The sequence below is a fragment of the Pseudomonas sp. p99-361 genome (assembly GCF_003935475.1).
Classification (GTDB): Bacteria; Pseudomonadota; Gammaproteobacteria; order Pseudomonadales; family Pseudomonadaceae; genus Aquipseudomonas; species Aquipseudomonas juntendi.
Genome location: NZ_RHQO01000012.1, coordinates 57672 through 110993 on the forward strand (window position 1 = coordinate 57672; position 53322 = coordinate 110993).

The window sequence follows — 53322 nt, forward strand, 5'->3', positions numbered from 1 at the left end:
CCGGCTACGCCGGTGTTCGCGGGCAAGCCCCCCTCTCCCATACAAGCCCACCCCCGGAGCACGAACAAGATTGAACCCTTGCAAAACTACCAAGGTCCATCCTTTAGGCCCACCTTCCCGAGGCCCCAGAGGAGACTCCCATGAAAGGTACCGCGCTTTCGGCCCTGTTCGCGGCCGCTACCCTGCTGGCTTCGCCGGTGTTCGCTGCTGACGACCTGTGCGCCATCAACCTGCAAAAAATCGACGACAGCATGGCCACCGCCGGCGCCACCTCCGAGGGCCTGGACAAAGCCGTGACCGAGCACGTCGACAAAGCCAAGGCTGCCCAGGCCTCGGGCGACACCAAAGAATGCATCGCCATCACCAGCAAAGTGCTGGAGCGCCTGGAAAAAACCGAGAAAGGCAGCGGTTCGGGCAGCGGCGGCGCCTAAGCCCTGGGCGGGCGACAGGACCAGCTGTCGACGTCGCCCGCACAATGGCGTATACTCCGGCTCACGTGCCGTAAGGTGCGTTAGCCAAGAGCTAGTGTAGGGGCCGATTAGGATTCGACGCCGGTAGCGAAACTCTAGGTGCATGCCGAGTTGGTAACAGAACTCGTAAATCCACTGTTGCAACTTTTATAGTTGCCAATGACGAAACCTTCGGCGCGGAGTACAAGCTGGCTGCGTAAGCAGTCCTCTTGACCCGTTGCTTCTGGTAGCTTCGGCTCCAGCAATCACTAGGGGATGCCTGTAAACCCGAACTGATTGTCATACAGAACAGGATCGTCGCGTAGCACGTTGTGGGCGAAGCGACTAAAACTTACACAACTCATCCAAAGCACCCTGCCCGTCGGGCGGCTGCGGATTAAATCAGTAGACACGGCTAAGCATGTAGTACCGACAGCGGAGTACTGGCGGACGGGGGTTCAAATCCCCCCGGCTCCACCAAATAATCCTTACAAATCAGGCACTTGGCGAATCTCGCAAGTGCCTTTTTTGTGCCCAAATGGGCTGTTTTGGCTCAGGAATACCAGCTTAATGACAGCCTGGGGATGCGATGAGACTCGTCCGATGGACGCCTGGGACAGAATTCGAACGGATCGAAAATGGGGAAATCGAAAGGCAAGGCCGGCAAGAACGCCACGAAAAAGATCTCCGAACGCTTCTCGATTTCCACAAAGCGTGGGAACGGTCAGATCAGAATTGAATATGTCATTGAAGAGTGCGGGAAGGTGCTGACGTACAGCATGGCATACATCAACCCCAGGGTTTATTCTGGAGACAACGGCAGAGTCGTGGGATACGACAACGCTCATGGCTACGACCACCGTCACTACATGGGGGAGGTTGAGCCGGTCACGTTTGTCTCAATCGAAGACACCTTGGCCAAATTTCAGGCAGACTGGCAGCAGTATCTTGAAGAGAGGAAATCCAAATGACCAAGACTTTCCAGGTCGAGACCGAGGATGATTTCTTCGATCGTATGCGTTCCCTGGCCAAAAAAGTTGATAGGCAAGAGTTTTTTGGTGAATACGAGAATTCAAGCTTCGAAGACCGGGATGAAATGAGTCACGCAGTGGCCAAGGCCTGTGCGGAAGCTATACCTACCGCTGAGGCCAAGGTCACCAAAAAGCTGGGTAGCTCCGGCCTGAGAGTCATGACAGGTAGGTTAGTACGTCGATTTGGTGGAGCTCTGACGACTCAGGCTGTAGCGACCGGGGCAGATGACGGATCTGTTTACGTCGTAACCAAAAAAAAAGGCCACTCCAGCAAAATCGTCATCAAAAGACATTCGAAGTAAGCCTCCACTCGATCAGTTCACCTGCAGGCGGCGATTGCTGCGACCAGCTCGCGCTCATAGCCGATATGCTGCCTCCTTTCAGCCAGCAACGCCCGAACTTTCAGCTCCAGGCTGTCGGTCTTTCGCAGGCTGGCAGCTGCCCATGGCGGCACTGGCACCTCCGGTGCCCGGCACGGCACCTGCACTGGCACCTCAACGCGAACGTACTGGGCCTCTGGCGCTACCTTACCTGCGCAAGCGGCGAGCAGAGCTATACCTGCGAGCAACCCCACCCCTCGCAGGAATTGGTCAGCGAAGTTCATAGGCCAAGCTCCTTGTCGATGATCGAGGCGGCAGCCGCGCATTGGTCGCCGCCGGTGCGCTCCTGCTGTAGCCGGTTCGCTGCGGCGTAGTCCGCCTGGGCGCTAGCCTTGGCCTCGGCCACCGCATGCTCCGCCCTGTCCTGGCGAACCTGCGCGGCCAGGGTCAGATCGCCCAAGGCCTTGCCCTGCTCCACGGCCAGCCCGCTGAGATTGTCCCGGGCAGCCTTGCAAGTGGAGACCGCGCCATTGGCCTGGTCCAGCAGCGGGCGGTAGTGACCAGCAGCCAGCCAGACGCCACCCGCGCCGCCGAGCCCGGCCAAGAGCACGCAGCCCAACAGAAAGGCGGCCAGGCGGCCGCCCTCTACCGGGGCCACAATCATGCCAAGGCCCGCCGGATACCCTCGTCGATCACCTCGGCCTTGTACGGGTTACCGCCGTTCTCATGGGTGATGATGCCCACCACAGCCTCGCGCAGAACCCGTGGGTCGGAGATGTCGATGGAGTCGCGCACACCTACACCGAGCCGTTTGGCGATGGCCTGGGCGTAAGCCAGGGTGTTGTTCTCGCTGGCCGGCGCCCAGCGGCTGATGAACTCGAGTGGGGTATCGATACCAGGTCGACCTACCCCGGGCATGCCATCCTTGCCACGGTAGTTGAGCAGAAGCTTGCCCAGGGCACGGATTCCGTTCTCGGCTTGGTCAAAGCGGGCGAAGCGCGGACTGGCCACGCCCACCTCCACGCCCAGCTGGCCCTGCCAAGCATTGCGGGGGTTGAAATCGATGTTGCCGGGGTTGTTGTTGCGGACGCCGCGGGGTGCAGTCATGGGTTTTCTCCAGGCGAAAAAAAGCCCGCGTTGAGCGGGCTTGGGTGGTTGCGAACGCCGTCAGGCAGCAGACGCCTCAGGCTCTGGTGCTGGCTCTGCCGGATCTTTTGCGCTGATGGAGACTTTGGCGGTGTAGTCCTTCAGTACCTGGGCCACGCATACCTGCGCGGTCGGGAACTGGTTCAGGATCTCACGAGCTCGGGCGTCGGCCTCCTCCTGGGTGGCGTATCGGGTTTTGTTGGCCGAGTCGTAATCATTGGCCAGGTTGATAGCTACATATGGCATGGGTGTTTCCTCTTGGGTTATCTAAATGGAAATGGGTAATCAGATGCTCGAATAACGAGCGCTTGTGGCTGGCGATCAGTTGGAATGTCAAACCACGAAGTAGTGGAGCTGCCGTACATTACGGCGGTTGTTGCAACAGCGGGGCTGAAGAAAAAACGAACTCCCCCTTGGGAGCCTCCGCAGCCCTCGTTGGCGTTAGTCCTATAAGTACCAGCACCCAGATCAAATCCTTCATTCAAAAGACAGATCCGGGAGAACGTGAGGCAAGCCGCTAACTCGCCCGAGGCCACAGGAACAAATACAGCTCCCTTGGGCTGCACAAAGTCACCCGACGACCATTCAAGACCTGATCTTTCATTGCCTCCCCCTGAGTACGGAGTCCAACGAATGTCCGTATTCGGAGAAACAGGAGGGTTTATTGCGGGTGGATCAACGGTGGCAATAACGTTCAGCGGGGGCATTCCAGTGGTGAAGCTGATACGACCCGCTGCGTCATAGCACTCCATGCCCGATCTCTCTCCCACGTCACGCATCAAATCGAAGATGAATGCTTTGGTGTCCGGTGAGCAACCCTTAAAATAAAGGGTTCTATCATTCCCGTTTACCGCTTCCCCGCATGGCTTGCCATCTCCAACCAAGAATACGATTGGTGAAATCGCGCCGCTGACGGTGATACCGCAAATAGGGTCTCGGAAGTCCGAGTATCCCCAGCTCCCGTCATCGTTGGGGTTCAGCTGGCCAGAGCGAAGGTAATGTCTGCCCCACCGGTCAACGAGGTTCAGATAGCCGCTTTTCAAGAGCCCGTAGGTTATACGGTCAATGTCGAACAGCAGCGAACCATCTTCTTTGAAAGCCTGAAATCCGACAGGCATCTGACCTCCTAATAGTAACCATAGTAAATACGGCAGTTAGCGCTGAACTGTCCAAACCATGTGGAATGCTGGTATTGCCACGACATGGTGTCACCGGAAATTGTCACACCCGGCTTTTTGCCTTTCCATAGCTGTGTATCCACAAGCGATACAACAATATAGAAGCGCCGCTTACCAGCTGGTATAGCAGGAAGAGTAATGGCTCCGCCCGCTGCGTTCGTGACAACATCACCTTGATGCTGACTAATCGACATTGTCATGTTGACTAATAGTCGACCGTCCGACCCATATGTTTCAAGTCCGGTAGCCATATGTTATCCAGAACTCCAAAGCACCGTGCTTATCTACTGCACAGAGGGTTACGCCAAGCGACGGAATGCTGGCGTAACATCCCTCCACAATTACCAAACACCCATACGTACCCGGCGCACACCATCAACAACGACATCGATGCCATCGTTATTGATTTTTGTGTAGGTTAGACGCCTACTAAAGTTTCGCAAAATTATCTCGCCGCTATTGAAATCCACAGTCATTAAAGGCTCTCCGAACTGCGTAAAAATAGAGGAAGAAATAGTAGATCCCACAATCGCATTTTGGACTGACAGCTTTGATATGAGCGCATCATTGATAAATACCTGTCCGTTCTGGATAGCGAACGGGCTCACGAAACCGTTGCCCGATGGGTTCAGCACAGCGAATCGGTCCGCCATTACAGCGAAGGTCGATTGCAGCACTCCGTTGTTGTTCTCGATGCCCGTGCCGAAACCGGCGGCCACGTACTGGTTACCATTGACGACTTGGAGCTTCACCGAGTAAGACGCGGTGATCTTGCCGTTGAGCGTGCTCTGCGCCGTGCTGATCTGCTGCACAGAGGCATTGGTACTGCCCAAGTTGCTCTGGACAGTGTCCACCCGCTGGCCCAGCGCAGCATCCCCGCTGGACCTGGCCGTGGCCTCGCTCTGAATGGCCGCATTGGCATCTCCAACAGCGGTATACAGTCCGTCGATCCGCTTCGACTCCGCAGTGAGCGTTGCGCCCTGCTGCGTCACAACGCTGTCGAGGCTGGATACCGCTTGCGCCGAGGCAGCCGCCGATCGCCTTCCAAGTGCGATATAGGCGATGTCGATTTCACCGGTCGTGTCGGCAGAGTTCATCATATCCAGGCGGATGGCATACATGTTCTTGCCGTTCCATCCGGCATGGCCGGAGAGATCGACTTCAATGTCCTGCCAATCCGTGGTCGTCGTGCTGATCGTCCAGTCCAGGCGGCGAGCCTCCGCCAAGCCGCCGTCTTCGTTGGCCCAGTACAGTCGTGCCGTGGTACGCGTGGTGTTGCGACGACGCAGGCGAATGCGCAGGTAGGGGTTCTCCGCACCTGGCAGCACAGGTGTGAAGTTGCACTGCAGGCTTTGAGACTTGGCCATGGTGGCGAACAGCGGCCCAGTTGTGAACGAAGAGCCGGATGCGGTAGCCACCCATCCACGGGTAGAGCCAGTGAACTCCCATGCACGGCCAGCCACGAATGGCTGGGCCGCGCCCACGCTGTTTTTGAGCTGGGTGATGTCAGAGCTCTGGCTGGTGATCGTGCCCTCCGCAGTGCTTACCCGGTTGGTCAGCGAGTTGACCGCCGAGGCCTCAGCCTTCGTCGCCACCTGGCTGAGCGCACTGGCCGCTGCAGCCGCTGCATCAGTGGCGACTTTGTCGGTCACGGCGACCCAGGCGGTGCCACTCCAGCGCTTGGGCGTGTTGGCGTTGCCGGTGGTGTCGATCCACAGGTTTTGCGCCAGGCGCTTGTCTGCGGCCGGAGCCGTTGAGCCGTAAATGACCTCCCCCTTCGCGCCCGCTGCTGTAGCGGCGGCCTGGGCCGCCTGCTGCGCAGCTGTCACATTCTGGTTGGTCATGGTCAGACTGTTTTCCAGGCTGGTGGTCCTCCCCGCCACGCTGGATAGAGTTGAGCCTTGCTGGTCGACGGTCGAAGTGAGGCTACCCACGGCTGCCGAAGTCGCACTGTTGTTCACCGCATTGACCTGGCCGTTGTCTCGCCAGCCGGTTGCGCGCGAACCATACTCAAACTGGGGCCGCGCCATTTCTACGTATCCGGCGGTTACCGCGCCGGTGGCGCTGTAGATACGCAGGTAGACGTAGCAAGTGACTGCCCCCGCGGGGGCCACTGCGCTGAATTGCTCACGCTTCCCTGCTGCGGTGATGGTAAACATCAACGAATTAGGGGCGCTGATCACGGTGCCGGCCGCGTTGATCCACTGGATGAAGAACCTGAACCCCAGGCCAGCGGTACCTCGAAGAAAGATCGAAGCTGCAACGGTCTGCCCTTCAGCAACCATCGGCCGGCGGTCTTTCGTGCCTCCAGTTGGACGCAGCGATTTATAGGGCGTGCCGGTACCCACACTGGAAACCTCAACACGTACCGCCTTCTCCCCTGCGTTCAGCCATGAGGTAACCAGCGATTCGACGCTGGTCGCCGGGCCCTCAGTGGCCCAGCCATCTGCGATATAACCACCAGTTCCGGCTTTGTTAAAGGTCGGGTTGTAGAACAGGTTCTCGCCGCCGGCGTCACCGATCGTGTTGTTCAATTCGGTGATGCTACCCGAAGCGCTAGTGAGGCCTTGTTCCGTGAGATCTACCCTGCCGGTCAATGCCGTGGTAGCCATGGCATTAGCTGCGATCGCGGACGTGTTCACCAGGCCGTTATCGCGCCATCCCGATACGACAGGACTGTGCTCATACTGAGCTTTATCAAGGTCAATGAAACCGGATGTGACGCTAGAGCCCGGAGCAGACCGGATCCGATAAAGAACATCCACGCGTGCCGAATTGGCGGGGGCGGCCAGCCCAGTGAGCACAATTCGATTGTATGACTCTACAGGGGAAGTGCTGACGCTAACGGGACCATGGGTTCCGATAGTGACGCCGGCTGCGTCCTTGTATTGCATATAGATCTGAACCATCAACCCGGTGCTGCCGCGCACGAAGATGGACGCAGTGCCTACTACTCCCTCGTAGGCGGGTGGACGAACGTCGACCGGAACTGCCACGGGTACAAAGTCGACGTAGTTAGAGCCACTACCGGCTATCAGTCCGGAGACCTCCAATCTTTGCCGTTTGCCGCCGGCACCCAAAGTCGACGGAAGCAGTGACGGTACAACGGTGACAGCAGTCTGCGTACGCCAGTACCACCCATCGGCAACATTAGGGCTGCTGGCTGACGGCGTGTCGAAAGACGGGTTGTAGAACAGGTTCTCACCGCCCACCTGACTCAGCGACGTGTTGATGTTGGTGATGGCCTGGCCGTTCGCCGTAATCGCTACACCTTGCTGTTCCACGGTGTTGTTCAGGGACTGGACAGTCGAGGCATCCGCCTTACTCGCCACCTGGCTCAGTGCATTGGCCGCAGCAGCAGCGGCATCGGTGGCCACCTTGTCGGTAACCGCTACCCACGCTGAACCATTCCAACGTTTCGGCGTGTTGGCGTTGCTGGTCGTGTCGATCCACAGGTTCTGCGTCAGACGGTCCGCCACTGCCGGCACAGTCGACTGGTACAGCACTTTGCCCTTGGCGCCGGCGGCATCCGAGGCAGCTTGGGCGGCTTGCTGTGCAGCTGTTACGTTTTGGTTGGTCGTGGTCAGGCTGTTCTGCAGGCCGGTGATGGATTGGCCTTGGGTGGTCAGCTTGCCCTCGGCGTCGGTGACCCGGCCCGTCAGGGTCTGCACCACCGAGGATTCTGCTTTGGTCGCCACCTGGCTCAGCGCGCTGGCGGCAGCTGCTGCAGCATCCGTTGCAACCTTGTCCGTCACGGCAACCCAGGCCGACCCGTTCCAGCGCTTCGGGGTATTCGCGTTGCTGGTGGTATCGATCCAGAGGTTCTGCGCCAGGCGCTTGTCTGCCGCGGGAGCGGTCGAGCCGTAGATCACTTCGCCCTTGGCGCCAGCTGCGGTGGCAGCCGCCTGAGCCGCCTGCTGCGCAGCGGTGACGTTCTGGTTGGTGGTCGTCAGGCTGTTATTCAGGCCGGTGATGGCCTGACCCTGCGACGACAGCGAGCCCTCGGCCTCGGTTACCCGGGTGGTCAGGCTCTGTACCACAGAGGCGTCGGCCTTGGTCTGCGCCACGGCAAGGGCATTGGCCGCCGCAGCCGCCGCATCAGTGGCCACCTTGTCAGTCACAGCGACCCAGGCGGTGCCACTCCAGCGCTTGGGCGTGTTGGCGTTGCCAGTGGTATCGATCCACAGGTTCTGCGCAAGACGATCAGCAACGGCCGGTGCGGCCGACTGCACGATGACCTTGCCCTTGCCGCCGGCCAGCGTTGCGGCGGCCTCGGCGGCCTGCTGCGCTGCTGCGACGTTGCCATTGGTGGTGGTCAGGCTCGACTGCAGGCCGGTGATCTGCTGGGACTGAGCCGTGGTGACGCCTTCCAGGGATTCGACCTTGGCTTCATTGGTCTGCACGCGCGCGGCCAGGCCGTTCGCCGTCTGCACCGCCTGGCCGATGTCGGTCCAGTAAGTGGCGTTCGGCGGCGGGTTGCCGGCCGGGACGTCGACCTTGGCCTGATATAGCTTGCCGTCTTCGCCCAGCACACCCTGGCCAGCGGTGTAAGCCTGGTCAGGTTTGTACGGCATCGAGTCGGCCAGGTCGGCGATCGTGTCGATCTGCTGCTGCAAGTCCTGCTTCGCCTGGTCCAGTGCGCTGTCTACGCCTGCGACGGCGTTGCTGACATCGGCGATCTGCTCGCTCAGGTCGTCGCGCACTTCGCCCAGGCGGTCGTTGACCGAGCCTGGACCATCCTTGTCGATCAGGTCGATGCGGCTGGTGAGCTCCTGACCCAGTTCACTTTCGGTGATCTTGTTCTTGATGCCTTCCAGGATGGCCCCGACATCCATGGATGTCGCGGCGACAACTTTGAGGAAGGCGCTTACACCGTAGGCATTCTTCGAGCGAACGAAGTAGGCGTAGCTTTTGGCGAACGAGAGACCGGTATGGGTGATGGTCAGCCCGCGCCCGAGAAACTCGCCTTGCGTGGCGGCTGGATCGGACGACCAGAAATACTCATATGTGCCCCCATTAAGACCATGAAGCGTATTGCCGGGGATCAGTGTGATCGTGTCGATTGTCGCCTGCACGGCGCAGGTTTCAGGCATCGGGGGGCCATCTACGTCAACTGTGATGGTCGCCTCTCCAGAGCGAGCCAGCGGGCCCAACGCAGCAACGCCCATGGTGTAGCTACCCGATGTCAGGCCTGAAATAGGCATTCGGGTTGTGGTTTCGGGCACTTGTACCGCCTGCACCGCTGTGCCCGCTTGTCTCACGGTCACAGCGAAGCCCGATACGATCCCTGCAGGTCGGTCCCAGCTTAGAACGCCCTGGCTTATCTCTGCCGTGTCCTCCACATCCCAGCGGAGGTTCGTTGGGCTCCCGAGACCGCCAGCGGGCAGCTTGATAAAGCCGATAGGGTTGTAGGGCTTGCCCACGGCGTCATCAAAGATGGCAGCCTCATAGGCCTGTACCGAAACTGTACAACCCTCGCTGGTACCCATGGACCAGTTGGTAACCATGAACTCGCCGAGGATGTTTAGCGATGGCAAGTTAACGCGCACAGCCCGACCAGGCCGGCAGTTGTAGCCAGCCAGGTTGAGCGGGATATTCAGCCCGCCACCCGACCGACGCCGACGGAGCTCGATGTTTGCCAGGCGCTGGCCCTGGTATGGGTCGCTGACATAGGAAAATGACAGCGTTTCTGCTGCCTCGCCCCCGTCTTCCTCAACCCATTGAGCAACAGAGACTTCGGGATAGTCGGTCTCGGTCCAGGACTGCTGGGGATCAATGAACGTGCCGCGGATCGTGTTGATGGCGGCGTCATTGGTAGCTTCGGTGTTGCCGGTGATGGTCCCAATCACCATGTCTTCGGTGATCTCGAAGTCATACGGCCCGTAATAGGCACCCGCCTGGAACATCCAGCGGCCGCCGACTCTAATCAGCTTGCCCGCACAGGCCGCCTCGAGCTTCTGCAATACGTTGGTGCGCTGCTCATCGGCGCCGATCACGCAGCCGCTGCGGTACCGAGGGCTTGAGCTACCGTCCGGGTTTTGGACCGACTCGTCACAAACGTTGGCACCGCTCGCGAATGTCTCAAACACGATCTCATCATCAGGTACGCCGCAACGTGTACGGAGAAACCACAGCAAGTGCAAAGCCGTGTTATCTGTCCAACCCGACATGCCGGTCCGTGGATCGAAGATGTCATTGCGACCACGCACAACAAAGCGCACATCGGGAATGCCGGACGGGAATTTTTCTGCGTTGTAACGCAGCGAGATCCGTACATACGAAAGCCCGCGGCCGATTTGCGTGTCTTTCCAGTCAGGGCAGTTTTCCTTGAGGAAGGCGTTCACCTGGGTTGGATTTACGACCAGCTCATATGAGACATCCGCGCCATAGCTGCCGATGAGCTCCTCACCGAGATAAATGGACTCCAGCTCATCAATGGCGCCTTCGCATAGCACATACACTAGGTGCAGCCATTCGCCGGTTGTTTGAGCTCCACGCTCCTCCTGAGCCCAGACCAGTACCCCGCCCGTGCTGACGCGTCCAAGGATGTACCGAGCAGGCGCCTTAGAGGAACGGACGGTCTGAGCAGAGGGCTCGTTATCTCGCAACGGGGACTTCGTGTTGAGCTTTTCCTGTTGCTCAGCTGCGTAAAATGCCAGGCCAGCTCCGATCACAGCACCAACGGGACCACCTTGGACGAAGCCAATGACGGCGCCGACGGCAACCTGGGCAAGTTTTTTTACCCCACCGCTCATCTATTCCACCCTCCAAACAGCTGTCGGCTCACACACCACGCGGTGCACGCCATCTTCAGTCGTCGCCCAGAATTCGTTCGCCCAGAAGACCGCCATGGACTTGCCACCTGGTGCCTCATACATCGCGATGTCTCCGCGCTGGATGAACGAAGGAGATACCCGGACAAAACACGCATCCCAGGCTGCTTCCAGACTGCCGTGATTCTTCCGAAGCGCACGCTTAGCACCAGCCTCAGTCCTGTAGGTGCCCCGGTACGCTTGCGCTGGATCGGTCCCGCACACTGCTAGAGCGCAATCCGCAGCAAACAGGCAGCAGTCAAACTCGCCCCATGAAAAAGGCCGCTCTTTGGCGGCCTTGATCACTTCACTGAGTCGTATTGTCCAATCTCTGTGGCGCATAGCTATTTCTCATAGGCAAAGGTCGGGGCGTCCTTGCTCGACCCCCAGTAGATGGGCCACTCGGACAGTTGGGCGACGGCGTAGAAAAACCTGTCTCCCTGGTGCCGTGCACGGTGATTCTCATCAGTGAAGCGCTCGGTACCGGTGCGGCTCCACTCGGCCATGCGGTCGACGATCGGCACAGTGATTTTGTTACCGTCCTCGCCGCTACCGGCATACGAGAAGGTGGCTGCGTCCATACGCCCTGAGAAAAGTATGTCGACGGCGTAGTTGCCGTCTTCGTCGAAAACGACGAACAACAGTTTTCCAGATCGTCCGCGACAGCCCCGAATGTTTGTTTCGCTGATGATGTAGGCATCTAGGCCGTTCAGGGTCAGATCAACAGCCATAGGCGAGCCTGAGTTGTCGCTCTCCTGCGATTGACCTACCTCACCGAACTGACCGACACCGAGATAGGTAATCCCGTCGATCACCAGCTCACCAGTGCCAGTATGGGCATATACCGGGCCATCAGCGAAGTCGAGCTGGCAGGCGTAAACGGTCATGAATCGTCCAGATGCGATGATGTCCACCACGCTCTGACTGAATGGAAATGATGTGGGCATCAGAAAGCCTCTCGAAACTGGTAGCTGCCATTCGATATCACCGGCTGAACAGTCCATTGATTGGTGTCGTCCGTTCTCCTCATCTCGCAGTAGGGGTTTCTATACTCAACCGGGCTGCCGGGTGCGAATCCTCTGCGCACTCGCTTGTTGACGCGAACTACCGCAGATCCGCTGCCATCCGTAGCAGCGTGCTCTACCACCTCAAACATCTCGCCCAGAATGGTGATGTGATCACCTCGGCTGAAAACCCTGATGCCTGGCCGCATGTTGCGCAACTGCAAGCTGGTGGATTGCGCAACGGCAGCCGCCACAACTGGCGATCCTATGTCGTCAGTCCTGACCCTGGTGATCGAAGGTACGTTGACGGTTCCGAACATCCCCTGCAGACGGCCAAGGAGCGATGTCAGCTCTCGTTCATCTTCCTCATACAGGACACCAAACGTAAGGGTGCAGACCCAGTAGGCGCCAGGGTGCGAGGCGATTTGCTGGGCATTGTTGAGTGAAGAGGTGAAGGCCCGATTGTTATAAACGACGCCCCAGGTGACCTCAGTGGGTTCAAGGTCCTCGGGCCATTCCTCCGCCATTGGATAACTCCAAAAGTGCCTGCCAGAGCTGGCATGGGTTGTTAAGTTCGGCGCAGCATCTGCCGGCCGGCGCCGTTCGTTTTGAAGTCACGCAGCATCAGGTCGTAGCCATCCCGCGCACCCTGTTCGGCTGCGCGCCGAACATCGGCGAGCGTGGCCGCGTCTGCTTGCCCCCCCACCTGGATGTGTTGAGTGATGCCCCCAAAGGTGATCGATGGTGAGCCCGTTTCTCCGCCCGCGCCTGCGGCCATTACACCAAGCGAACCGTCCGGCCCCCGGTGCAGGGGCAAGATCGCTTCTGGCCCGGCCTCTGCGAAAACTCCCGCTCCCTTGGCGAAGGCGAACATCTGAGGGCTGTCGTACACTCCGCCGGAGTAAGCTGACAGGCTGGGGGAATCGTAGACACCGCCTTTGGCATTCGGGATGACCTCACTGAAGCCCGTCATCGTGCCTTGGCCAAGTGCCTGGGTACCGCCACCAAGGAAACCAAACGCCGAGCTGAGGAAGCCAGCAGCCGCTTGGCGCACCTGGATGCGAATCAGATCCTCAATCACGGAGTCGGCGAAGTCCTTGAACTGGAACTTGCCGGTTTTCACGAACTGAGTGATGCCATCCTCCAGGTTGCCGAAGGCATTGGAGAACAACTCCTGCGTCTGGCCGGCTACATCGGCGGCACTGTCGAGGTAGTTTTCCAAGGCAGCTGACGCGCCATTTGTCCAGTCAGACTGAGCCGCGTCGATCTTGACGAAGGTGTCTTCTTGGACCTGTACCAGCTTGGCCCCGTACTCTTGCCTCAAGGCAATCTGCTTCTCCAGCTCCTGACGCTGTTTCTCAGTGCTGGCTGTCGCCAGCTCGTCTCGCAGCGCCAGAATCTTGCTGTTGTTTTCCTGCTCGAGGGCCAGGCGCGACTGAGCGCGACCAGCCCGCTTGTCGCCCATGCCTACCGCTGCCGCTGCGGCATCGCCCTGCTGCTGGGCAAGCGCCAACTGGCGCTCCAGATCGGCCTGGTACTTCATGGCCCGCGACAGACCGGTCGAGGCCTGCACGGCATTATTGAATTGCTCGGCAAGCGCACCGAGGGCCTTACCGTACTCCCCGGTCGTGATCTTCTTCTGCGCCAGCAGTAGGTCGAGATTCTTGGTTTGCTTCTGAAACTCATCGGACGCTGCGCCGACCGGGTCGAAGGCTTTCTTCAGCTGCTGGTACGCGGTTTCCGCCTCTTTCAGCTGCTGATTGAGCTTGGTTTGCGCCGTGGTGGCATCCTTGGTTTGCTGCTTCGCGCCCTGGTTGGCTTTCTTCTGTGCTTCGATCGCGCTCGCCGCCGACAGAATTGCCTGCCGGTCTGTTTCGGTAAGGTCGGCGTGTTCAGCAAGATAGCGATTAACGATCTTGGTAGCATCGCCATTGTCTTGCAGGCCCGCCAGCTGCTTCTGCAACGTTTCGAGGTAGGTCTGACCGGCCGTGCTCATGCCAGCCTTGGCGGCGTTGTTTTCCTGCGTCGAAACGGTGTTCCGGTCAGTCTCGCTGGTCAGTTCCGAAAATTTGGATCGCAGATTGGCAAGCGCGGCGCTGAGTTCAGATGCCCTGACCTGACCTGTCTCGATGGCCTGGGCCATCGCCTCAGTGACGCCGGGAATTCCGCGCACCTGATCTGCTACGGCCTTCCAGTCAACTACTGCGCCCTTTGAGAAGTCATTAGCGGCTGTTCGCACTATCTCGAGTGCTTTCCGTGCCTCCTCGGGCATTGGCGCTAGCCCGGCGATGAACCCATCAACGCCAGCGGCCCCCAAACCGCGTAGGTCGTTCTCGAATTTGTCGGCAATCGCGCCCGACGTCTGCCCCAGCTGGCTCTGCAGGTCGTCGATCTTGTCTTGCAGTTCCCTCAGAGCCACCGCCTGGGTCGCCCTGTTCAGCTTGTTGAAGCGCTCGACCAGCTTGTCGAGCGGATCGCTGAGGTCTCCTAACTTCTTCTCGAGTGAGTCGGAGTTGTCTCGCAACAGGAGGAAACTGGCCGCAGCCGTGCCGGCCAGAATCGCCAACCCCATCGGGCCGCCCAGCGCCGTCAGCAAACCACCGGTAGCGGCACGTGTTAGGTTGGCCTGGGCAATGGCCAGCGCCTCGGTTGACGCCGTGAGGGCCGCTTGTTTTGGCAATAGCTGGGTCTGAACCAGGCTGAGTCTATTCAGGCCAGTCGCGGCTGCTACCGACGCCTCTGCTTGCCGCACCTGCGCCTGGGCGTAAATGCGCTGGGCCTCAGCACCGCTTAAAGCAGCTTGGGCATTCCTGAACTCTGCTACCCGCTGAGCTACGGCAGCCTTCACTGCCATGTATGTTTTGGCGGTATAGGAAGTAAGCGCCGCAACACCGACACCGCCAATGGCTGTCGCGACTAAATCGAAATGCTCTCCGAGCGTGACGATGACCTTCGAGAGACCGCCAACGGCCCCGGTTTGCTCTTCCATCTTTCCAAGGAAGTTGCCAATCGCGTTGCTGATGTTGTTCAAGGCATCTTGAACACTGGTAGACATGTCGGCCGCTGCTTTGCGGTTTATCTCAACACTTTTCAGCAGACCGATGTTAATGTCATCCAGAGCAAGCTTGCCCTCGCTGCCCAGCTTGCGCACTTCGTCAGTGCTCTTTCCGGTCGCGCGGGCAATCGCGTCCACGATTGTCGGCATCGCAGTTTGGATAGAAATCCACCCATCCGCATCTACCTTCCCTGTAGCCAATGCTTTTGAGTAGGCGTCCAGCGCCGAGCTTGCTTTGTCCGCTGACGCGGCGTTGGTTACGAGCAGGAAACTGAAGCTGTCGGTGATATCGAGCGTCTGCTCGGTGTTGAAGCCTAAGCTGCGCATCACATCCGCCGTGCGGATATACAGTTCTTGCGCCTCAGCCAGAGGTCGGTAGGTTTCCTGCGCGGTCTGCATCAGGTGCTCTTGCACAGCCTGGTAGTCGGCAGCACTTCCAGTAGCTGCCTTCATCCGGTCAGACATCTGGCCGTAGGCATCCACTTGCTTGATGATGCCCCCGATCAGGCCGGCGCCCGCTACCGCGGCAAAGGCCCCGCGCATGAGTGTTCCCGCGCCTTGAGCCGCAGCGCCCGCTCGCTCAAACGCGGAGTCAACCGTCGCCAAGTTGCGATCAATTGTCTGACTGGTCTTGGACACCAGCTGATCGGCACTCGCCAACTCGCGCCGTAACTGCGCGGTGGTGGCCTCAATCTGGACGAGCATTCCTTGAATTTGTTGGTCAGCCATTTCATAGCCTACAAAAAAGCCCGCTCAAGGCGGGCTTCAATAAGTTGGAAGGAAGATCAAATTCCTTTTTTTGAACAAACTTGTCCGGCAGCCTCTCCCACATCAATAACAACGAAATTACCGCTAGAAAGTTTCACCGCCATGAAAGGCTCAAATCCGACATACGCACCATATGAGTTTTTTGAGTTTACAAGGCCACAAGTCGCTTTATCTTTGCCGATCCTCACATTTTTAAATTTTGCACTGTCTGCATCTTTCAACCGATCTGCCATCGCTATTTTCAGTGCCGCTAGGTCATCATTTGATGCCGGGGTGCCAGCGGCGAAGGCGAGCGAAAAAACAGCGCACTGGGCAAAAACTCCCAAGCCAATCTTCCTGATCACGGTAGACTCCTCACGAAAATGACTACCATATCAAGAAGACGATCAAGGCGCCTGGTTAGTAAGACTTTCTCCCAGTCAACGCCATCCTCAGCTTGTCGGCCACATTCGAAGCACTTGGTTTCTCCTTCACGCCCTGCTTCTTCCCGCTGCCGAACGGGTTAGTCATCTGAGTCCATTCAATCCTGGCATCCATGGCCATGAATAGCTCAGGCAGCGGCGTACACCAGGCCACATCCGGCGCCCATCCCAGCCACCCGGTGGCGATCCCATACAGCCGGTCGACGTAGCTGCCATCCTCGACAGCGCTTACGCCGTCCCGGCTTGGTCGTTTCCCGGGTCACCGCCTCGCGGATTGTAGAGAGCGCCAAGGTAGTTGGTGACTACCGGTGTCAGCCCGGCCACGCCTTCCTGCCAGACCTTCTCGGGCAGCGCTTCGGCAGCCTTCCCTTCCAGACCTGCGCCAGCAGCGATGATGAAGGCCACCGCATCTACGCCGACTGCATGCAGGGCTGCGGATGCACCGCGCAGGCCGCCGAAGCGGCTTTCGATAGCACGAACTGCTTTTAGGGTGGGCTGGAGAGTGTACTCTTCATCGCCCAGTTTGATGGTCACGGTCCCGTGTAGAGTTTTGCTCACAGAGGCCCCCTATCAGGCAGCGGCGGCGGCCGGAATTTCCAGCACGTCGGAGTTGATGCCCATGGTGATGTTGCGGCGCACCACGTTGTCAGCAGCACCTGGTGCAACGGTGTTATTCATCACCTTGACCCGCATGTAGAAGGTGGTCGGGTTGATAACTGGCGTTGCGGTCGGGTCACCGTCATTCAGGGTGATCTTAACGTTGTAGTCCCCCTTGCTGCGGTCCTTGTGCGCGGTCTTGACTGCACGCTGGCCGGCGTCACCGCTGTCCAGGCCGACAGTAACGGTCAGGTCGCCAGCGTCAGCAGTGCCCTTGTACTTGCGCACGCGGCCGTCTTTCAGCGAGGTGAAGGTCACGTTGCTGAAGGTGTCACCGAACTCGCCCAGGTCCTCGATCTCACCCACTTCTACGTAGGTATCGGCCTTGTATTCAGTTTCCGTGTCCGCGCCGGTCTTGCCACCGATAAAGAGGCGGCAGCCAGCGGCTGTGTTGAGGTTGTCTTCGGCCATGGGGGTTCCTCCAAAGGCACATTGGATAAAGCCGCAGCGCGGCCGGTGGTTGAATCAGTGGGTGGTGATGACGCGAACCGTGATCGAGCCCTGGTAGGTAACGCCGTCAGCATCCCGCTGGGCGTCCGACTGGATGACGCGTACCGATACAGCGCGGCCAACCTCCAGCGGCAGCGGGCGCTCATCCAGGGCGGCGATCACCTCGCCGTTGATGCGCTTCACTTCGGCCTGGCCTACAGCATCAGACCAGACGGATAGGTACAGCAGGCGCTGCTCGCGCTTGCGCCCGGAGATCGGGCTTTCGTTGAACGAGACCTCGCGGTCAATCGACACGTAGGGCATATCGGCGTTCATCGGCGCACCGTCGTAGATCGGGCAACTGACCTCGGCGAGGAGCCTGGCAAACAGCGCCTCTTGCAGGGCAACAGAGGGATCAGCCATTGCCTACCCCCTGGCTTGCCTTGCGGAGCGTTCGACGCACCGCCGTCTCGATATCAGCCATGACGTACTCGCGGTTTACGTCGATGGACGGGCGTAGCCAGGGATGCGCCGGCCTGGCCGGAATATCCGGGTATTTGCCGAAGAAGTGTTCGCCATCGCTCTTGTTGGTTGCGCGGCGGTTCCGGCTCCCTGCGCGCTTGCCGCCGATGTAGCCCTTGGTTCCGTACTCGATGAAGCGCAGGTAGAAGAACTTTCGATTGTCGCGCTTTCCTCGAATGCCGATCTGCGCATCCAGCCCGCTGGGCGCGACGTAGATCTTCAGCGCGGCGGCCGCTGCTCCCGTGTCCTTGGGCATCAGCTGTTGCTGGGTGGCCAGAACCCGCTCAGCGGCTTGGCGCATCGCCGGGGCCAACTCGTTGTCCATCGTCTTGTGGATGTTGCGCAGCGTCCGCCGGAGGCGGATGTCGCCGCGCATTTTCGAGCGGCGCGCCATGACCTACTCCTTGGCTGGTTCGGCCTTTGCTGGCTTGACGGCCTTGTCGACCACGGCCTCAGCGTAGCCTCGAGCAATCAGGCCTTCGCCCTGCTCCTTGGTCACCTCGAACTCTTCGCCCTTCTCGCGCTCACCAGATGCGCCCGTCAGCGGGCCCAGTGCACGAATTTTCATGGTTCACCTCATGGGTTGGGGACGCTGGAGCACAGCAGCCGCAGCATGTCCCGTTCGTTGTTGAGCAATGCGGCCTCGACCTTGTAGGTGATGCCGGTGCGCTTTTCGGTGACCCGCCAGCCGGCGGCGATATCCTTTCGCGGCCGGATGCGGATCTCGGCGGTGACAGTCGCCTGCAGCTGCTCCGCCACGGGCATGACCCGTCCGGTGGGCATCGTGACCTCGGCCCACACCTCAGCTGTCGCCGGCCAGGTCTCCTTGAAGCCGCCGGTGCTGTTCTGCTCACGCACGACCTGGGCCAGAATGCAGCGGTGCCTCATTGGTCCGGCTCTCATCAGAATCGCTTCCTGTACCAGAGCAGGCGGTCAACAGCGAGCGGCACGGAAGTGAGCCCGCCCGCGGCCACTGCCTCCCGGTTGGCGTACCAATGCCCCACCAGCAGCAAGATGGCCTGCTGCACGTCCCCGGTGAGCCCCATCTGCTCTGGCTCAATGGGTTCGCCCTCGACCAGCTTCCGGTCGCAGTGCTGCTCGACGTGCGCCTTGGCGGCTTCGATGTAGCCGCCAATCAACGGGTCTTCATCGTCACCGTCGACGCGCAGGTGCAGCTTCACGGTGGCTAGGTCGACCATTTACTTGGCCTCGTCAGCTGCTTTGTCAGCAGCGGCCTTGTCCTCCTTCGGCGCTGCGGGCTTGGTTTCTTTCGGCTTCGGCACGCGAGGCTTGCCATTGGCGTCGAGCTCCACCGCCAGGCCCTTGCCAATGAGGGTGTGTGCGTACTCGTCGTTCGCATCGTCGAACACCTGCCCCGCGACGACTTTGTTCGTGTCGGAGCCCAGCAGCGCGCCCTGGCCGACAAATCCCCACTCGATCTTGATTTTCATGATGCCTCCAAAAACAAAGAGGCCGGCGATCTGCCGGCCAGCGGGTGAGGATTACTTGGCAGCTGGGAAGCGGCCCTTGACCAGCGCTTCGCGGCGGCGAACACCGAGGCCCAGCCGCTCCTCGACCAGCAGCGCCCGCTCGTTGCGGATGAATTGATCGTTGATCAGGCCCATCTTGAACAGGAAGGTGAGGCGATCGAACAGGGTGACGGATCGGGCGAAGTTCGCGACCAGGAACTCACCGCCGGTGTCGGTGCCCCCTTCGTCCATGCTGTCGGAGGTGATCACTGGACGCCCCCACAGAACCGGGGTCACGAGACCCTGAAGGTTGGCGAACAGGTAGCGGTTCTCGCCGTCCTTCTGCAGCTCGATGTTCATCCAGTCCAGCTCGGTCATAACCGCGCCGTCTGCGGACATCTTCGACTGCTTGCGCACCTGATAGATGGCACGGCGCACCAGGTCGATCGACGTGTCGCCAGCCTTGTTCAAGGCTACGTCATAGCTGGTTGCCTGGGTCATCAGGCCGTTGAGGTTGTCGCCGGTGCCGTCGCCCTTGAGGATCTGCGTTTCTTCTTCCAGTTTCAGGTCGTAGCGCAGCAGCTGCTGGATGTAGGCGAGCATCTGCGGAACGTCATCGAGAGCTTCGTCGGTGACCGGCATCCATACCGCCAGTTTTTTCACGCGATCGGTGATGCGCTCGAAGGTCACGTTGCTGGTGGGCTTGAGACCGCCCTCCGCCACCGGCGCGGCGCCCTTGGTGTGCAACAGCTCACGGAAGTAGGTGTACTCCTGCGCCGACACAGGGATGACGGTCAGAAGGTCGCGGATGCGCAGTTCCTGACGAATACCTGGTTGGATCACAGGATCGTAGACAGGCGGCACGATGCCGGCGCTGGTAACCTTCATCTCCTTCATGCTGGCCATGTCGGACTTGGTCACTTCGAGCTGGGCCTGGGCGGCGTTCTTCTGGTTCAGGGCCTTGTAACCATCATCGCCCTTGATCATGTCGATGAAGCTTTTGCCCTCGCCGGGCTGGCCACGCAGCTTGACGCCCTTCTGCTCCAGGTCCACGACCTGGTCGATGACCTTCTGCAACTCGCCCTTCTGGTCTTCGATCTGCTTCTTCAGGTCGCCGGTAACCTTGTTGCCCTTCTCGACCTCCTCCATGGCCGCGTCGTACTTCTTCTGCAGGCCCTCGAAGCCGCTCTTCAGTTGCAGCTCGATGGTATCTTTCAGCTCTTTCACTTCGCTCATTGCGATGCTCCAAAATGGTGGGTGAACAGGGTGGAAATTTCTTTCAGCTCATCCACGATCGCCGTGGCCTCGCTTCCGCCATCACGGCGCAGCGCGGTGTAGCCGAGCGAAGCGACTGCCGCCGCTTCCTTCTGCGAGAGGCCCATGCGTTCGCGCAGCGCCTTCTCGAAAAGCCTGATGTCCGACTTGACGCTGAGCACCTGCGCCTCGGGGTTCATGCCGAACGGGACGAAGGAGGCCTCCCACAGTTCGGCCTCCTTGATGAGGCGTACACGCCGGCCGGCGCGCTCCTCGAAATCTGCCTTGATGGTGTTGAAGCCGATCGACATGCTGTCGAGGATGTCGGCCTTCATCAGCTCATAGGCATCGCGGGCATAGCTCACATTGAGATTGACCTGGCCCTTGAGCAGCAGCCCATGGTCGTCCTGGGCGTAATCGGCGGCGCCGACCAGGCGGGTCAGGTCGTGGTACAGGGCCAGCTTGAGCTTGCCTGCACGGGTCGCTTTCACACGGGTGAAGGCCCCAGGCAGGATCACGTCGTCGCCCAGATCCACGTTGTTGAACACGGCGGCGTAAGCTTCGAAGTTGCCCGCGTCGTCAACCGACTTGAGTTCGATTGGAACCTCAAGAGTCGCCATTTTTCTGAACCTCCCACCGGGTGACCCGGTTGTATTCGTCGCCTTCCAAGAGAGGCAGATTTTCCTTGGCGCGGGCTTCGTTGATGGTCATCCAGCCAGAGCCGCCTGAACCGCCGAGCGCTGCCCCCAGGTACGTGGCACGGCCTGCGCTATCAGCGCGCAGCAGCCCCTCGACCACGAACTCGACGAAGCGTGTGGTGCTGCCAAACAGCTTGCTGTTCAGCTCGTCTTCAATGGTGTCGATGTAGGGCTTGAGGCCGAAGGTGATGAACCCGATGAGCTGCTGCTCAAGGTTCGAGCCCATGATCGAGGTCTTGCCCGCACGGTTGGCCAGCCACAGCGGAACGCCGTAGATACCCGCCAGGGCTTCTTCCTGGAACTGCTGGGACTCGATGAACTGTGCGTCTTTCTGGCTGATCCCTGCCGGCACGATCTTCGGGCCGCCCTGCAGAATGGCCATCTTGCCGATGTCATCGGTGTCGGCCTTGCGTACGTCGGGGAATCGCTTGAGCACCTGCGCCTGCTGCTGGTCGGTCAGGAAGCCGTCGTAGATGACATAGCCGCCGGTGAAGCCGCCCTTCCTCATGAACCGCGCCGACCACTGCTGGCCGGCCTTGGCCAGGCCCATGGTTTCGGCCTGGTACTCCAAGGGCGAGAGGCCGACCACACCGTCAAGGCTGAACAGCTTGAAGTGCAGCATGTACTCCGGCGAGACGGGGAACGGGTCTCCTTCCGAAGGCGTCACGGTGTACAGCAGATCCTCCTCGGTATCGATCTGCACTGTCCGGCCATCGAGCGGAACCAGGCCGATGATGTCGCCCTTGCCGTTGCGCTCGATCAGGGCAAAGGCATTGCCGCGAAGGGCCATGTTCACGACCACGAACTTGAGGAAGTTCAGCATCGTCATGTACGGGTTGGGCTTGCGAAGCAGCTTGAGCATCCGGTCGCTGCCGCTGATCAACTCCCGCCCGCCACCCTTGTCGTCGTAGAGCTTGAGCGGCAGACCGCTCAGCGACTCGGAAAGGATCTTGACGCAGGACCAGACCATGCTGATCGAGAGCGCGTTCTTTGTCGTGATCCGAACGCCAGCCTTGGTCCGTTTGCCACCCACCTCGAGGTCGGCTTCCACGTAGTCCCCAGTAACGGGGTCGGTGTAACCGAAAAAGCCCCAGGTCGAGGGTTTGTACCATTTGAATCTCATGGTCAGCCTATGAGGTCGAAGAAGCCGTTGTTGAGGTAGTTGTCCATGCCGCCCTTCGCCTCAGGGTTGAGCGCCATCAGCGTCACAGCGTTGAACAGCGCCATCAGCGGGTCGATCTTTGCCGAGCCGCTGGCCTGCTTGGTGATCAGGATCGAGTTGCCCCGTGGCTCGACGCGGGCGTTGCCGCAGCACCAGGCCATGAGCGGCTGGCCACCGTGCAGCAGCGTCCCCTCGGCCAGCTTGCGCTCGGCAGTCTTGATCGCCCCGCCCAGGCGCCAGCCCTGTGAAACACCGTCGATCTTGTCGCGCGGTATGCCGACCGCCTCGAGTGCATCGAGAATGGCGCCGACGCCCGCCGGGTCTAGACCGACTTTGTCCAGCAGGCCGGCCTGCTCCACTCGCGCCACAAGCTGGGCCACGTCCTCGATGTCGTCACCGATACGCTGCACCAGGGTCAGGTGCCCGTCCTTGGCGAAGTCGCGGATCCGCGGCGCCTCGGACTTGCGCCGCTCCAGAACGGAGGGGTGAGCCCAGGCGTGGGTCCACGTCAGCCAGCGGCGCGTGCCAGTCTCCCGGCCGATGGCAGCCAGGCCCAGCAGGTCGTCAAGACCGCCGCCGTCGACGCCGATGTCGATCACCTCGCAGCGCTCGAGCAGATCGTCCAACGTACGGCAGAGCTCGGACGCTTGCTGCTCCCAGAAGTCCGCCCCGGCCCACCTGTCCGATAGCAGGGCCAGGCCGATCTCGACGTTGAGGTGCTTGGCCAGGAAGCCCCGGAACGACTCCTCTCCGTCGAGTTGAGCCTGCGCATAGCCGCGCTCGATGAACGGCTCGTCTACCGAAAGCCCCAGGTTCGGGTTGGTGATGTAGGCGTTGGAGAAATCCCGGTGGGCACCGGCATCGAGCATCGCCTTGGGGAACTCGTACAGCACGGGCAGAAACGACTTGTCGATGATCTCCCCATCCCGAACCTTCCGGGCGTACATCAGCTTCTGGCGGAACACGCCGGCCGGCGGCGCATCGGACTGGGTGGTGGCCCAGATGATGAATCCCTCTGGCCGAGAGGCCAGGCCACCAGTGGCCTCGCGTAGCATGGCCTCGGCGTTGGCCCGCTTGCCGAACACCCACAGCTCGTCAACGAACACGCCGATGGCTTTCTTGCCCGACACCGTCTCGCTGTCCGCCGCAACCACCTTGAGGGTGGCGTTAGTCTGACGGTGCGTCACGGTGCGCAGGTGATCCTGCACCTTGAGCAAGGCCTTGAGCTCTTCGTCAGCACCCACCATGTCCCGGATCGGGAGGTAGGAGTTATCCGCGATCTCCTTGGTCGGCGCCAAGATGATGAACTCACCCGACGCCCGCCAGTTAAGGATCAGTGCGGTGAGCATGATGCCGGCGGCGATGGTCGACTTGCCGTTCTTCTTGCTGATCAGCAGCATGAACTCGCTGACCAGGCGCCGGCCTGAATCCGGGTCATAGGCGCCGAAGATCGCAGCCACGAACTGGTTGACCCAGTCGCGCACGGTTTCGCACATCAACGGGCTGCCGGTGGCGTCCACCATGCGCAGCGCGCCGAACACGTCCAGGGCTTCCTCAGCCTCGGTCGGGAACAGCGGCTCGAACGGAATCAGGCTCCGGCGGGCAACTATGCGCTGCTCCCAGTCTGGGCAGGCGGTTGACCACTCCATCATTTCACCGACTGCAGCGGGCCGCGGCGGGTGCCGAACTTGCCGGTAGCTGCCTTATCGGCGTTGGCCTGGGCCTGATCCTTCTTGCCGCTCTCGCCTTTGCGCGGGTGAACGAAAGGCATCAGGGCCTTGGCGGCATCTACGCGAAGCTTCGCTTCCGTGCCCATGTCGTTCATCACCGAGAGGAGGAAGTCCTTCGGGTCACGGTGGAGCAGCGCCTGGGCCAGGTCGAAGCCGGCACGCTCCGGCTCTGCTTGCTCCTCGGATTCCGGTGCCCCTTCCGGGCCCGGCTCAGCCTCTTTGGCAGCCTTGGCGGCGGGCCTGGCTTTAACATCCGGTTTAACATCGCCTTTAACATCTGGAGGCATCAGCCCCAGGGCACGCAGCTTCATCAGTTCGGCAGCGACGTCCTTGTCCTTGACCAGCCGAGAGCCCGCCGCAGACGCTGTCTTCTCGGAATAGCCGGCCGCCACGGCAGCGTCTCGATTGGACGCACCTTCCCTCAGCGCAGCGATGAAAGCGCGCTTGCGGGATGTTAAAGCCATTTAACAAAAATCCTGTGGGGGAAAAAAATCTGTACGTGGGGTCGGTGGCGGTCTAGCTAAGCGAGAATCCCTATCATTTGACCACCCCCTACCCCGAAGCACGTCATTGGCGTGCCTCGAAGGCCGTTTTCGAGGATTCGCGCGAGCTAGGCGCCTCAGCCACCCAGGCCGGCTGCCTCTTCGGCCTGCTTGACCCTACGACTGGGTGGACCAGATCTACCCTTCCTGGGCGAGAACACATCCTCATGCCGCCAACCGGCTTTGAGTCGATATTCAATGGCGGCGCGCGAGATGCTGAGGTGCCTGCTCCATTCACTGAGACACATCGTCTTGCCGTGCGCCGTGTAGCGGCGGTCAGACTTGAGCTGGTGTGTCCTTGTCATCTTGGGGAGGCCGCGCTTCTGGTTGCAGCGAGCGCAGCTCGCCACCAGATTATCTGGCCGGTTGTCATCGGTTCGGTCGTTGAGGTGATCGACATGCATGTCATCCCAAGTCACCTGGGCTGAGCACCAGTGACATGCAAATGGGCCATCACCATGATGAGCGTGATACACGATGCGGTGTTCATAGACGCGGTTGCTTTGCCGGCGCAGCGGATGATCTGGCGAGTGCGCCAGCTTGTAACCGTAGGCGTTGGTCAGCAGCCCCGACTTGACCCTGCTCACCTGATCGGTCGTGCCTGTCCGGCGTTGTCGCGTGTAGTGCTTCTCGCACATCCTCGCCCCTTTACGGTTGGCCACAGCGAGGCAGCCAGGTACACAGCACAAGGCTGCCTGGGTTGCTTTGGGCATACAGGCCTCTATCGAAGGAGGGTTTGGTTCTCTTCTTTCTGCTTGACCGAAGAGTGGCAGTGGGTGCACAGGGACACCCACAGGCTCTGGTCCCAGAAGATCTGCTGATCACCACGGTGAGGCACGCTATGGTCCACCACCGTGGCCGCGTTGGTGCGACCTTGCCGAGCGCAGTACACGCAGAGAGGGTTATCGAGCAAGTAGCGTTCTCGCGCCTTCTGCCACTTGTAGCCGTAACCACGCTGAGAGCTGGTCATGCCGCTACGCCAGCTGCCTGGAGCGACCACCTTGACCCGTGAGCCAGCGCTCTCCTTGATGCGGGAGCCAAGCGTCTTGAGCCTGGCCATCACTCACCATCCAGGCGAACGTATTCGCCGTCACAGTTGAACTCGACAACCAGACGCGTGACCTGCCCAGCCTCCTGAATGAGGTGGACCTTGGTCTGTCCTGCCAGCACCTCGCCACTGAAAGCGTCGTGAAGGCACACATGCATGCCCTCGCGCTTCACGATCAACGGGCGCGACGACAACAGATACTTGAGGCGGGATTGCTCGGCGCTCTTCATCAATCAACCCTCACGATCTTGGCGACATTCCCCTTGGCCCGGCACACCAGGATGGCAGCCAGCAGGTAGAACGCGATGTTGAACCAGGACGCGTCGGCGAAGTCGTCATGCAGTACCATGCGGCCGATCAGGCTCACGCACTGCATGCCCGTGATAGCGCACGCGGCCCAGGCCATCAGCGAGATACCCAGCTTGTAGCGGGCATCGGGGTAGGGCCGGTAGCGCAGCCCAATCATCACGAAGATGACGGCACACAGCGCGGCTTGGATAACGGCAACCATTCAACCCTCCTTCCTGGCTCGCAGGCGGAAGACCCATTGCAGCCAGCGCGGCATCTGGCCGGTCTGCATCCACTCCAGCAAGCCGGAGAACGTGACCACACACAGGACGCCGCAAGTGAACGCAGCAAAGCCCGCCGTCTGCGTCCAGGCTCGCCCCATCAGCTCAGCAGCACCGAGGTAGCCACCGATCCAGCCAGCAAGCAGGTAGCCAATGCGGCGAAGCATGCCGATGTCTCTGGCATACACGACGTAGAAGAAAGCCCCGCCGAACGCGCCCACCAGGGTGGCCAGGTCCAGCTGAGGAAAGAAAGCGCCCAGGCCAACGCTGGCAAGTACGCCGGTCACTGCAAGGGCGCCGGTGCTTGGCTCGGCCATAGGTGATGCTCCAGATACGAAAAAGCCCCAGCGAATGCCGAGGCTTGGAATAAGTTGCGGAGGGCCGGTGCTTACCCGGCTTGGTGGTCTGGCTCGCTGGGTCACGTACCCCAGACTCTCATCGCGTAGCCGATCAGGGAGCGCACGGCTTTGATCGACGCCACTACCGACTTAGCCCAGCTGCCTGAGCGTGTCATCCGCATAAAAAAGCCCACACAGGGCGGGCAAGGGGAGCAACGCAGAAAATGGTTAAATCTGGTGACTGTAGAAGAGAGAGTACGACTCAATGCCGTCGTTCGGCTGCTTGATACCAGCGTTGGAGTAGTGAATCGCTCGGATGCCTACTTTCTGTGTCTCGCCAATCTTGAGACCCGCACCAATACGGTCTTCGAAGTTGAAAGCAGAGCCAAAATCCTGATCGCCTGCCGAAGTGCCTGAGAACACGGCCACGCCGATACCCGCCTCGATGAAGGGCTTCACATTCCCACTGCCGAACTCATAGACGAACACAGGAGCGAAGGACAGCGAGTGAGCCCCACCTGAAGCATCGCCTGCTTCCCAGTAGGTGTAGCCAGCATCCCAATAACCGGTGAGACGGCCAGTACTGGATTCAAACCAGCTTTTGTCCCAGTTAAAGCCAATGCCGACGCGCGCTGTAAGACCACCTTGGCCTGTCGCGCCAAGCGCTCCGGATAGCTCAGCCGCTCCGGCGGACGCAGCGAAAAGGGAAAGCGCCACAACGGCGAGAACGTTTTTCATACTCACGGTCTTCCATATTATTGAGTAGCAACCTATCAGAATCATAGCGCTATCAAATCGTTCCCTCATACAAGAAAAATGCTTTTTCTGGAGGGCTACCTGAATCGAAGCCCCTCAAAAACACAAAACCCCGACACGATGGCCGGGGTTTGTCTGTGTCGCGTAACGTTGCAAGCTGGACACGCTGCTATGAAAACAGGTGTTTATCCGCCCGCATAGATCTTTTTACGCAGCTTCTCGAATTTCTTCGAGGGCGCAGTCGATCCATGCAACGCCCGCCTTGATGATCTCCCGCGCCTTGCGCTCTGACATTCCCGCCTCCCGGCCAACCCGCATGGCCGGGTGCTTCGAACCGTAGTAAGCCCATACGAAATCACCCATCTGCTGGTTGCGCTTCGTCAGCCTGGCCACGGCGCCGTCGATGATCAGCGCCAGGTCGTCTGTGATGACATACTGCCGAGCACCACCCTCGCTGGGTACGTTGTCGCGCATGAGCGCATAGAGTGGCGACACGTATCGTGGCACCCCCATCTCACTCATTCGCCACCAGCCCCACTGCTCGAGCATGTACTCGGTATCACCCAGCGCCTTGTCCACGTAGGTTCGTTTCTTCATGCAGCCCTCCGGGGCGTTGGGTCAGTGTCCAGGCCGAACAGTTCGCGCAGCAGCTTGTCAGCGTGTTTGTTCCTGGCGTTGCCTTCGGTGATCCAGCCCTTGGCGAACTGCTCGAACCCCACGTTGGCGCGCGCAGCGTGCCAGTCGGCCACGATGTCCATCAGCGCGGCCGAAGCGATCCGGCCATTGTTCTGCTCCAGCAGCATGCGGTTGCCAACCTTGAGGAACTTGCACTCCACGGCGGTCAGGCTTTTGCGCGGCAGTGCCGCAGTAACGTTGCTCATCGAACCATCTCCAATTCCTCGTCCACCACCCGCACGCACTCGTCGAATACCTCCTTCGGCACCCGCGCGTTCAACTCACGCAGGATGGCCTTGTCGCGGGCCTGCCAAGCCGGACAGTTGCGACGGGCTTCGACTCGCAACGCCTTCATGTGCTGCATCAGGCGCTGACGGTCGCGATTGATGTGCTTCAGCGCCGCCTTGGCTCGGTGGTACCAGTTCGCGTCGGCGTACTGCCCTTCCGTTACAGCTTTGGCCTTGGCCTGCCCGATCTGGCACTCCAGGCGGATGGCATCGCGGCACAACACTTCCTCCAGCACCTCGCACTCGGCCAGGGTGGCGGGCAGCTCAGCAGGCCCGCGCGGGGCGCAGATGGACGCAGGGGTATTGCCAGTGGCAACAGGCTGCCCGGCGCCAGCACACTTGGTCACGATCACCGAGACGACCGGGGTTGCAGGTTTGCCAGCGCCAGCGCGTGGCCACAGATCAGAAAGTTTCATGCTGAGCTCCTTTGGTGCGGTGACGGCCGGCAAATGTCCTGCCCATTTCGACTTCTTCGTTGCTTGGCTGGTACCCGACCAGTTCGGCAAACCTGTGATAGGCGCCCTGGTGCTGCACGCGGCAGATACCGGTTTCACCATGGCGGTTCTTGTCCACGATCAACTCGGTGACACCCGACTGCCCCTCTTCTGACTCAGGGTCACGGTGGACCAGCACCACCACGTCGGCGTCGGCCTCGATCTGGCCAGAGTCACGCAGATCGCTCTTCGTGGGGCGCTTGTTCGCCCGGTTGTTTGGGCCGCGGTTCAACTGCGCCAGCACCATCACGGGCACTCCCAGTTCCTTGGCCAGCCGCTTGATCGACTTGCTGATGTCGGTGACCTGCTCATATCGACTGGCCGACTTACTCTCGCCGTTGACCAGGCCGATGTAGTCCAGCGTGACGGAGCCCAGGCCATGCTCGCGCTTGACCGTGCGGCAGATCTGACGGATATCGCGCATCGTCAGGGAGGCGTCATCACAGAAGATCAGCGGAGCGCCATCGAGCTTGCTCACAGCCGCCGTCAGGCCTGGCCAGTCGCTGTCGGCCATCGAATGTCCTTCGGTGATGTGCTTCAACTGCACGCTACCCACTGAGGCCAGCGACCGGTTTGTCAGCTCCACATCCGTCATCTCAAGGCTGAACACCAGCGACGTGGACTTGGCCACCAACGCCACCCGCTCTGCGATACCTAGGCCCAGGGTGGTCTTGCCGCTACCCGGGGCGCCAGCGATGACGACCATGTGCCCGGCGCAGATGCCGGGAATGAACTTGTCGAGCGATGGCAGCCCGGTATCGAACCCCAGCACCACCTCGCGGTTGAATCTCCGGTCAACCCCGTCGATCGCTTCGGGCAGGATCTCGCCCACGAAGCGGTAGCGCTTGCGAGAATCCAGCCCTTCCGCCTCAAGCGCGATCCAGGCCTGCTGACCCTGCGCCAGAACCTCGTCCAGTGGCTCGCCATCCTTCAGCCGCTCCGACATGATGTGGGCGGCGGCTATCACCCGGCGGGCAACTGAACGCTGCTTCACGATCCGGGCGTACTCGGTGAAGTTCGCCACGCTGGGCGTGTTGTGAGCGATGTGAGCAGCCACTGCCAGCGTGCCACGGCCGTCTGCCAAGGTCGGCCTGGCATCTGACAGGGTTACCACGTCGATCTGCCGCCCCTTCGCCTTGAGCGCCAGCAGTAGCTCGAACAGCTCGGCACAGTCGGTCTGGTAGAAATCCCCGACCTCAAGCTTCACGTCGTCAATGAGCGCTGGCTGGTGGATCATGGCGCCGATCAGGGCGTGCTCCGACTCAGGGCTGTGCAACCGTGACACATCCTTTGTGCAAGCCACGTAATCTTGGTTGATCATGCTACCCCTCCAACACGCGCCGACGACCAGGTGAATGGCGCCAGCAGGCCGCCGTTCTCACGCAGACGGTCCATGGCCCGCGGCCCGATGTACTTCGGCAGCTGCTCGCGCTCCTGGTTGCTGATCAGGACCGTCGGGCGAACAAGCTGATAACGCCGGTCGATAACCTCATGCAGCAGGCTGGGCATGAAGTCCTTGCCATCGCGGGGCGTGTGCATACCCACCTCGTCGATCACCAGCAAGTCGACAGCGGCCAACTCAGCCAGCAGGTCGGACTTCGACGGCCCTACGTTGCTACGGAAGCTGTCCGTCACGGCCTGCATGATTGCCTCGGCAGTCACAATCAGGCCCTTGGCGCCGTATTCCCGAACAACGTGCTGCAGGATGGCGCATGACAAGTGAGTTTTCCCGTTCCCGACCTCGCCCAGTAGCATGAGTGCGCGGCCAGCCCGGTAGTGGCCTTCGAACTCCTCGGCGTAGCGCCGGCAAATAGACTGGGCGCGGACTTTGGCCGATTCAGCGTTGGTGATGAAGCTGTCGAACGTGCAGCCCCGGAAGCGCGGCGTTATGCCGGTGGCGAACAGGTCACGGTTGAGCTCGTCGGCTTCCTTTTCGACATACGCAGCGTCCCGCACGCCCGCCTCGCACTGAAGGTTCAGGGATTCCCAGCGGCAACGCGGACACTCGGTAGCCTTCCACCCGCCATCAAACTGCTCAACCTGCTTCGTTTCGTACTGGCCATGCCCAGGCGCTTCGCATTTGGCAATGCCGGTTGCGCGCTCGCCTGGGGCTGGCCTGAATTTAGATGAGGTCATCAGGGTACATCTCCTGGTGGTGGGCAGGCACTTGCAGCACTGCGCTTGCGGTGGTCTGTGATCCAGCTCGAGCAGGGATGGCGCTGTCAGGGAAGAGCCCTGTCCACCCCTTGCCAATCGACAACTTGATCACGGCATCGGGGTTTGGGTGGTTGGCCAGATCCTCGGCCTGCTGCTTACAGCTTGTTGCGGTCAGCGGCTTGCGGATTTCTTTACGGTGCTGGCACCAGTCGGCCCAGGTCTCAACCGATACGTTCTCAGGCTTTGCGCTCAGAGGATCAAACTTGGCTGACTTCTCCCCAGCAGGCTTGCCTGCACGTTTCTTTGGTTTATTGACGGATAACTGACGGATAGATGACGGATTGGGTGCAGCTGGTGCACCCCGTTCTGTCGTCATTTGCACCCCGTTCTGTTGTGAGCTGCACCCCGTGGCGTCTTCATTTGCACCCCGTTCGGCATCCTCGTCATCGCGGGGTGCAACTGGTGCACCCCGATTTTCAACCATGTCGTAAACCACCGGGCGCCGGTCATAGCGATCAATGTACGCAGCAGCTATCGCCTGGTTCCCGCGCTGGATAACCCCAGCGGCCTCCAGGGCGTCCAGCTTGTAACGGATGGTGCGCTCGGATAGCCCGGTGTCATCAGACAGGCTCGAAGCTGATGGAAACGCCCCACGTCCGTTCTTGTCGGCGTAGTTGGCCAGGCACAGAAGCACATGCCGGCACGTGGGATCGGTGACCACGCGCTGCTCGAGCGCCCAGGTCATGGATTGGATGCTCACAACTCCAGCTCCTCACAAATGCGGCGCACGTACTGGTCGTACGACTCCTCAAAAATCCAGCCATGCTTCTCAAGAAAAGCCCGCTGCTGTTTTGCCCACTCGTAGAACTGCCAGCGGGCGCCCTCTGGGAACAGCTTGAACACATCGCAGCACGGCCATCCACTCGGCACGATCAATGCTCCAGCGCGCTGCTGGATCGACTGGTCGGGTTTTAGGGTCGGGGTCATTGAAGGGTCTCCGATGAGGGACCGGTGCTACCCGTTACCGGATCGATCTGAACGAGCTTGACGTCGGCGAAGGGTGAGCCTGGGCCGAACAGATCAGGCAGGTCTTCCTTGGGCGCCGTCCTCAGCCAGTTGGATACGGCGGCAAAGCACGCTTCGAACAGAGGTCCGCCCTCTCCCCAGCGGTCAGAGGAACGGTCAGCGCTGTTCTCCAGGCGCTCGACGTAGATCAGGTCCGCCAGACCCCGGTCGAGATCGCGGACATCCAAGCCATGCCGGTGAACTGGGTTGATGCTAAGGAGATCGAGAAGGGTGCAGAGGCCAATCTTCTCGAATGCCTCGCCGCGATCATGCAGAAGCATGCTGCCGATGCCGGCCAGCAAGTTATCGACCTGGTCAAGCTCGCCACGTCGATGGTCCTTCGCGCGCTGCTTGAGCTCCGCGATCTGCATCGGGGCGCCGGGCATTTCAACTTCGAAGATGCCGGCTTGACGGCTGAAAGCCCGGCGCTCAGCCCAAATTTCTTTACGGTGCTGCCCAGCATTGCGAGCTACGTGCTGGATCAGGATGAACTTCACCTTTTCAGAAACATCCGGCTTGGCACAGATCTCTGCCATCTTGCGGACTTTCGCAGCGTTCAGTTTCAGCATGGTTGTTCTCCAGCAGCGCCGAACAGTTCGGCCAGGTCAATTTGGTAGACAGCCGCCCAGGCGGCCGCAGGCCAGGAGCGAACCCAGCCGAATCGAGGGTCTTGGACTTTCGGGGCGGACACCCCATGGATGTCACACCAGTTCTTGAGCGGACGGAAACCCTGGCCACCGAAGCTTCGGTGGGCGGCCTTTTCAACCGCCGTCACGGTGGCGTGCTGGCAACCACGACCCAGCTCGTTCTCCAGGTGCATGACCTTGCGGACAGCAGCTGATGCAGTGGCCATGGCGGTGGCTTCTCGCCGACTGCCGATCTCCGCCTTGGTGGCGATCGCATGGTCACGCTGCTCCAACGCCAGCTGCTCAGAACGCTTCGTGGCCAGCAGGTGCTCCAAGGCCGTGATGTAGTCGCCAGGGAGAGCAGGTGCTGGTGCCGGCCTGAAGTAGTTGCTGACCAGTTGGCGCTGGACCGTCCAAGCCAGATCGTCGGTTAGCGACTTGACCAGCATCAGATAGCCCTGCTCGGTCAGGACGATCAAACCGCGATTCGGCACGTCGAAACCTAAACCGCGAATTTCGCTGTTTTCAGATCGAGCGATGACGTAGTAGTCACTACCGACAATGAGCCGGTCACGGTGCTCGCGGAAATTGCGACCAGCAGTGTCATCCGGCCGCTCATGCACCTGGTCGATCATCGCCAGGGTGACTACGCGCTGGCCGCGATACTCGACGACGGGCAGCTGAGTGTTGTGGATGGTGACCTGGTTCATGCCGAACCTCCCGCGCCACGTTTTGCAACAGCAGGGTTTTGTGGCGCGGCGGTTGCTTGGTCGATGCGCTTCTCCAGGGTCTCCCGCTGATCATCCAGCGCGTTATGCCAGTCATCGGCGTTATAAATAGCCAGATTCGCCAAATTGGCGCCGTGCTTATCGCCGGACGTATTGAGGCGGTCCTCAAGCACGTGCAGGACGCTGCGCAGCCAGTCGATCTGGCACATGGCGCACTGGACCTGGAAGGTAGCGTCCTGGGCAATGGTCTCAAGCTGGTCAGCGCTCATGCAGCACCTCCCTGCCCCGGAGCGACACCGGCATGGGCGCTGTACACCAAGGCGAGCGCTGCGTCGGCGGCGAAGTAGATCAAGGTGGCTTGGTTGGAAACGGTCGGTTCAGTCATCAAGTCGCGGAGACCAGCAAGAACCGCTTCCAAGCGATCAGTGGCTGCATCCAAGGATTCGTGAAGTGGAACACCCGCCACCGCCTCAAAGACTTCGCTGGCGCCACTGGAAGCGAAAGGATGGGCTATCGTTGTGGGCTGATTAGTCATTGCTCACCTCGGCAGCCGTTGCGCGGGCAACGCTCTTCTCTACCGACCAAACCAGCGCGCTGACGGTCTCCCCCAGGAAGCTGAGCGCTGCCATGCCATCGCAATAGGCCATTTCGCCCATGTTCAGGCTGTCGTGCATGTGCTGGCAGATCTGTCTCAGGCCAGAAGACAGTGTGCGAGCTGCACGCAGTGCGTCCTCGGCGTTTGTACCGGCCGCGACGGTGAGCAGGTTCAAGCCCCGATTATCAATCGGCGTATCCAAGAAGCCGGTCTCGACGGTGAGGATGGGTTGCGCCGGTGATGGCGTGGTGGTATTTTCTGATTTCATTTTGGTTTTCTCGAAGCAAAGTGATACCAAGACACCCGTTGGCGCGGGTGCCGACTAAGAAGCTCAGCTAAGGCTGGGCTTTTTTGTGGGCGGTCGAAAAGGTCAACCGCTCAGCAAAAAGAGGGATTGAGAGGCCTTCATGGGGAGGCCTGCGCGGTACTGGATGGGTGAACAGCCACCCCAGTGGAGCTGCGCAGATTGGAGGTTGGGGGTATCGTTTGCGTCAAGGTCGGCGGAGCCTCATTGCCGGCAGCTGCACAACGGTTGAGGATCCGGAACTCAATGACCTCAATGCGTCCATCCTCGAAAACGCGGACACGAATATCGCGAGACGATTTAGCCATCTGCGAAATCGCGCTTTGGGTAACGCCAACGGCCTTGGCGAGCTGCGGCTGGGTGCCTTTGCACCGAAGGAAGTCAGCCAGCTTAATTTCTTTCATGATGACTTCTCGATCAGGAACTCATCCAAATATTAGCCACGCTTTATTTTCGCCGCAAGCATTGATTAGCAAGGCTGGTTGCAAGATATAAGCTCTGCTAATAGGGTTCGCACATGATAACCAGACACAGACGCCCACTTACGCCTGAAGAGATTGCCGAGAGCGCAAGGCTCAAGGACATCTACAACAAGCGAAAATCAGAGGCCCGCAGCAGAGGGATCGCTCTTACTCAGACAGAGATCGGGGAGCGGTGTGAGTGGAAATCCCCACAGAGCACTGTTAACCAATATATGACTGGTAAGCTTGCTCTGAATCTGGATGCTCTCATGCGGCTATCCAAAGCTTTGGATTTCGCGCCAGAAGATGTTAGCCCCAGGCTCGCCCAGAGTGTTCAGCATCTCACCTACCCGTCCATTCAAGCTGGCAACGTGGAGCCAGGCCCTCCAATCACAACCGCACCTCGAAGGATCGAAATCGTGGGTACCGCCCAGCTTGGGAATGATGGCTATTGGGTTGGCTTGGATAACTCAGACGGATGGGTAGAAACTTGGTCTAGGGATGAGGATGCCTATGCGTTGCGACTGAAGGGCGATTCAATGGCCCCAGCTATTCGTAGTGGGTGGGTCGCGGTGTGCGAGCCTAATCATCGGCTCGTTCCAGGGGAGTATGTGATGGTGACCACTTCCGACGGGCAGAGCATGGTCAAGGAGCTTCTCTTCGAAAGCGAGGATGGAGTCAGTGTGATGTCCGTGAACTCGGCATACGAACGCCGAACCATAGACTGGTCAGACATAGACAAAATCCACTACGTCGGGAACATATTGGCACCAAGCAAGATTCTCAGCAGGATCTAGGCAGATCACCTCATCACGAACCCGCCATCCGGCGGGTTTTTTGCACCCATCAGAAAATAAATTAGCTGCGCTGTTGACATAAAAATAAAGCACAGCTAATTTTACTGACACCAACACACAGCACGGAGCACCACCATGACCGCAGCAACCACCATAACCGCCAATGGCTGGACCGGCTTCCTGGGGCGTGAGCTTTCCCCTCGTGAAGTCCAGTGCGTGCTGGGTATTGCTGCAGGTCAGACCTCGAAGGAACTGGCGCGCGAGCTCGGTGTTCAGCCCGACTCGATCAAAAAGCGGGTGCTCAGCGCGACCACGAAACTCGGCGTCACCCGGCGGGCACAGCTGGTTGCCGTAGCCATGCAGAAGGGTCTGATTAGCCCGATGGCCACAGCCCTGGCGCTGGTGCTGACCCTTCACTCGATGATCGGCGATGACGTGGCAATGCGCATCCGCCGAGGTGGAAACGGCGGCGAGCGCCGGGTCGAGCTCCGCGTTGCGGCGCGGCGGGTTGAGCAGCAGGTGGCAGTAGCCTAACCACGAAACTCACAAGCGAGAGCACTCCATGATCAGCGTGACTATCGGTATCAGCTCGGAATCGAGCCAGGCGGCAGCAGGCCCAGCCCTCGCTCCAGCTCAAGGGAAGATGACCACCCTCAAAGAACTGGCCGATCTCCTGAAGATGGACCGCAGCGCAGCACGTCGCTACGTGATGCGACTGGGCTACGAGCCGAAGCGGGCGCGTACTGCCTCCAGCGGGTTCCAAACGGCGCTGGTGTTCGACAAGGACCAGGTGCGCCAGATCCTCGAAGCCCGCCAGGCTGACGGGTACTGCTGACATGGCCAGGTCAGCGTCGAGGGCTTTCCAGCGAGAGCCCTGCGCGGTGACCAACCAGCCAGCGAATGGACTTGCGAGGATGAATCCAATCGAGGGGAGCCTGGATGACTGATTTGATTTTGACCGAGGTCGACTATCGCGAGCTTGTGACCTGTGGCGGCGACGAGCCGACCACCGACTCGGTGAGGGTGGCCAAGCGGTTCGGCAAGCGTCACGACAACGTGCTGCGCGCGATCGACAACGTCAAATGTTCTGCGAATTTTCGTCTCCTCAATTTTGAGGAGACCTCTTACATCGACGAACAGGGAAAGGTTCAGCGCATGTTCAACATGACAAAGGATGGATTCATGTTCGTTGTCATGGGTTTCACAGGGGAAAAGGCTGCCGCCTGGAAAGAAGCGTTCATCGAGGCGTTCAACAGGATGGCCCGCGAACTCCAGGACCGTTCGCTATCGATCGAGCAGCAACGTCACATGCTGGTGGCTGAGTTCAAGCAGGAGAAGGGCCTAGCGAGTCTCGCCGGAAAGACAATGCGCCGGTGGCAGCTAAAGAAGCCGGTCATTGAGGGGAAGATCATCCAGCTTGAAAAGGATGGGCAGCAAGCACTGCAACTTCACTGAGATATCGGGCGCAACTTCCGCCCAGTAACACCGCAACTTCACTCGAAAGCCAAGTTACTCGGCGGGCTCTGTCTCGCCTGAAATAAGGAGATTCACGAAATGCTCATGCTCAGTCGCAATATCGGCAAGGCAATCGTCATCGGCGGCAACATTCGCGTGACCGTGGCCGGCGTGAATGGCTCCCAAGTTCGCCTCGGCATCATTGCGCCGGGTGGAGTGGTCGTCGATCGCGAAGAGATCCACCAGCGCCGCCTGGCTGATCCTCGTCCTGCAGTTGCACCGGTAGATCCTCGCGACCTATTCATCGCCGCCAACCCTATTGGCGCCAGCGAAACGGAGCTGCAGAAGGGCCGCAACGGTTTCGTTGATGAACGCACACATGGTGACTACCTGATCTTCCTGGCCGGGTTCAATGCCATGCAGCAGCAGGTGGTGCAGGAGCAGCAGCCATGACCCAGGCCGGCCTGCTTCTGCTGCTGTGGGATGCCCTGCAGCAGCGCCAAACCACCTTTGGCCAAGTGCTCGACCTGTCTGCCGCTTGTGGCCTGGATGGGCGCCGTGTGCTGGCCGATCACTTCGACTCACAACTTGGACACGGACGGCCTAGGTTCCTACGCGGCCCCGTCGTCGGCAACAGCCAAATTGCCGCCCGTTGCGAACAGGCGGGCCCGATCAGTGCCCCAGGTGAGCGCTTTGCTAATGGTCTCGCCCGGCCTGCTCGGGTAGTACTCCTCAAGAAGGAGCAGCCCGTCAACGCGATATACACCGATAAAGAGTTGAGCCACACCGGTACGAGAGAGGCGGCTCTGAACATCAATCGTGGTGCCATCGCTGAGTTTCTCGTCATGGCTACGGTGGTGAAGTTGATGGTCTGCCCATTCCCAAAACCTAGCACCTCGATTCTTCATAGCTCCCCCATCCCTAGAAGTGTTCTGAGCATTAACTTCATGCCTTTCAAGGTTTATAAGCCAAATACTCGCCTGTCAATAATCCTCCAGCCCAGAGCCGCCAGTATAGTTTCAGGAGGTTTCCAATGATCAAGCGCCGATCAATCAATCCCGCCGCCCTCCCCGCCATCGGCCAGCCCCTGGGCGGCGGCTTCTTCGCCGGCCGTCTCTTCTTCGATGGTGCTGAGCACTCAGTCATCGACGCAGGCCGGGAGTTCGAAGTGGCTGCCCATTGGTGGCAGGAGGAAGGCCCACGCCCACGCATCCGGGGTGCCACGTCGCGTTTCGACGGCTTGGCGAACACCCAGGCCATGGCCGCCGAGGGCAGCGCTATCGCCCGCAAGGTGCTGGGCATGAACATCCGTGGCACCTGGGGCTGGCACATCCCGTCGATCGAGGAGCTGCAGGTGCTGCGCTGCAACCTGCTGCAACTGCCGGACTGGGGTCACGATGGGTCGTACACGGTCAGGGGTGCGGTCCAGGCGTTCGGCCTGAGCGAGTACTGGAGCAGCAGCCAAAAGTCGAACGCAGCGACCGCCTGGTGCCTGCACATGCTGCCCTGGTGCGTGCCTGATACGAACTGGGTGAGCAAGTGCAAGGGGATCAGGCCGGTGCGCACCCTGCTGATCAGCCAGGAGGCTTTCGTGCACGCGCCATCGACCGACACGCCACTCACCGAGGCGGACCTGCGCGGACTGGCCAACCAGCAAGCGGTGGCCACCGTGCTGGAGCGGTTCGTGAATGAGGACACAGGGAAGTTCTACGGGCGCGCCGATGCGCTGGTCGCTGAGTTGGCGGCGCTGGCTGCATCTGGCGTGACAGTTCAGCGTGACAACCAAAGCCTGACGCGTCAGGTGGAGTAAAGCATGCGCTACATGACCGTCAGAAAGTTCGCCAGCGAGTCTGGCTACACCGAGGACGCGATCCGCTCAAAGATCCGCGACGGGATCTGGCGGCTTGGCGAGATTTGGATAAAAGCGCCGGACGGCCGGACGCTGATTGACATGGAAGGATATGAATCATGGGTAGAGGCGGGAGCGGTGTCAGGGCAGTCTCAGACTCGAGCATCGAGATCACGTTCATGTACCGGGGTGTTAGGTGCCGCGAGCGCGTCGCGCTCAAGCCCACCGCCACTAATTTGAAGAAGGCCCAGCAGCACAAGGCGGCGATCGAGCACGCCATCGCCCAGGGTACGTTTGACTATTCTGTCACGTTCCCAGGCTCCCCCCGGGCCGCAAAGTTCGCACCAGAGACCAGCCAGGAAACCGTGGGTGGGTTTCTCACCAGGTGGCTGGCCGCCAAGCAGAAGCACATATCGAGCAGCACCTTCGAGGGCTACCGGAAGATTGTCGAGCTTCGACTGGTGCCCGCGCTCGGTCATCACCTGGTGGTGGACTTTAAACGAAAGCTGGTGCGCGACTGGCTGGATGGCCTGCAGGTCGGCAACAAGACACTGAGCAACATCCAGAGCTGCCTCCGGTCTGCACTCAACGACGCTGTCGACGAGGAACTGCTGGACATCAACCCGCTGGCCGGGTGGACATACGCCAGGAAAGAAGCGCCGCCGAAGGACGACGATGTGGACCCGTTCTCGCCTGAGGAACAGAAGGCAATTCTTGCAGCCTTGAGCGGCCAGGCCAGGAACATGGTTCAGTTTGCGCTATGGACCGGCCTCCGGACGAGCGAGCTTGTAGCGCTGGATTGGGGAGATGTGGACTGGGTACGTGGGGAGGTGATGATCAGCCGGGCAATGACCCAGGCTGCAGGTGGAGAGGCCGAGGTAACGAAGACTGCGGCCGGCCGGCGGTCAGTGAAGTTGCTGCGCCCTGCCCTCGAAGCGCTAACCGCTCAGAAGTCGCACACTTTCCTCGCTGACAAAGAGGTCTTCCAAAACCCGCGCACCCTTGAGCGCTGGGCCGGAGATCAGCCGATCCGCAAGACAATGTGGCATCCAGCTATGAAGAAGGCCGGCGTAAGATACCGGCGCCCGTACCAGACCAGGCACACCTATGCGTCGATGATGCTTTCTGCTGGAGAACACCCGATGTGGGTTGCCAAGCAGATGGGGCATAGCGATTGGACGATGATTGCGCGAGTATATGGGCGATGGATGCCCTCGGCTGATACCGATGCTGGCGGCAAAGCTGAATCGCTATGGATCAATGCAGCTACGGAGCATAAGCATGACAAACTTGGGTAGGGTGATGAGGGCGCCGATGGAGGACATTCGAGCGCTAACACTCCTTCTTCATGCGCAGTTGGAATCTCAGGCGTTATCTGTTCTATATATGGCCATAGATCGAGCTGCTTGGGTAATTTCCACGAAAGAGGAAATTGATAAGCATGATTTCATTGCATGGGCCAACAAATTTCTGATTGCCGATAATCCTGTTGACTTCACGGGACTTGATTTATGGGCTGCCCGGTGCGGATTGTTGCACACAGGAGCAGCGGAATCGCGAGACTACCGACGGAATGGTGCAAACCTTATCTACTATAAGGTGAAAGCCGAGATGTCAGACGAGCGGTTGCTCAAGCTCATTGATGGCTGGCTCGCTGAGATTGGCGTTACACCCGATCGAGTTAGGTTTGTCGACTATTTCTGGTTAGCCCAAGAACTGCTGAAAGCAATGCAACGATTTGAGGAGTGGCTGCGAACGGAGCCAGAAATCTGCGAGCGTGCTGCCGCCAAGGGGGACCGTCAGATTTCGTTTCAGGCGCTGCCCAAGTAATGACAGCTTAATGACAGCGATTCGACCGCAAGCCTTGTAACATGTGGCGCAGACGGGGGTTCAAATCCCCCCGGCCCACCGAATTCCAAAAAAGAAGGCGCCCTCGGGCGTAATCCCAATCAGTCAAGCCTTAGTGGCAGCCATTGGTCTGCTTCGCAGCCCATCGCCGGCAAGCCAGCTCCCACAAGTACCGCGCAAAGCTTGAGGTCTGCACTGCTTCTGTGGGAGCCCGGCTTGCCGGCGATGGGCCGCAAAGCGGCCCCAATCGCTTAACTAACAGACATTACCCCCAGGCGTCTTCTTTGTGCTTGTGGGTGGCTGGGCCAGTGCCAGAAAATCAGATTTAACCCCTTCCGCGTAGGACATTTCCCAAACATACTCCCTGCGCCTGTTTTCCGTTGCAGCCTCAAGGTCAGAGTTCTAGGCTCGGTAGGTCGTTACCCATCAACGACCGGCTTTGACAGGCCGCAACGATACACAGCGCGCATAACCGTTAATGGCGGTTGTGCATGGGGCACGCTCGCGTGCGCCGGTTTCTGTGTTCGCCGGTCTGTCAACCCATGCACAGCTGCCACCATTCCGTTTGACAGCGGGTTGGCGGTAGCCCTATCGAGAACACAGTCCAATGCTAAAAATCGTCCCCGACCCACCCCACCTCCCCCACTCCCTGGAAGACACCCTCATGCTCGCAACCGACTACGCGCTCTGCGCCGAAGCCGTTGCACAGCAAGCAATGATGATGCAACCCAGATCACCCGCCTCCGTGTTGATCATGGCCTCGATGCACGAGCTGGAAACACTCCGCCGTTTGCTCGAATCGGCACTGGCGCAAATACAAAGGCCAGCCGACCCGCAAACCATGCATTGACCAGGGGTATTGCTCGATGACCACCGAAAACACCCAATGCACTGTCGGCAAAACCATCTTCTTCCAAGGTGAAAACCAGACCCACCCGCTGTTCCGCATCGAACCGGGCATCCCCTGCCAGAACGCCCGTGAACAAGCGTCGGAGCTGATGGGGTATGCGCGGGACTTGACCATTGATGGGTTGATGGAAGACAAGCCGAAGCTGATCTGGGCAGCGCACTATCTTTGCGCTCTGGGGAAAGCGCTGCTGGATGATGCGGAGTTGGGCATGATGCGCTGAACCTCAAGGCCAAAGGCGATAGAAGTCAGTCGGCTCGCAGCTATCAATCACTGACGCTATCGCCCGCCAAGGGCCCCTGTGCGCACGGCGAATGAGGACGTCGCACGCGCAGGGGCATCCCCCCCTAACCCCTCAAATCCGAAACACCCCCACCTGCCCATACAACCCCTGCGCCAATCGCTGCAACGCCCCCGCCGTCTCGGCCGTCTGCTCCACCGCCTGGCTATTCTGCTGCGACATCTGCGCAATCCGTTCAACGTTGCGCGCCACATCCTGGCTAGCCGCAGTCTGTTCACGCAGTGCCAGGGAAATCTGGTCCACCATGCGCACCACGTCCCCCGAAGACTGCCGAATGCTGACGATCGCCTCCCCCGCTTGTTGCGCCAGGGTCACACCGCCTTTGACCTGCTGCACACCCACCTCCATCTGCCCCACGGCATCGCGGGTGCCGGACTGGATGCGTTTGACCATCTCGGTAATTTCCTGGGTCGAGTTGCCGGTGCGTTGTGCCAGCAAGCGCACTTCGTCGGCCACCACCGCAAAGCCCCTGCCCTGTTCGCCGGCGCGGGCGGCTTCGATGGCGGCGTTCAGGGCCAGCAGGTTGGTCTGCTCGGCAATGCCGCTGATCACGCTGACAATGCTGCTGATCTGCTCGGCATGGCTGTCCAGTTCGCTGATCTGGCCGGCAGAGGCTTCTACGGTCTGGGCGATCAGGTTCATGCGCGACAGCGTTTCCTGAATCACGCTGCCGCCTTCGCTGGACTGGCGACCCGACTCGCTGGACTGGGCATGCGCTTCCACCGCATTGTCAGAGACATGGTTGATACTCACGGTCAGCTCCTCGACCGTGGCCGCCATCGAGGAGGCCGAGCTCGACTGTTCCTGGGCTGACGCCGAGAGCTGTACCGATGCCGCCGAAATGTTATCGGCAGCCCCCACCAGTTGTTCGGCACTGGCCCTGATCTCGCCAATCATAGTGCGCAGGCGGTCTTGCATGGCCACGAATGCTTGTTGGAGGGTGCTGACTTCATCCTTACCTTCAATGGCGATGGTGTTGTCCAGGCGCCCGTCAGCGATGTTGCGCGCCAGCGTTACGGCTTCACCCAGGCGGTGGGTGAGGGTTCTTGCGAGGAATGTGGCGATCAGCACAGCCAGGATTGCAGCCACCAATCCGCCGGCGATCAGGATGGTGAAGGCGGTGGATTTAGCCTGGTCCATCAGCAGGCTGCGCTCGTCCTGCAGGGATTTCTCGGCCGCCTGGAATTCGTTGATCACGGCGCGCATGGCGTCCATTTTGGCTTTGGCCTGGCCCGAGCTTATCTGGCTGACCAGCGTTGTCAGCGGCGCGCGGTCAGCATTGACCTCGCGGCGCAGGTTCACGCTGGTTTGCATGTCTTGCTGCAACCACTGTTGGTAAAGCTGTTGCAGGCGGGCCAGCCGGCCTTGCTGCTGGGGGTTGTCGGCGGTGGCCTGCTTCAGGCGATTATAAGCGTCGATGAACGCCTCTTCGCCTGTGTTCATGGGCTCAAGGAAGCTGTCCTGGCCGGTGAGGGCAAAACCGCGCATGGCGGTTTCTATGTCGACAAGGCTGTTTAGCATGCTGCTGGAGCTGTTGAGCACGTCGTAGCTGTGGATGTTGCGCTTCACGCTGCTGCTGACCTGGTCGAAGCCTCGCAAGGCAGTCAGTACCAATACGGCGATGATGAGCAGTACAAGACCGAAACCGGAGTACAGTTTTTTCGAGATACTGAGATTGTTGAGCATCGTGGGGGCAACCCTTCAAGGCCTGGCTGGGCGCTACGCTGGGTCCCGTGCACAAGGGTGCGGACGGGTTTTCGCGTAGTGACGTTTTGATATCAGGCCTATGATTACCTTGTACAGAAAAAGTTCTTTGTACAATTTTATTTGATTGGGCGATGCGAGGGTTGGATTGGGAGGGGGTCACCCAGCTCTGGGGCTGGGTGACGATCATGAGCCTGGGCTGGCTTACCAGCTGTAACTCAACTTGGCGGTCACTTCCCGCCCTGGGTTGTAGTAATCGGCCGTACCCGAGCCCACCACATGCTGCTCGTCGAACAGGTTGCTGACATTCAGCGCCAGGTCAGTGCCCTTGGCGATCTTGTAGTTCAGCGCAGCGTCGAACAGGGTGGTGCCGTCGCTTTTCTTGGTGTTGGCCGCGTCCATGAAGTAACCGCCCACGTACCGCGCCCCCAAGCCCACGCTCACGTCGGTGTCGGGTATGTCGTAGTAGCTCCACAGCGAAGCCGTATGCTTGGGCGCAACGGTAAACGCTTTGCCTTTGAGCGAGCTGCCGTCATACAGCGAGCCGCGCAGCACTTCGGTGTCCATGTACGAATAGGCCCCGATCAGGCTGAGGTTCTGCGTGACCTGGGCCTTGGCTTCCAGGTCCAGGCCGCGCGCGCGGGACTCGCCCACGGTTTGCTGCTCGATGATGCCGCTGGGCAGCACCACGGCGATGGTGACGTTTTCCTGGGTCAGGTCGTACACGGCGGCCGAGAACATCGCATCCATGCCCAGCGGCGAGTACTTCACGCCCACTTCGTACTGCCTGCCGGTCTGCGGGGTAACCCCTACCTGCGGCGGCGAAACCGATTCCACCATGCTGACGTAGGTCGACACTTCATCGTTGACGATGTAGGTCAGCGCGCCGCGGTAAGAGGTTTCCGAGAAGGTATCGCTCTGCCTGTTCACACCCCCCACGTACTCGGTGCTGGTCAGGTCCATCGAGTCATTGCGCATACCCACCGTGGCAATGACGCGGTCGTAGAAGGACAGGTTCTGCTGCAGGAACACGGCCTTGGTGGTGGCGTCGTTTTTCTCGCGGCTATACGGCGTGATGCCGCCAGGTACACCAGTGAATACGGGGTTGGCGATGTCTATCGACGGCGCCAGGCTGTACACCGAGCGCTGTTTGTTGGTCGAGTCCAGGTATTCCACGCCCACCAGGGTGCTGCTGTCGATGTGCTCGAACTGGGCATCGTACTGCAGCATCAGGTTGCCATTGAGCTGGTCCGCGTCGCTGTCGGTGCCGAACACGTAGCGGGGGATCACGGTGCCCACCCGCTCGGCGCTGTCGCTCAGGTAGACGTAGCCGAAGTCATCGCTCAGCTCGCTGTAGCGCAGGTTGCTGCGCAGGGTGAAACCGTTGTCGAAGTCGTGGGTGATGCTGGCGCTGAGGCTGGTGCGCTCCACATCATGGAAGTTGTAGCCGGGCTCGCCGTAGAAATCGCTGCGGTCGTATTCCTTGTCCAGCGGGTAGCCACCGCTGTTGGGCGAGCTGTTGGTCTTGAGGTAATCGAGAATCACCGTGGCCGAGGTGAAGTCGCTGGGCGCCCAGGTCAGGCCGCCCATCACGAAGCGGTTGTCGTCTTGCGAGTGGTCGTACTCGCGGTCGCTGTTCTGCAGCTTGGCCGTGAAGCGGCCGGCCAGGGTCTGCTCGTCGTTCAGGGCATCGCCCACGTCAATGCCGGTCTCGGCATGGTCGTAGGAGCCGTAGGTCACGTAGCCCTGGCCGAACTTCTCGAAGCGCGGCTGCTTGGTCACGAAGTTCACCGAGCCGCCCGGGTCTGCCGGGCCGAACAGGGTGGAGTTGGCGCCGCGTAGAATCTCGATGCGCTCATAGGCATAGGGGTCTTCGCGCACACCGCGCATCGAGCTCAGGGTAAGGCCGTCGCGGTAGGTGGTGGCCTGGAAGCCGCGGATCTGGAAGTAGTCGTTGCGGTCGTCCGAGCCGTAGAAGTCGCTGACCACGCCCGGGCTGTACTGCAGCGCTTCCTCGGTGGTGCTGACGCTGCGCTGCTCCATTTCCTTGCGGGTCACCACAGACACCGAGGCCGGGGTGTTGAGGATGCTGGTGGCCACCTTGCCACCAACCCACAGTTCCTTGGCCACCACTGAATTGAGGTCATCATCGGCGCTGGCCTTGACCTTGGCATTGATGATGACCGGCGCCAGCCGGTAATCCTCGGTCGCACCCAGCTCCAGCGGGCCGGCAGCCGGCGCTTGCGCAATGATCTGGTAGGCCTGGGGGCCTTGCTGTTCAACCTGCAGATCGGTCCCCTGCAACAGCGCCGACAACGCCGCGGGCGTCGCCAGGCCGCCCTGCACGCCTGGGGTGGTGCGGTTGGCCACGGTTTGCGCGTCGAAGGCCAGGCTCACACCCGCCTGGCGGGCAAAACGGTCCAGCGCGGGTGCCAGCGGGCCAGCAGGGATGTTCCACTGCTGCAGTTGCAGGGTGTGATCAGTGCCAGCAGGTTGTGCCAGCGCTGGCAATGCCGGGCTGCTGACAACCAAACCCAGAATCGCAGCGTGCATGGCACGGCTGAGGGGGTGGCGCTGTGGAACCGGTGTCGAACTCATTTTCTCGCTCCGTAGAGGGTCGGCGGGTGGCCTGTATTCCGGCCTTGTGCAAAGGCCGAACGAGAATGAGAAAACACCTCATTTATTTTCAGAAAAAAACGACGGGGGTAATTGCCTCAGGGGGTACCGACCGCCTGGCGCACTTTTACCAGCAACTCGTAGAGCTGAAACGGCTTCACCAGCATGTCCATGCCCGCGCCGAGAAAAGCCTGGCGGTCCTGGGCCGCATCGGCGTACCCGGTCATGAACAGCACCGGCAACTGGGGCCGGTAGCACCGCGCCAGGTCGGCGAGCTCGCGGCCGCTGAGGGTCGGCAGGCCAACATCGGTCAGCATCATGTCCAGGCTGGCGTCGTCGCGCAGGTGCCGCAACGCCTCGTCAGTGGTGGTGGCCACCGTACAGCGGTACCCGGCATCGGTCAGCGCTTCTGCCACCGCCACCTGCACCGAGGCCATGTCTTCCACCACCAGCACGTGCTCGCCATTGCCTCGCAGGTTCTGCACGTTGGCCGGCTCCACCGCTACCGCGGCCTCCGCGCTGGCCGGCAGCAACAGGGTCACCTCCGTGCCCTGCCCCACCACGCTGCTCAGCAGCACATGCCCGCCGGACTGCCGGGCGAAGCCATAGATGGTCGACAGCCCCAGCCCGGTGCCCTGGCCCACCGGTTTGGTGGTGAAGAACGGGTCGAACACCTTTTCCAGCAGCTCCGGCTCGATGCCGCTACCGTTGTCGCGCACGTTGACGGCAATGTAATGGCCGTCTGCCAGGTCGGGGTTGCCCTGCGACCAGGTGGCTGCGGTGTTCACCCAGATCCGCCCGCCCTTGGCCAAGGCATCGCGCGCATTGATCACCAGGTTGAGCACCGCGCTCTCCAGTTGCACCGGGTCGACCAGGGCGATGGCCGGGTGGGTCGACAGGTCCAGGGTAAGCTGGATGCGCTCGCCGATGGTGCGGTTCAGCAGCTCTTCCAGCGAGCGTACATGCTGGTTGACGTCCACCGGCCGGGTATCCAGTGGCTGCTGGCGCGCGAAGGCCAGCAACCGGTGGGTCAACGAGGCCGCGCTGGTGGCTGAACTGAGTGCGGCTTCGGCGTACCTGGGCACTTTCTCGATGCGGTTTTCCGCCACCCGTTTGCAGATCAGCTCCAGGCTGGTGATGATGCCGGTGAGCAAATTGTTGAAGTCGTGGGCAATGCCGCCGGTCAGGCTGCCCAGGGCATCCATTTTCTGCAGTTGCAGCAGTTGCGCTTCGGTGCGTTCACGCACCGCCACTTCCCGCGCCAACTGGCTGGTGGCATCGTCCAGGCGGGCCAGGTGGGAGCGCTCCCGGTGGCGGTGCTCGGTGATGTCCTCGATGAACACCAGGCACAGCCCTGGCGCCTGGTAGGGCGACAGTTGCCACTCGGTTTCGCGTACATGCCCGTGCACCAGCATGCTCAGGGTGCCCTTCCAGCGCTCGCCAGCCGCCAGGTGCCGGCGCAGGTCAGCCAACGCTGGCTCCTGGCCGCTGGCAAAGCATTCCAGCAGTTGCCCGGGGTTGCTGTTTTCCTGGGTCAGGTGACTGAATGCCTGGTTGCACTCGTGCACCTTGAACTCGGCGTCGAGCACCGCGATGGGCGCTGATACACCGGTAAATATCTCGCGAAAGCGCGCCTCACTCTGGCGCAGGGCGCGCTCGGCGTCCCGCACCCGCAACAGGGTACGCAAGGTTGCCAGCAACACATCCGGGTCTACCGGGTGCACCAGGTAGGCATCGGCGCCAGCGTTCAAGCCGGTGATGATGTCACCGCTCTGGATCGACGCGGCCGACACGTGAATCACCGGCAACAACGCCGTGCGGGCATCTTCGCGCAGCAACCGTACGATATCGAACCCGCTCATGTCGGGCAGGTTCACGTCCAGGATCAAGGCATCTATCTGCTCGTCGCGAATCAGCGCAAGGCCTTCACCGCCGGTGCCTGCCTCCAGCACTTCGTAGCCGTGCACTACCAGGCGCCGGCGCAGTGCGTAGCGGGTGGCGACGTTATCGTCCACGATCAGCAAGCGCACCTCAGGTTTCATCGGCGTTCTCCTGAGCCAGGGCCAGAGGAATCACCACGAAGAAGGTAGAGCCCTCCCCTGGTTCACTGTGCACCCCCACTTCGCCACCCAGCAGCATGGCAAAGCGCTTGCACAACGACAGGCCCAGGCCAGTGCCGCGAAAGCGCTTCTGCAGTGGCGAATCTACCTGGGTGAAATCTTCGAACAACGTATCCAACAGCTCTGCTGCAATGCCAATGCCGGTATCACTGACGGCAAAGCGGATGCGGTCGTCGCCATGCAGCTGGGCCGACACCCGCACCTCACCCTGGGCGGTGAACTTCAGCGCGTTGGAAATGAAATTGCGCAGAATCTGCGCGAGCTTTTTGTCATCGGTGTACAGCCGCGGCAGCCCTGTAGGCTCCTCGAAGATAAGGTCGACTGCAGTAGCGTCGACAATCGGCCGGAACATGCCGCGCAAGGCCGCGAACAGATCGAGCATGTCGAACCAGGCCGGCGAGATGCTGATGCGCCCGGCTTCGATCTTGGCAAGGTCGAGCAGGTCGTCGACCATGTCGGACAGCTCGCGGGTGGCGGTGCTGATGAAGGTGACCTGGCGGTGCTGTTCAGCCGACAGCGGCCCGTCGAGCTCGTCGGTAAGCAGGCCGGTGATGCTCAGGATCGAACCCAGCGGCGTGCGGAATTCGTGGCTCATGTACGACAGGAAGCGGCTTTTCAAGTCCGACGCCTGGCGCAGCTGTTCGGCCTGTATGTCCAACTCGGCATACAGCGCCAGCACGCCCTGGTTGGTTTCTTCCAGTTCGGCACGCAGGGCATCGTTATCCGCCTGCAGCCGGGCAATTACCTCTGCATCAGCCATGCGCCGCCTCCAGGTCGATGACCAGCACGGTTACATCATCCCGGCCCCGGCAGAAGTCGCGGTGCAGCACTGCCGCGATGACGGCCGGGTGGCGGTGCACCAGGCCAGGGTAATTCTCCAGATTCCAACGGGACTGCAGGCCGTCGCTGTACATGATCAACAGTTTTCCATTTGCTTGAGCGTAGTCAAATACCTGGGCTTTTCTATACTGCCCGCCAACGATGCCGGGCAACGAAGCCAACCCACGCACCTGGGTTGCGCTCACCAGGCTGGCGCCGATATTGCCGATGCCGGCAAAACCGAGGTGGTCGCGGGCACCGTCATAGCGTGCTATCGCCACCGCGCCACCACGGCTGCCATTCATGGCATGGTGCATGGCCTGCAATTGCTCCAACTGGTCGGCGAACGGGGCCTGGGCAAACACTGCCGCGCCCGCGCTGGCTGCAGCCTGGGCATCCACACCGTGGCCCAGGCCGTCGATCACCAGGGCGCTGATACGCTGCCCTTCGATCGCCAGGTGCCAGGTATCGCCACAGGCGGGGTCGCCGTGCAGGGCATGCTGGCTTACCCCCACGCGCAAGTCTGGCGCGTGGTCGCGCTGGGCATGCACGCGCGCCAGCACCACCGCGCCGCGCGCATCGGCGTACACATCGAATACCTGGGCCATGCGCGCCAAGGCCCCCAGGCCGATTCCCTGGGTGCCTGCGGTTGAATAACCGTCGGTCAGGCAGGCCTGTGCATCAAAGCCCTGGGCACGGTCCGCCGTGAGCAGTTCAATGGCATAACCCCCGTGCTCACGGGGCAGCACCCGCAGGTGCAGTTCACCGCAGCCGGCATGCTTGAGCACGTTGCTGCACAGCTCGGTGGCCAGCAGCGCCACACGGCCGCAGTCCTCTTCGTCAAAGCCGTGCCGCTCGGCCAGCTTTTGTGCGGTACGCCGGGCGTGGCCAACATCGCTCGGGTCTGCCAGGCCCATCACCTGGGTCTGGCTGGCGAACAGGTTCATGCCCATCGGGTGATCGTCACGCGTGTGCCCTGCCCTGGCGCGGTGTCCAGTTCAAATTCATGGACCAGCCGCCGAGCGCCGGTCAGGCCCAGGCCCAGGCCACCGCCCGAGGTCCAGCCGTCAGTCAGCGCCAGCTTGATGTCGGGGATGCCGGGGCCCTCATCGCGGAACAACAGGCGCAAACCGGTGCGCCCGCCATCCTCCAGCACAGCCCAGTCCATGTCGCCACCACCGCCATACACCACCGTGTTGCGCGCCAGTTCACTGACTGCCGTCACCAGCTTGGTCAGGTCCACCAGGCGCATGCCGCATTCGCCGGCCAGCTTGCGCGCCAACTGACGCGCCAGTACCACATCCTGTTCGATTCGTACCGGTTGGCTGCCGCTTTCGCGCACATTCATTTTTGGCTCACACGTTGACGCAGCACTTGCATGCCACGCTCCACATTGAGTGCCGTGCTCACGCCCGGCAGGGTAAGGCCCAGTTCGACCAAGGTAATGGCCACGGCCGGCTGCATGCCGACCACCATGGTTTCGGCATCCAGAATGCGGGACAGGCCAGAAATGCTGGCGATCATCCGGCCGATGAACGAGTCGACCATGTCCAACGCGGAAATATCGATCAACACGCCCCGGGCCGAGGTACTGCTGATGCGCTCGGTCAGGTCTTCCTGCAGGGTCATCGCCAGCTGGTCGTGCATGTCGACCTGAATGGTCACGAGCAGGAACTCGCCCATTTGCAGGATCGGGATACGCTCCATGGGCTTACCCCTGCTTGCTGATGTCGCAGCCCAGGCGTGCAAGGGCTAGCTTGAGGGCGTCGGCCAGGCTGGCCTTGGTGGTCAGCGAGCCCAGGTCCAGCCCCAGGTGCACGATGGTCTGGGCGATTTGCGGGCGCACGCCACTGATGATGCAGTCGGCGCCCATCAGGCGGATGGCCGTGACGGTCTTCAGCAGGTGCTGGGCGACCAGGGTGTCGACGGTAGGCACACCGGTGATATCGATGATGGCAATTTCCGAGCCGGTGTCGACGATGCGTTGCAGCAGCGACTCCATGACCGTCTGGCTACGCTGCGAGTCCAGCGTACCGATCAGTGGCAGCGCCAGCACCCCGTCCCACAGTTTGACCACAGGGGTAGACAGCTCCAGCAGTTCTTCCTGCTGGCGCCTGATCACTTCCTCGCGGGTTTTCTGGAAAGCGCGGATGGTGTGCATACCCATGCCATCGAGCAGTTCCGACACCAGCCACAGTTGCTCGGCCAGGCGTGCCGGCTCGCTGCTGTACTGCGTTTGCAGCAAGCCGAACAGCGGCCCTTTCAAAGCGAAGATGAAGAACGCGGCCTGGTGCGAATCGTGGCCAAGCTGAGCGCGGCTGGCAGAAAGCTTCTCCAGGAACCGGCGCAACGCCTCCCACTCGCTGCCGGCCAGGTGGTTGCCGCCACCAGCGCGCAGGCCGTCCACCAGCAACTGCAGAAATTCCTGGGTTTCCTGTGCCAGTACCTGTTCTTTGATATTGCGCGTGGCGCCGTTGGTTTCGAGGCTGGCTATCCATTCCTCGCGCAGTTGCGCCTGGCTATGTTGGATAGCCTCCAACGTGCTGCCTTGCAGTGTTGCCATGTGCCTTCGCTCCAGTGGTGAAGGCCGGCGTCCCGATGAATGGCCGGCCTGCTGTGAATGACATTTGCCGGTTCGATTAGTTGTGCAGCGGGAAAAGATAATTGCATTAAGCCATTTAGGATAGCCCAACGGCTTCGGATTGCGGCAGCCTACTGCGAAACGGTTTTATAGGAATGCATACCATCACGGCATGACATCGATGCAACCTTGAACCGTACCTCATATTGCAAGTACCCGCCCGGTAATCGGCGGCGGGGCGGAAGCAAGATGCCCAAGGCGCTCGGAAACCGCCTGGCGCACTCGGTAGGCAACTCCAGCGCAAAAAAAAGGCACCTACCCATAGGTAATGCCTGTCAGTTACGTATTTTGGGGCCGCTTTGCGACCCTTCGCGGGCACGCCAGCTCCCACAGGGATCGCGCATTTCTTGAGTTCAGCGCCGAACGTGTGGGAGCGGGCGTGCCCGCGAAGGGCTGCAAAGCAGCCCCAGTAACGCTTAACTGACAGGCTTTACCTATCCATAGGTGCCTTCTGCCCTGACCCCGGGTGAACCCACTCACCCCATCGACCGCGCCCCCACCGGTTGCGCATGGCCCCGCGAAGTCACGATGCCCAGGAAGGAGATCACAATCGCCAGCCCCAATGTGGAGCTCACCTCCGCGCGGTGCTCAGGCGTGTACATCATGACCGCCAGCGCCCCGCCAATGAAAATGATCACCGCCCAGGTCAGGTACGGGAACAGCCACATGCGGAACTTCAGCTCGGTGTTCTCCCGCTCCAGGCGGCGGCGCATGCGCAGCTGCGAGATGGCAATGACCATGTACACCAGCAAGGCAATGGCGCCAGAGCTGGCCAGCAGGAACTCGAATACACCCTTGGGCGCAAAGTAGTTGAGGATGGCGATGGCGGCCCCGATCAGGGTGCTGCCAAACACCGCCGCACGCGGCACGCCAACCTTGGAGGTCTTGTTGAGGAAGGCCGGGGCGTCACCGCGCTTGGCCAGCGAGTACATCATCCGCGATGCGATGTAGATCGACGAATTCATGCAACTGGTTACCGCCACCAGCACCACCAGGTCGACCATCAATGCCGCGTTGGGGATGTTCATGATCTCCAGCGCACGTTGATACGAGCCCACCACCGCCAGCTGCGGATCGTTCCACGGCACCACCGAGATGATCACGAAGATCGAGAGGATATAGAAGGTACTGATGCGCCAGATCACCGAGCGGGTAGCCTTGGCGATGTTGCGCGACGGGTCGCTGGACTCGGAAGCCGCAATGGTCACGGCTTCGGTGCCGATGAAGCTGAACATCACGGTAATGAACGCCCCGACCACAGCCGGCCAGCCATTGGGCGCAAAACCGCCGTAGTCAGCCATCAGCCCGCTCAGGCCGCTGACTTCGCGGTTGGGCAGCCAGCCCATCAGCGCGGCAAAGCCCAGGCCGATGAAACCGAGAATGGCCGTGACCTTGAGGATGGCGAACCAGAACTCGAACTCGCCGTACTTGGCCACGCTGAACAGGTTGGTGCCGGCCAGCAACAGCACCGAGGCCAAGGCGAAGATCCAGCTGTCCACCTGGGGGAACCAGGC

General features: G+C 60.6%; 66 protein-coding genes and 1 other RNA gene (1 of these 67 cut by a window edge). 14 read left to right on the plus strand and 53 right to left on the minus strand.

The genetic code is table 11. The features are described 5' to 3' along the window. The first annotated feature begins 140 nt into the window (after nucleotides 1–140). From EGJ22_RS07975 to EGJ22_RS07990, 4 genes are all read left to right on the plus strand, one after another. Nucleotides 141–431 carry a hypothetical protein gene (locus EGJ22_RS07975; protein ID WP_009685320.1) on the plus strand — a complete coding sequence of 97 codons (291 nt, stop codon included), beginning with the start codon at nucleotides 141–143 and terminating at the stop codon, nucleotides 429–431. A 99-nt stretch (nucleotides 432–530) separates the two neighbouring features. Next, nucleotides 531–929: a transfer-messenger RNA gene (gene ssrA / locus EGJ22_RS07980) on the plus strand. A 158-nt stretch (nucleotides 930–1087) separates the two neighbouring features. Further along, nucleotides 1088–1420, plus strand: a complete 333-nt coding sequence (locus tag EGJ22_RS07985; protein WP_029887486.1) for a DUF6516 family protein — start codon at nucleotides 1088–1090, stop codon at nucleotides 1418–1420. Continuing rightward, nucleotides 1417–1782: a hypothetical protein gene (locus EGJ22_RS07990; protein WP_064590890.1), complete on the plus strand. Its 366-nt coding sequence runs from the start codon at nucleotides 1417–1419 to the stop codon at nucleotides 1780–1782. Before EGJ22_RS07985 ends, EGJ22_RS07990 begins: the two co-directional genes overlap by 4 nt. 17 nt (nucleotides 1783–1799) lie before the next feature. Here the strand turns inward: EGJ22_RS07990 and EGJ22_RS07995 are convergent, their stop codons facing one another. The 43 genes from EGJ22_RS07995 to EGJ22_RS08205 form a co-directional block, all read right to left on the minus strand. Then, nucleotides 1800–2084, minus strand: a complete 285-nt coding sequence (locus EGJ22_RS07995) for a hypothetical protein (protein WP_050492245.1) — start codon at nucleotides 2082–2084, stop codon at nucleotides 1800–1802. Next, nucleotides 2081–2464, minus strand: a complete 384-nt coding sequence (locus EGJ22_RS08000) for a hypothetical protein (RefSeq protein WP_064590892.1) — start codon at nucleotides 2462–2464, stop codon at nucleotides 2081–2083. Before EGJ22_RS08000 ends, EGJ22_RS07995 begins: the two co-directional genes overlap by 4 nt. Next, on the minus strand, nucleotides 2461–2907 hold the full coding sequence (locus EGJ22_RS08005; RefSeq protein WP_017147738.1) for a structural protein: 447 nt from the start codon (nucleotides 2905–2907) through the stop codon (nucleotides 2461–2463). Before EGJ22_RS08005 ends, EGJ22_RS08000 begins: the two co-directional genes overlap by 4 nt. A 60-nt stretch (nucleotides 2908–2967) precedes the next feature. Continuing rightward, nucleotides 2968–3192: a hypothetical protein gene (locus tag EGJ22_RS08010; protein ID WP_024718023.1), complete on the minus strand. Its 225-nt coding sequence runs from the start codon at nucleotides 3190–3192 to the stop codon at nucleotides 2968–2970. 17 nt (nucleotides 3193–3209) lie between these two features. Further along, on the minus strand, nucleotides 3210–4064 hold the full coding sequence (locus EGJ22_RS08015) for a hypothetical protein (RefSeq protein WP_125920176.1): 855 nt from the start codon (nucleotides 4062–4064) through the stop codon (nucleotides 3210–3212). A 401-nt stretch (nucleotides 4065–4465) separates the two neighbouring features. Then, on the minus strand, nucleotides 4466–10879 hold the full coding sequence (locus tag EGJ22_RS26775; RefSeq protein ID WP_081272926.1) for a DUF1983 domain-containing protein: 6414 nt from the start codon (nucleotides 10877–10879) through the stop codon (nucleotides 4466–4468). Beyond that, nucleotides 10880–11278 (minus strand): hypothetical protein, encoded by a 399-nt coding sequence (locus tag EGJ22_RS26440; RefSeq protein ID WP_029885595.1) that lies wholly within the window; start codon nucleotides 11276–11278, stop codon nucleotides 10880–10882. 2 nt (nucleotides 11279–11280) lie between these two features. Then, on the minus strand, nucleotides 11281–11883 hold the full coding sequence (locus EGJ22_RS08035) for a hypothetical protein (protein ID WP_029885594.1): 603 nt from the start codon (nucleotides 11881–11883) through the stop codon (nucleotides 11281–11283). Next, complete coding sequence (locus EGJ22_RS08040; protein ID WP_029885593.1) at nucleotides 11883–12467, minus strand: hypothetical protein; 585 nt, start codon at nucleotides 12465–12467, stop codon at nucleotides 11883–11885. The genes EGJ22_RS08035 and EGJ22_RS08040 overlap by 1 nt, the downstream gene beginning before the upstream one ends. Before the next feature lie 41 nt (nucleotides 12468–12508). Continuing rightward, a complete protein-coding gene (locus EGJ22_RS08045) occupies nucleotides 12509–15724 on the minus strand; it encodes a phage tail tape measure protein (RefSeq protein WP_029885592.1) in 3216 nt (1071 codons plus the stop codon). A gap of 56 nt (nucleotides 15725–15780) precedes the next feature. Beyond that, nucleotides 15781–16107 (minus strand): hypothetical protein, encoded by a 327-nt coding sequence (locus EGJ22_RS08050; protein ID WP_125920177.1) that lies wholly within the window; start codon nucleotides 16105–16107, stop codon nucleotides 15781–15783. 306 nt (nucleotides 16108–16413) lie between these two features. Then, nucleotides 16414–16743 (minus strand): hypothetical protein, encoded by a 330-nt coding sequence (locus EGJ22_RS08055; RefSeq protein ID WP_029885590.1) that lies wholly within the window; start codon nucleotides 16741–16743, stop codon nucleotides 16414–16416. 12 nt (nucleotides 16744–16755) lie between these two features. Continuing rightward, a complete protein-coding gene (locus tag EGJ22_RS08060) occupies nucleotides 16756–17253 on the minus strand; it encodes a hypothetical protein (protein ID WP_029885589.1) in 498 nt (165 codons plus the stop codon). A gap of 54 nt (nucleotides 17254–17307) precedes the next feature. Beyond that, nucleotides 17308–17694: a DUF3168 domain-containing protein gene (locus EGJ22_RS08065; RefSeq protein WP_029885588.1), complete on the minus strand. Its 387-nt coding sequence runs from the start codon at nucleotides 17692–17694 to the stop codon at nucleotides 17308–17310. Beyond that, nucleotides 17687–18187, minus strand: a complete 501-nt coding sequence (locus EGJ22_RS08070) for an HK97 gp10 family phage protein (RefSeq protein WP_029885587.1) — start codon at nucleotides 18185–18187, stop codon at nucleotides 17687–17689. The genes EGJ22_RS08065 and EGJ22_RS08070 overlap by 8 nt, the downstream gene beginning before the upstream one ends. A gap of 3 nt (nucleotides 18188–18190) precedes the next feature. Further along, on the minus strand, nucleotides 18191–18361 hold the full coding sequence (locus EGJ22_RS26095; RefSeq protein ID WP_009681825.1) for a hypothetical protein: 171 nt from the start codon (nucleotides 18359–18361) through the stop codon (nucleotides 18191–18193). Nucleotides 18362–18369: 8 nt separating this feature from the next. Further along, nucleotides 18370–18696 carry a phage head closure protein gene (locus EGJ22_RS08075; protein ID WP_029885586.1) on the minus strand — a complete coding sequence of 109 codons (327 nt, stop codon included), beginning with the start codon at nucleotides 18694–18696 and terminating at the stop codon, nucleotides 18370–18372. Further along, entirely contained in the window at nucleotides 18696–18992 is a 297-nt protein-coding gene (locus EGJ22_RS08080) for a head-tail connector protein (RefSeq protein WP_029885585.1), read from the minus strand. The genes EGJ22_RS08075 and EGJ22_RS08080 overlap by 1 nt, the downstream gene beginning before the upstream one ends. Next, nucleotides 18993–19244: a hypothetical protein gene (locus EGJ22_RS08085; protein WP_033744421.1), complete on the minus strand. Its 252-nt coding sequence runs from the start codon at nucleotides 19242–19244 to the stop codon at nucleotides 18993–18995. Nucleotides 19245–19295: 51 nt separating this feature from the next. Next, nucleotides 19296–20498, minus strand: coding sequence for a phage major capsid protein (locus EGJ22_RS08090; RefSeq protein ID WP_029885583.1), 1203 nt, complete (start codon nucleotides 20496–20498; stop codon nucleotides 19296–19298). Next, nucleotides 20495–21136, minus strand: coding sequence for an HK97 family phage prohead protease (locus EGJ22_RS08095; RefSeq protein WP_029885582.1), 642 nt, complete (start codon nucleotides 21134–21136; stop codon nucleotides 20495–20497). The genes EGJ22_RS08090 and EGJ22_RS08095 overlap by 4 nt, the downstream gene beginning before the upstream one ends. Next, nucleotides 21123–22337 (minus strand): phage portal protein, encoded by a 1215-nt coding sequence (locus EGJ22_RS08100; protein WP_029885581.1) that lies wholly within the window; start codon nucleotides 22335–22337, stop codon nucleotides 21123–21125. Before EGJ22_RS08100 ends, EGJ22_RS08095 begins: the two co-directional genes overlap by 14 nt. A gap of 2 nt (nucleotides 22338–22339) precedes the next feature. Next, nucleotides 22340–24025, minus strand: a complete 1686-nt coding sequence (locus EGJ22_RS08105) for a terminase large subunit (protein WP_029885580.1) — start codon at nucleotides 24023–24025, stop codon at nucleotides 22340–22342. After that, nucleotides 24025–24570 (minus strand): terminase, encoded by a 546-nt coding sequence (locus EGJ22_RS08110; protein ID WP_029885579.1) that lies wholly within the window; start codon nucleotides 24568–24570, stop codon nucleotides 24025–24027. Before EGJ22_RS08110 ends, EGJ22_RS08105 begins: the two co-directional genes overlap by 1 nt. Nucleotides 24571–24725: 155 nt before the next feature. Next, the gene (locus EGJ22_RS08115) at nucleotides 24726–25361 is read right to left on the minus strand and encodes an HNH endonuclease (RefSeq protein ID WP_029885578.1); all 636 of its coding nucleotides are present in this window, start codon (nucleotides 25359–25361) and stop codon (nucleotides 24726–24728) included. A gap of 8 nt (nucleotides 25362–25369) precedes the next feature. Further along, the gene (locus EGJ22_RS08120) at nucleotides 25370–25708 is read right to left on the minus strand and encodes an HNH endonuclease (protein WP_029885577.1); all 339 of its coding nucleotides are present in this window, start codon (nucleotides 25706–25708) and stop codon (nucleotides 25370–25372) included. Beyond that, nucleotides 25708–25926 carry a hypothetical protein gene (locus EGJ22_RS08125; RefSeq protein ID WP_029885576.1) on the minus strand — a complete coding sequence of 73 codons (219 nt, stop codon included), beginning with the start codon at nucleotides 25924–25926 and terminating at the stop codon, nucleotides 25708–25710. Before EGJ22_RS08125 ends, EGJ22_RS08120 begins: the two co-directional genes overlap by 1 nt. After that, nucleotides 25926–26207 carry a phage holin family protein gene (locus tag EGJ22_RS08130; RefSeq protein ID WP_017147910.1) on the minus strand — a complete coding sequence of 94 codons (282 nt, stop codon included), beginning with the start codon at nucleotides 26205–26207 and terminating at the stop codon, nucleotides 25926–25928. Before EGJ22_RS08130 ends, EGJ22_RS08125 begins: the two co-directional genes overlap by 1 nt. After that, a complete protein-coding gene (locus EGJ22_RS08135) occupies nucleotides 26208–26582 on the minus strand; it encodes a putative holin (protein WP_029885575.1) in 375 nt (124 codons plus the stop codon). A 249-nt stretch (nucleotides 26583–26831) separates the two neighbouring features. Next, a complete protein-coding gene (locus tag EGJ22_RS08140) occupies nucleotides 26832–27341 on the minus strand; it encodes an acyloxyacyl hydrolase (RefSeq protein WP_012313238.1) in 510 nt (169 codons plus the stop codon). A gap of 225 nt (nucleotides 27342–27566) precedes the next feature. Further along, nucleotides 27567–27956, minus strand: a complete 390-nt coding sequence (locus tag EGJ22_RS08145) for an antiterminator Q family protein (RefSeq protein WP_024717999.1) — start codon at nucleotides 27954–27956, stop codon at nucleotides 27567–27569. Further along, nucleotides 27953–28240 carry a hypothetical protein gene (locus EGJ22_RS08150; protein WP_024717998.1) on the minus strand — a complete coding sequence of 96 codons (288 nt, stop codon included), beginning with the start codon at nucleotides 28238–28240 and terminating at the stop codon, nucleotides 27953–27955. Before EGJ22_RS08150 ends, EGJ22_RS08145 begins: the two co-directional genes overlap by 4 nt. Then, nucleotides 28237–28737, minus strand: coding sequence for a hypothetical protein (locus tag EGJ22_RS08155; protein ID WP_029885940.1), 501 nt, complete (start codon nucleotides 28735–28737; stop codon nucleotides 28237–28239). The genes EGJ22_RS08150 and EGJ22_RS08155 overlap by 4 nt, the downstream gene beginning before the upstream one ends. After that, nucleotides 28724–30136 carry a DnaB-like helicase C-terminal domain-containing protein gene (locus EGJ22_RS08160; RefSeq protein ID WP_029885939.1) on the minus strand — a complete coding sequence of 471 codons (1413 nt, stop codon included), beginning with the start codon at nucleotides 30134–30136 and terminating at the stop codon, nucleotides 28724–28726. The genes EGJ22_RS08155 and EGJ22_RS08160 overlap by 14 nt, the downstream gene beginning before the upstream one ends. Beyond that, entirely contained in the window at nucleotides 30133–30951 is an 819-nt protein-coding gene (locus tag EGJ22_RS08165; protein ID WP_064590896.1) for an ATP-binding protein, read from the minus strand. The genes EGJ22_RS08160 and EGJ22_RS08165 overlap by 4 nt, the downstream gene beginning before the upstream one ends. Next, complete coding sequence (locus EGJ22_RS08170) at nucleotides 30938–31732, minus strand: helix-turn-helix domain-containing protein (RefSeq protein ID WP_064590898.1); 795 nt, start codon at nucleotides 31730–31732, stop codon at nucleotides 30938–30940. Before EGJ22_RS08170 ends, EGJ22_RS08165 begins: the two co-directional genes overlap by 14 nt. Further along, on the minus strand, nucleotides 31729–31959 hold the full coding sequence (locus EGJ22_RS08175; protein WP_064590900.1) for a hypothetical protein: 231 nt from the start codon (nucleotides 31957–31959) through the stop codon (nucleotides 31729–31731). The genes EGJ22_RS08170 and EGJ22_RS08175 overlap by 4 nt, the downstream gene beginning before the upstream one ends. Beyond that, nucleotides 31956–32606, minus strand: coding sequence for a hypothetical protein (locus EGJ22_RS08180; protein ID WP_064590902.1), 651 nt, complete (start codon nucleotides 32604–32606; stop codon nucleotides 31956–31958). The genes EGJ22_RS08175 and EGJ22_RS08180 overlap by 4 nt, the downstream gene beginning before the upstream one ends. Beyond that, the gene (locus EGJ22_RS08185) at nucleotides 32600–33373 is read right to left on the minus strand and encodes an ORF6N domain-containing protein (protein ID WP_064590904.1); all 774 of its coding nucleotides are present in this window, start codon (nucleotides 33371–33373) and stop codon (nucleotides 32600–32602) included. Before EGJ22_RS08185 ends, EGJ22_RS08180 begins: the two co-directional genes overlap by 7 nt. Next, the gene (locus EGJ22_RS08190) at nucleotides 33370–33660 is read right to left on the minus strand and encodes a hypothetical protein (RefSeq protein WP_029885932.1); all 291 of its coding nucleotides are present in this window, start codon (nucleotides 33658–33660) and stop codon (nucleotides 33370–33372) included. The genes EGJ22_RS08185 and EGJ22_RS08190 overlap by 4 nt, the downstream gene beginning before the upstream one ends. After that, the gene (locus EGJ22_RS08195) at nucleotides 33657–33926 is read right to left on the minus strand and encodes a hypothetical protein (RefSeq protein ID WP_033744516.1); all 270 of its coding nucleotides are present in this window, start codon (nucleotides 33924–33926) and stop codon (nucleotides 33657–33659) included. Before EGJ22_RS08195 ends, EGJ22_RS08190 begins: the two co-directional genes overlap by 4 nt. Beyond that, complete coding sequence (locus EGJ22_RS08200) at nucleotides 33919–34254, minus strand: hypothetical protein (protein WP_029885930.1); 336 nt, start codon at nucleotides 34252–34254, stop codon at nucleotides 33919–33921. Before EGJ22_RS08200 ends, EGJ22_RS08195 begins: the two co-directional genes overlap by 8 nt. Nucleotides 34255–34391: 137 nt before the next feature. Beyond that, nucleotides 34392–34694 carry a Cro/CI family transcriptional regulator gene (locus EGJ22_RS08205; RefSeq protein WP_064590906.1) on the minus strand — a complete coding sequence of 101 codons (303 nt, stop codon included), beginning with the start codon at nucleotides 34692–34694 and terminating at the stop codon, nucleotides 34392–34394. A 326-nt stretch (nucleotides 34695–35020) separates the two neighbouring features. On the opposite strand from EGJ22_RS08205, the gene EGJ22_RS08210 reads away from it, so the two are divergent. From EGJ22_RS08210 to EGJ22_RS08230, 5 genes are all read left to right on the plus strand, one after another. After that, nucleotides 35021–35548: a S24 family peptidase gene (locus tag EGJ22_RS08210; protein ID WP_223809608.1), complete on the plus strand. Its 528-nt coding sequence runs from the start codon at nucleotides 35021–35023 to the stop codon at nucleotides 35546–35548. A gap of 135 nt (nucleotides 35549–35683) precedes the next feature. Next, nucleotides 35684–36082 (plus strand): response regulator transcription factor, encoded by a 399-nt coding sequence (locus tag EGJ22_RS08215; protein ID WP_029885927.1) that lies wholly within the window; start codon nucleotides 35684–35686, stop codon nucleotides 36080–36082. Between the two features lie 28 nt (nucleotides 36083–36110). After that, entirely contained in the window at nucleotides 36111–36383 is a 273-nt protein-coding gene (locus tag EGJ22_RS08220) for a hypothetical protein (protein ID WP_029885926.1), read from the plus strand. 104 nt (nucleotides 36384–36487) lie between these two features. Further along, nucleotides 36488–37003: a Rha family transcriptional regulator gene (locus EGJ22_RS08225; RefSeq protein ID WP_029885925.1), complete on the plus strand. Its 516-nt coding sequence runs from the start codon at nucleotides 36488–36490 to the stop codon at nucleotides 37001–37003. Between the two features lie 99 nt (nucleotides 37004–37102). Next, entirely contained in the window at nucleotides 37103–37456 is a 354-nt protein-coding gene (locus EGJ22_RS08230; RefSeq protein WP_050492198.1) for a carbon storage regulator, read from the plus strand. A 158-nt stretch (nucleotides 37457–37614) separates the two neighbouring features. On the opposite strand, the gene EGJ22_RS26450 is transcribed toward EGJ22_RS08230, so the two are convergent. Then, nucleotides 37615–37911 carry a hypothetical protein gene (locus EGJ22_RS26450; RefSeq protein WP_080709209.1) on the minus strand — a complete coding sequence of 99 codons (297 nt, stop codon included), beginning with the start codon at nucleotides 37909–37911 and terminating at the stop codon, nucleotides 37615–37617. A 125-nt stretch (nucleotides 37912–38036) separates the two neighbouring features. On the opposite strand from EGJ22_RS26450, the gene EGJ22_RS08240 reads away from it, so the two are divergent. The 5 genes from EGJ22_RS08240 to EGJ22_RS08265 all read left to right on the plus strand — a co-directional run bounded on the left by EGJ22_RS08240 (nucleotide 38037) and on the right by EGJ22_RS08265 (nucleotide 41830). Beyond that, entirely contained in the window at nucleotides 38037–38813 is a 777-nt protein-coding gene (locus EGJ22_RS08240; protein ID WP_029885923.1) for a hypothetical protein, read from the plus strand. 158 nt (nucleotides 38814–38971) lie between these two features. Next, nucleotides 38972–40150: a site-specific integrase gene (locus EGJ22_RS08250; protein WP_029885922.1), complete on the plus strand. Its 1179-nt coding sequence runs from the start codon at nucleotides 38972–38974 to the stop codon at nucleotides 40148–40150. Further along, nucleotides 40134–40682, plus strand: coding sequence for a hypothetical protein (locus EGJ22_RS08255; RefSeq protein ID WP_029885921.1), 549 nt, complete (start codon nucleotides 40134–40136; stop codon nucleotides 40680–40682). The genes EGJ22_RS08250 and EGJ22_RS08255 overlap by 17 nt, the downstream gene beginning before the upstream one ends. Nucleotides 40683–41307: 625 nt before the next feature. Continuing rightward, nucleotides 41308–41550, plus strand: coding sequence for a hypothetical protein (locus tag EGJ22_RS08260; protein ID WP_029885920.1), 243 nt, complete (start codon nucleotides 41308–41310; stop codon nucleotides 41548–41550). Nucleotides 41551–41566: 16 nt separating this feature from the next. Beyond that, a complete protein-coding gene (locus EGJ22_RS08265; RefSeq protein WP_009683500.1) occupies nucleotides 41567–41830 on the plus strand; it encodes a DUF3077 domain-containing protein in 264 nt (87 codons plus the stop codon). 132 nt (nucleotides 41831–41962) lie between these two features. Here EGJ22_RS08265 and EGJ22_RS08270 read toward each other — a convergent pair whose 3' ends face one another. The 9 genes from EGJ22_RS08270 to gabP form a co-directional block, all read right to left on the minus strand. Next, nucleotides 41963–43594, minus strand: a complete 1632-nt coding sequence (locus tag EGJ22_RS08270) for a methyl-accepting chemotaxis protein (protein WP_029885919.1) — start codon at nucleotides 43592–43594, stop codon at nucleotides 41963–41965. A gap of 222 nt (nucleotides 43595–43816) precedes the next feature. Next, a complete protein-coding gene (locus EGJ22_RS08275; protein ID WP_029885918.1) occupies nucleotides 43817–46210 on the minus strand; it encodes a TonB-dependent siderophore receptor in 2394 nt (797 codons plus the stop codon). Nucleotides 46211–46326: 116 nt separating this feature from the next. After that, complete coding sequence (locus EGJ22_RS08280) at nucleotides 46327–48270, minus strand: response regulator (RefSeq protein WP_064314260.1); 1944 nt, start codon at nucleotides 48268–48270, stop codon at nucleotides 46327–46329. Further along, on the minus strand, nucleotides 48260–49108 hold the full coding sequence (locus EGJ22_RS08285; protein WP_029885916.1) for a sensor histidine kinase KdpD: 849 nt from the start codon (nucleotides 49106–49108) through the stop codon (nucleotides 48260–48262). Before EGJ22_RS08285 ends, EGJ22_RS08280 begins: the two co-directional genes overlap by 11 nt. Continuing rightward, nucleotides 49101–50114, minus strand: coding sequence for an ATP-binding protein (locus tag EGJ22_RS08290; RefSeq protein ID WP_029885915.1), 1014 nt, complete (start codon nucleotides 50112–50114; stop codon nucleotides 49101–49103). The genes EGJ22_RS08285 and EGJ22_RS08290 overlap by 8 nt, the downstream gene beginning before the upstream one ends. Then, a complete protein-coding gene (locus EGJ22_RS08295; protein ID WP_029885914.1) occupies nucleotides 50111–50515 on the minus strand; it encodes an anti-sigma regulatory factor in 405 nt (134 codons plus the stop codon). The genes EGJ22_RS08290 and EGJ22_RS08295 overlap by 4 nt, the downstream gene beginning before the upstream one ends. Then, on the minus strand, nucleotides 50512–50874 hold the full coding sequence (locus tag EGJ22_RS08300; protein ID WP_009683492.1) for an STAS domain-containing protein: 363 nt from the start codon (nucleotides 50872–50874) through the stop codon (nucleotides 50512–50514). The genes EGJ22_RS08295 and EGJ22_RS08300 overlap by 4 nt, the downstream gene beginning before the upstream one ends. Before the next feature lie 4 nt (nucleotides 50875–50878). Beyond that, nucleotides 50879–51730 (minus strand): STAS domain-containing protein, encoded by an 852-nt coding sequence (locus EGJ22_RS08305; RefSeq protein ID WP_029885913.1) that lies wholly within the window; start codon nucleotides 51728–51730, stop codon nucleotides 50879–50881. 554 nt (nucleotides 51731–52284) lie between these two features. After that, nucleotides 52285–53322: the 3' portion of a GABA permease gene (gene gabP, locus EGJ22_RS08310; protein WP_029888092.1), read on the minus strand. Its footprint extends 354 nt past the window's final position; 1038 of the gene's 1392 nt are visible here — the last part of the coding sequence; its start codon lies beyond the right edge, outside the window — the gene reads right to left on this strand; the stop codon is at nucleotides 52285–52287.

Excerpts from the sequence above, each read along its gene's own strand:
- EGJ22_RS08195 (WP_033744516.1), bottom strand. The coding sequence starts at position 33,926 with ATGACTAATCAGCCCACAACGATAGCCCATCCTTTCGCTTCCAGTGGC.
- EGJ22_RS08215 (WP_029885927.1), top strand. The coding sequence starts at position 35,684 with ATGACCGCAGCAACCACCATAACCGCCAATGGCTGGACCGGCTTCCTG.
- EGJ22_RS08000 (WP_064590892.1), bottom strand. The coding sequence starts at position 2,464 with ATGATTGTGGCCCCGGTAGAGGGCGGCCGCCTGGCCGCCTTTCTGTTG.
- EGJ22_RS08005 (WP_017147738.1), bottom strand. The coding sequence starts at position 2,907 with ATGACTGCACCCCGCGGCGTCCGCAACAACAACCCCGGCAACATCGAT.
- EGJ22_RS08260 (WP_029885920.1), top strand. The coding sequence starts at position 41,308 with ATGCTAAAAATCGTCCCCGACCCACCCCACCTCCCCCACTCCCTGGAA.
- EGJ22_RS07995 (WP_050492245.1), bottom strand. The coding sequence starts at position 2,084 with ATGAACTTCGCTGACCAATTCCTGCGAGGGGTGGGGTTGCTCGCAGGT.
- EGJ22_RS08010 (WP_024718023.1), bottom strand. The coding sequence starts at position 3,192 with ATGCCATATGTAGCTATCAACCTGGCCAATGATTACGACTCGGCCAAC.
- EGJ22_RS08045 (WP_029885592.1), bottom strand. The coding sequence starts at position 15,724 with ATGGCTGACCAACAAATTCAAGGAATGCTCGTCCAGATTGAGGCCACC.
- EGJ22_RS08220 (WP_029885926.1), top strand. The coding sequence starts at position 36,111 with ATGATCAGCGTGACTATCGGTATCAGCTCGGAATCGAGCCAGGCGGCA.
- EGJ22_RS07985 (WP_029887486.1), top strand. The coding sequence starts at position 1,088 with ATGGGGAAATCGAAAGGCAAGGCCGGCAAGAACGCCACGAAAAAGATC.
- EGJ22_RS08205 (WP_064590906.1), bottom strand. The coding sequence starts at position 34,694 with ATGAAAGAAATTAAGCTGGCTGACTTCCTTCGGTGCAAAGGCACCCAG.
- EGJ22_RS08280 (WP_064314260.1), bottom strand. The coding sequence starts at position 48,270 with ATGAAACCTGAGGTGCGCTTGCTGATCGTGGACGATAACGTCGCCACC.
- EGJ22_RS08290 (WP_029885915.1), bottom strand. The coding sequence starts at position 50,114 with ATGAACCTGTTCGCCAGCCAGACCCAGGTGATGGGCCTGGCAGACCCG.
- EGJ22_RS08300 (WP_009683492.1), bottom strand. The coding sequence starts at position 50,874 with ATGGAGCGTATCCCGATCCTGCAAATGGGCGAGTTCCTGCTCGTGACC.
- EGJ22_RS08160 (WP_029885939.1), bottom strand. The coding sequence starts at position 30,136 with ATGATCAACCAAGATTACGTGGCTTGCACAAAGGATGTGTCACGGTTG.
- EGJ22_RS08165 (WP_064590896.1), bottom strand. The coding sequence starts at position 30,951 with ATGACCTCATCTAAATTCAGGCCAGCCCCAGGCGAGCGCGCAACCGGC.
- EGJ22_RS08270 (WP_029885919.1), bottom strand. The coding sequence starts at position 43,594 with ATGCTCAACAATCTCAGTATCTCGAAAAAACTGTACTCCGGTTTCGGT.
- EGJ22_RS08265 (WP_009683500.1), top strand. The coding sequence starts at position 41,567 with ATGACCACCGAAAACACCCAATGCACTGTCGGCAAAACCATCTTCTTC.
- EGJ22_RS08285 (WP_029885916.1), bottom strand. The coding sequence starts at position 49,108 with ATGGCTGATGCAGAGGTAATTGCCCGGCTGCAGGCGGATAACGATGCC.
- EGJ22_RS08125 (WP_029885576.1), bottom strand. The coding sequence starts at position 25,926 with ATGAAGAGCGCCGAGCAATCCCGCCTCAAGTATCTGTTGTCGTCGCGC.
- EGJ22_RS07975 (WP_009685320.1), top strand. The coding sequence starts at position 141 with ATGAAAGGTACCGCGCTTTCGGCCCTGTTCGCGGCCGCTACCCTGCTG.
- EGJ22_RS08075 (WP_029885586.1), bottom strand. The coding sequence starts at position 18,696 with ATGAGAGCCGGACCAATGAGGCACCGCTGCATTCTGGCCCAGGTCGTG.
- EGJ22_RS08060 (WP_029885589.1), bottom strand. The coding sequence starts at position 17,253 with ATGGCCGAAGACAACCTCAACACAGCCGCTGGCTGCCGCCTCTTTATC.
- EGJ22_RS08070 (WP_029885587.1), bottom strand. The coding sequence starts at position 18,187 with ATGGCGCGCCGCTCGAAAATGCGCGGCGACATCCGCCTCCGGCGGACG.
- EGJ22_RS08225 (WP_029885925.1), top strand. The coding sequence starts at position 36,488 with ATGACTGATTTGATTTTGACCGAGGTCGACTATCGCGAGCTTGTGACC.
- EGJ22_RS08135 (WP_029885575.1), bottom strand. The coding sequence starts at position 26,582 with ATGGCCGAGCCAAGCACCGGCGCCCTTGCAGTGACCGGCGTACTTGCC.
- EGJ22_RS08120 (WP_029885577.1), bottom strand. The coding sequence starts at position 25,708 with ATGGCCAGGCTCAAGACGCTTGGCTCCCGCATCAAGGAGAGCGCTGGC.
- EGJ22_RS08090 (WP_029885583.1), bottom strand. The coding sequence starts at position 20,498 with ATGAGCGAAGTGAAAGAGCTGAAAGATACCATCGAGCTGCAACTGAAG.
- EGJ22_RS08040 (WP_029885593.1), bottom strand. The coding sequence starts at position 12,467 with ATGGCGGAGGAATGGCCCGAGGACCTTGAACCCACTGAGGTCACCTGG.
- EGJ22_RS08155 (WP_029885940.1), bottom strand. The coding sequence starts at position 28,737 with ATGAAACTTTCTGATCTGTGGCCACGCGCTGGCGCTGGCAAACCTGCA.
- EGJ22_RS08150 (WP_024717998.1), bottom strand. The coding sequence starts at position 28,240 with ATGAGCAACGTTACTGCGGCACTGCCGCGCAAAAGCCTGACCGCCGTG.
- EGJ22_RS08140 (WP_012313238.1), bottom strand. The coding sequence starts at position 27,341 with ATGAAAAACGTTCTCGCCGTTGTGGCGCTTTCCCTTTTCGCTGCGTCC.
- EGJ22_RS08065 (WP_029885588.1), bottom strand. The coding sequence starts at position 17,694 with ATGGCTGATCCCTCTGTTGCCCTGCAAGAGGCGCTGTTTGCCAGGCTC.
- EGJ22_RS08190 (WP_029885932.1), bottom strand. The coding sequence starts at position 33,660 with ATGAGCGCTGACCAGCTTGAGACCATTGCCCAGGACGCTACCTTCCAG.
- EGJ22_RS08115 (WP_029885578.1), bottom strand. The coding sequence starts at position 25,361 with ATGCCCAAAGCAACCCAGGCAGCCTTGTGCTGTGTACCTGGCTGCCTC.
- EGJ22_RS08095 (WP_029885582.1), bottom strand. The coding sequence starts at position 21,136 with ATGGCGACTCTTGAGGTTCCAATCGAACTCAAGTCGGTTGACGACGCG.
- EGJ22_RS08175 (WP_064590900.1), bottom strand. The coding sequence starts at position 31,959 with ATGACCCCGACCCTAAAACCCGACCAGTCGATCCAGCAGCGCGCTGGA.
- EGJ22_RS08275 (WP_029885918.1), bottom strand. The coding sequence starts at position 46,210 with ATGAGTTCGACACCGGTTCCACAGCGCCACCCCCTCAGCCGTGCCATG.
- EGJ22_RS08145 (WP_024717999.1), bottom strand. The coding sequence starts at position 27,956 with ATGAAGAAACGAACCTACGTGGACAAGGCGCTGGGTGATACCGAGTAC.
- EGJ22_RS08015 (WP_125920176.1), bottom strand. The coding sequence starts at position 4,064 with ATGCCTGTCGGATTTCAGGCTTTCAAAGAAGATGGTTCGCTGCTGTTC.
- EGJ22_RS26440 (WP_029885595.1), bottom strand. The coding sequence starts at position 11,278 with ATGCGCCACAGAGATTGGACAATACGACTCAGTGAAGTGATCAAGGCC.
- EGJ22_RS26095 (WP_009681825.1), bottom strand. The coding sequence starts at position 18,361 with ATGAAAATTCGTGCACTGGGCCCGCTGACGGGCGCATCTGGTGAGCGC.
- EGJ22_RS08305 (WP_029885913.1), bottom strand. The coding sequence starts at position 51,730 with ATGGCAACACTGCAAGGCAGCACGTTGGAGGCTATCCAACATAGCCAG.
- EGJ22_RS08240 (WP_029885923.1), top strand. The coding sequence starts at position 38,037 with ATGATCAAGCGCCGATCAATCAATCCCGCCGCCCTCCCCGCCATCGGC.
- EGJ22_RS08200 (WP_029885930.1), bottom strand. The coding sequence starts at position 34,254 with ATGAAATCAGAAAATACCACCACGCCATCACCGGCGCAACCCATCCTC.
- EGJ22_RS08295 (WP_029885914.1), bottom strand. The coding sequence starts at position 50,515 with ATGAATGTGCGCGAAAGCGGCAGCCAACCGGTACGAATCGAACAGGAT.
- EGJ22_RS08210 (WP_223809608.1), top strand. The coding sequence starts at position 35,021 with ATGCGGCTATCCAAAGCTTTGGATTTCGCGCCAGAAGATGTTAGCCCC.
- EGJ22_RS08110 (WP_029885579.1), bottom strand. The coding sequence starts at position 24,570 with ATGGCTTTAACATCCCGCAAGCGCGCTTTCATCGCTGCGCTGAGGGAA.
- EGJ22_RS08185 (WP_064590904.1), bottom strand. The coding sequence starts at position 33,373 with ATGAACCAGGTCACCATCCACAACACTCAGCTGCCCGTCGTCGAGTAT.
- EGJ22_RS08085 (WP_033744421.1), bottom strand. The coding sequence starts at position 19,244 with ATGAAAATCAAGATCGAGTGGGGATTTGTCGGCCAGGGCGCGCTGCTG.
- EGJ22_RS08230 (WP_050492198.1), top strand. The coding sequence starts at position 37,103 with ATGCTCATGCTCAGTCGCAATATCGGCAAGGCAATCGTCATCGGCGGC.
- EGJ22_RS08130 (WP_017147910.1), bottom strand. The coding sequence starts at position 26,207 with ATGGTTGCCGTTATCCAAGCCGCGCTGTGTGCCGTCATCTTCGTGATG.
- EGJ22_RS08255 (WP_029885921.1), top strand. The coding sequence starts at position 40,134 with ATGACAAACTTGGGTAGGGTGATGAGGGCGCCGATGGAGGACATTCGA.
- EGJ22_RS08250 (WP_029885922.1), top strand. The coding sequence starts at position 38,972 with ATGGGTAGAGGCGGGAGCGGTGTCAGGGCAGTCTCAGACTCGAGCATC.
- EGJ22_RS07990 (WP_064590890.1), top strand. The coding sequence starts at position 1,417 with ATGACCAAGACTTTCCAGGTCGAGACCGAGGATGATTTCTTCGATCGT.
- EGJ22_RS26775 (WP_081272926.1), bottom strand. The coding sequence starts at position 10,879 with ATGAGCGGTGGGGTAAAAAAACTTGCCCAGGTTGCCGTCGGCGCCGTC.
- EGJ22_RS08080 (WP_029885585.1), bottom strand. The coding sequence starts at position 18,992 with ATGGTCGACCTAGCCACCGTGAAGCTGCACCTGCGCGTCGACGGTGAC.
- EGJ22_RS08180 (WP_064590902.1), bottom strand. The coding sequence starts at position 32,606 with ATGCTGAAACTGAACGCTGCGAAAGTCCGCAAGATGGCAGAGATCTGT.
- EGJ22_RS08035 (WP_029885594.1), bottom strand. The coding sequence starts at position 11,883 with ATGCCCACATCATTTCCATTCAGTCAGAGCGTGGTGGACATCATCGCA.
- EGJ22_RS08100 (WP_029885581.1), bottom strand. The coding sequence starts at position 22,337 with ATGAGATTCAAATGGTACAAACCCTCGACCTGGGGCTTTTTCGGTTAC.
- EGJ22_RS08105 (WP_029885580.1), bottom strand. The coding sequence starts at position 24,025 with ATGGAGTGGTCAACCGCCTGCCCAGACTGGGAGCAGCGCATAGTTGCC.
- EGJ22_RS26450 (WP_080709209.1), bottom strand. The coding sequence starts at position 37,911 with ATGAAGAATCGAGGTGCTAGGTTTTGGGAATGGGCAGACCATCAACTT.